Source organism: Acinetobacter sp. AOR43_HL (assembly GCF_027854635.1).
Classification (GTDB): Bacteria; Pseudomonadota; Gammaproteobacteria; order Pseudomonadales; family Moraxellaceae; genus Acinetobacter; species Acinetobacter pittii.
In genome coordinates, this window is record NZ_JAKTHX010000028.1 from 1 (window position 1) to 55597 (window position 55597).

Here is a 55597-nt window from a genome sequence, read left to right on the forward strand (position 1 = left end):
CATCACTTAAAGCAATCAAATTAATCACAAGTAACTGTTTTTCAACAAGTTTCTATCTGCATCACCGCCGATGGATGTGCATTATAGACCATTAACTTACCTTTGCAATACCTTTTTTAATATTAGTGCAACAACAGTTCGCTTTTTAATCAAAAATGATAAAAATAGTCATTTTTTATATAAACATGGTTGTAAAAGCATCAATTTATCTAAAATTTTCTCATCTTGATTCTTTTCTTGCCATCTAAGTGGACGACAATCAATATATTCACAGTATCCACCCTCTCCTTGCAGACACTGTTCATTCCAACTTAATTGATATTGAAAGCTTCCCACATATCCAGCCGCCAAACCAAACTTATAATCACCGCGGCTTTGTGCATAAAGTTCAAAAATTATTTTCCCATTTTTCTCACATTGCCAAGAAAACTCCCTAGGCAAGTACATCTCTTTACCATTCGGTGTTTTAACCTTTGGATAAACTCGGTGGATATGTAAATTTACGTCTTCTGTAAAACTTTCAATAGGCTTCCCAAATTCTTGAATATCTAATCTTGAACATAGGATGATATTCCACTGATTTCTTATTTGTAAGAATGTAAGTTGCGTCTTTTCATTTAAGTTAATAATTTGGCACGTATAGAAACATAAAGATAAGAACGGCAAGTGCAAAGCTCGCGCGTGTTTAAATCGCCCCAACCCTTCAATTTGATATTTCTGTCCTTTATAAAAAATTTCCCCTTCACATACACATAGTGTTGACCAATAGTCAGAAACACCCCACTGCAAAGCAGAGGCATTAGATATATTTTCTGGAATCTGAATTGTAAGATCACACCCCATTTCTGGGTCTAATCGTTGAAGGCGAATCACGGGAATTTGCCATTGAATCAGGTCGGTTTTATCAAATTGATATAGCGCCGAATCAAACTGGCATTGGCGTCGAATAGAATATGTTTTTAAATGTCCCACACTATGTTGGCTATTACTTACAAGCACTGTTGCAGTGTCGATAGCTGAAGTTGTAATGCTGTGGGTATTATAACACAGAGGAATACGTGGCTGTCCCACTAAACTAATATAATTAAAATAACGAAGTGGGGTTGGTAAATTTGGAAGGATCAAGCCTTGATAAACAATTTTAAAAAAGCCACGAGAAGGTTGATAAACAACCCCCTCTTTAGCATTAGGGCCCAGCTGCTGTAATTGATTAATTTCACTTATCAACTTAGGCATACTGAACCTCTTCTATTTTATGTTTTTAGTGTTTCATTACTCTTGCGTGCAAATAAAGTAGTAACAAAACCAGATAGAGCATAGATAATTGAAACTGTCAAAATGCCCATTGGAATATTATAAGTGATTGCCGCAAAAATCAGTACTACTGGCAACATAACTACAAAAGGAACGCGTTTACGATCCATCTGTTTGAAAGAATAATATTTAATATTGGAAATCATGAGTAATCCCACAATTACCATAAGAACAGCATTAATAGTTTGAATCGCAATATCACGTAAATCAAAAATGAAAGGATAATCGCGAGCAACCCAGACGAGTGAAATAATGATAATAGCAGCGAGTGGACTTGCAATGCCGATAAAATAACGCTTATCAACAACGCCAATTTGCACATTAAAACGCGCTAGTCGGAAGGCTGCGCAGGCTGTATAAACAAAACAACAAGCCAAACCAATACGGCCTAAATCATGCAAACTCCAGCTATACATCAGCATTGCTGGAGCCACACCAAAAGCTAACAAGTCTGAGAGAGAATCATATTGTTCGCCAAAAGCACTTTGTGCACCAATCGCTCGAGCAACTCGACCATCTAAGCCATCCAATAGCGCTGCAATAAAAATGGCATAGATCGCTTGGTTAAAATCCCCATTCATACTTGCAATGATGGAATAGAAACCGGACAACAGAGCAGCGGTTGTAATTAAGTTAGGCCAAAGATAAATACCTCGGCGCTTCACTTTTTGTCCTTCCGGATTATCTTCTTCTTCAACCACTTCAAATGTAATCCCATCAAATGAATGTTCATTATGAGTTAAATCTTGCTCTGGTTTAGGCGCATTTGTCATTATTTTCTATTCCAAACATGTGCATTGATTTAAGTTAACTGTTACTCACCTACCAACCAGCGAACAGCAGCATGACCACCAGTTTCTTGCATGCGAAGATGCGGGAATAACCATTGTAGTGCTTGGTCTGCTTGCTCAGAGAACTGCCAAGGTGGGTTAATCACTAATAGACCACAACCATTTAGACCTACAGGAGTGTCATCTGGCCACACACAAATTTCACAAACTAACTGACGGCGAATACCCGTTTTAAACATTTTCTTTTCAAAACGCTCAATCATCGCTCGGTCTTTAATTGGATACCAAACTGCAAAAACGCCTGTTGGCCATTTTTTATGAGCTTGTTGTAAAAGTTCAACTAATTGCGGAAAGTCTTTACGTTCTAATTCGTAAGGAGGGTCAATCATAACCAGACCGCGCTTTTCTTTTGGCGGAATTACGCCAAGCAAGCCTTCATATGCATCGCGCTCATGTAAACCTGCACGTTTATCACGAATGTTATGACGTAATTGCTGAAATACATCACGCTGCATTTCAAATATAGTCGCCTTGTCGATTTCACGCATGCCTTGCAGAGCAAACCAAGGAGAACCAGGATAACTACCCTTTCCTTCCTCAGAACGTAATTGTTCGACCAATTTCAAATATTGCTGGATTGCTTCAGGTGCCTGACGCTTTTCCATATCAGATAGTTGAACTAGACGATGAATGCCTGTGAGAAACTCTCCAGACTTTTGTGCAGGTGCCAGAGATAAATCATATTTGCCTGCCCCTCCATGCGTATCGATATAACGATAAGGTTTATCTTTAGCATTTAAACGGTTGAGCAGCTGTAGCAAAAGCACATGCTTCATAACATCTGCAAAGTTGCCCGCATGGAAATGGTGACGGTAATTCATGTTGACTTTAATTCCTCAATTCAACAAATAGTTTAACATGAAAAAAATATTCTTTCGTAAGGTTGTGATCATCTAAAATAGAGCTGTTTGATATTTTTACGATCTACTCGAGGTTATATGCACTCTCATTCACTTCCTGATTCATGGAATTTGGATCAAATTTTAGATGATTTAAATGCGCATGGCTTTGCCATTATAAATCAAGCATATCCAGATCAATATCGCGCACAGGTTTCTCAAGAATGTAGCCATCATATGGATAAATTTAGAGAAGCAGGCATTCAAAACGGCGTCGTAAGTAATATTCGTAGTGACCATATTCTCTGGATTAATGATCGGCTCCCTATTGCTCAGCAACATATTGAAACCTTAACTTTATTTTCACAAAGTCTAAATCAAGCATTCTATTTAGGTATTAAAGAGGTTGAAGCTCATTTTGCTCGTTATAATTTGGGTGAATTTTATGCTTTACACCGAGACAATCCTCAACAAAAAAATGATCGTATTATCTCAACTGTCTATTATCTACATCCAGAATGGCAAGAAGATTGGGGTGGACAATTGCGACTACAAGATAAAAATGAGAAATGGCATATTGTTAATCCTGAACCCAATCGACTGGTAATATTTCAAAGTGATTTATTACATGAAGTATTAATTTCAAAACAACAAAGACTCTCTATTACAGCTTGGCTTCGTAGTGGAAATTCCATTTGGGTCTAAAGGTTACTCTTTAAATTTGCTAAATGAACCCGATATAAGAGCTATTGATTAAAAAAGGTGATGGCGTATGTCTATTGAAAGTAAAACAATTGTGAACCGAATTGGTGAAACAGACCAACTTTATTTGACTGAAAATACGCCTGAGCTTGCTTTAGAGCGTGCTGAGTTACGCATGCAACTTGTAGCATTAAGTCGTGTTCGCCAAGAACAACTTCATTTCTTACAAGAAGCTATTGTTCTGCTTGAACAAGCTCGTATGGAATATGAAGAAATGCCATTGAGCTTATATCTTAATTTGTCTTTACATTTAGCCAAAGCCTATATGCTTTATTTTGAACTCAATAAAGAAAAACGTTTTGCGCTGATTACTCAACAAATTTTGAAGCCATTAGCACATCATGAACATGCTGATATCTATTTCTTCTTGGCATATGCGTCAGCAGCACGACAAGAGTCAGCATTAACAAGACATTGGTTAACTAAATATTTATCAACGTCTACATGTGATCTTGAATTGCTTCATGGCCAACCTGTATTTGACCTTGTACGTCATGAGCCATGGTATAAAGATAAATTAAAAGTAAAGACACATTAAACTCTTAATGCAATAAAGCCTGTTTTACGTATTACTTGTAAAACAGGCTTTATTTTTTGAACTTATTTTTTCACACTGTCTTCATGCAGTTGTTCATTAAGCTCATCAATAACCACAATCCACTCATCATCTTTTTCCCAATGACTCTTCAAAAAATCGCTTTGACCTTTTGACCAAAAAGATGCTTCATGTAATTTTTGCTCGGCTGGCAATTGATGTGTTTTGATAAAGTTTTCAATACTTGCTTCATCAGAATCTAAACCCAACTGATCAAATAAAAGCTCTAAAGTCGGTTGCTGTTCAAACATTGTTATTCTCCTATAACTTCTTTTAAATCATCTATTAACTAATCTAACAATAAAACGTTTTTACTTGCATGATAGTGTCTATATTTTCTTGTTGCTTTTTGTGTTTGCTTTTTCAGGATTCAATAAAAAAGCACTCTAAAGAGTGCTTTTTTTAACTCATCAAGCTGATGAATTATTTTACCATGTCAGCAATTGCTGCACGTTCTTCTTCAAGCTCGTTTAGAGTGAAGTTGATACGCTCACGGCTGAATTCATCGATTTCTAAACCTTGAACGATTTTGTATTCACCGTTTTCAGTTGTAACAGGGAAACCGAACATAACGCCTTCAGGAATACCATAAGAACCATCAGATGGAATACCCATAGTTACCCATTTGCCGTTTGTACCAAGCGCCCAGTCACGCATATGGTCAATTGCAGCGTTAGCAGCAGAAGCAGCAGAAGACAAACCACGCGCTTCGATGATCGCAGCACCACGTTTACCAACAGTTGGAAGGAATACGTCTTTGTTCCAAGCTGGATCGTTGATTTTGTCTTTTAAGCTTTCGCCATTTGCAGTTGCAAAACGGTAGTCAGCATACATTGTTGGAGAGTGGTTGCCCCAAACTGTTAAGTTTTCGATGTCAGCAACTGCAACACCAGCTTTTTGAGCAACTTGAGTCAACGCACGGTTGTGGTCAAGACGTAACATAGCTGTGAAGTTTTTCGCTGGAAGATCTGGAGCAGATTTCATTGCGATGTAAGCGTTAGTGTTTGCAGGGTTACCTACAACTAATACTTTAACGTTACGGCTAGCAACTTCGTTTAATGCTTGACCTTGACCGATGAAAATTTCACCGTTAACTTTTAACAAGTCAGCACGTTCCATACCAGGACCACGTGGACGAGAACCTACCAATAATGCGTAGTCAGCATCTTTAAATGCAACTTTCGGATCATCAGTCCCGATCATGCCAGCCAATAAAGGGAAAGCACAGTCATCAAGTTCCATCATTACGCCTTTAAGCGCTTGTTGTGCTTTTTCAACTGGAACTTCAAGCAATTGTAAAATAACAGGTTGATCTTTACCTAACATTTCACCGCTTGCGATACGGAATAATAAGCTGTAACCAATTTGACCTGCAGCGCCAGTCACGGCAACACGAACGGGTTGCTTCATGTAATTGTCTCCAATGAGTGTCCTTAATCGGGCTAAATAGGAATTCCATCTAACCAAATCATCATAAACGGCAAAGATTGTACTCTAAAGATTTGGCAGATGCATGTAAAAGCCACTCGTTTTCACCAAAAGTCTGATAGAAAATACAAATTAATCTTTACAAATAGATTCAATGTATGGTCAGCATTTCCTTACGAAATGTTCGTAAACTTTAATAACTACCTTTAATCATGATTTCACCAGGGCAATTCGATACCACATGATTTGCACACTGTTTATATTGGCCCTTTACCGTGTAACAAACTTTCACTTCCGTTAAGACCACATCCGAACGTGATAATTGACAACTAAAACGGATACCATTTTGAGGTAAGCTCGGATTAAGGCGTACAAACTGCTGTCTTAACGCGGATTGCTGCATTTCAACATTTGTTGAACTTGTGAGACTGGCCGGAATTTTTAAACGTTCAGCAAAATTAATAACCGTACGGAAATATTGGCTTGCATTCATAGGAACGCACCCCCCTACACTTTTCCATAGCTGTACACGAGCATTATTATCAGGCATAACCCGAGCTACGACTTTGGCTTGCAATGGAGACAAGGTTGCAGAACTGTCTGTTGAGCAATTACTTTGGTTTGTTTCTGGCATGAGGCCTGTAATTGTCAGTGAATATCCTTCAAGACATTTACGTTGTTTTTGTTTAGAGGGATCTAATGCACATGCGGCAGGTGTCATTTGCACATGCATAACATACCCTTGTAAATTAACAGGTTCGGCATGTAAAACGGAACTCATCAACCCTACTCCCGCACAGATGAGCCACCATGCAAGTTGCAAAATTGAACGAAGTTCCAAATATCTATATTTCATTTAATTAAAACTTGAATATGCCAATTAAAAGAAGATCCATCATCAACCACCTTAAAGTTAAGGCGACGTACGCATTGGAATGACTTTCATACGCTGCGATAACGACTGGGCCCCTTGACCCAATATTACGCCGTAATGTGTTGCATTCGTCATAACGTGCTTGACATAGTCTCTGGTTTCTAACAATGGAATTGTCTCAGTATATTGGTCAGCCGAAATTGATTGATAGTCCGGCTGCCAACGTCTAGCCCGATTAGGCCCCGCATTATAACCTGCTGTCGCCAAAACAGGGTTATTGCTTAATTGTCCCTGAATCATCGACAAATAAAATGTTCCATATCGAATATTGGTATTCATTTCATTTAATGCAGCCGGATTATAAGTTTCACCCATTTGACGTGCAATCAACTTCGCTGTATCAGGCATAATTTGCATAAGACCGCCCGCCCCAACGTGAGAACGCGCAGAAGTAACAAACCGACTTTCTTGACGCATTAAACCATAAGCCCATGCGGGGTCAATTCCTGCATTGTAACTATGACTTACGACATTAGTCTTATGTGGAGTCACATAACGATAAGTATCATTATGCTTATTTGTTGTACGATCTGCTGCATAAATTGCACGGTCATACCACCCCATGTCATGTGCACGCTTTGCCGCAGCTAAAAGTAGCCCATCGTCATGCTGAAGATAAGCTTGGCGAACAGCCCAATTCCACTCTCGATTCGTATAAGTTGGATTTGCATTAATACGTCTTAAAGTAAAAGCACGATTAAAGTGAATATTCTGATCTAAACGTCTTAAATCACTTGCCGTTGGCTGATCATCATAAGGTTGGTGGTTATAACGTTCACCTAAGCGATCTTTTGCTAAAAGGTTATGATAGTCATCACCAGCCTGAGCCAGTTTTCTATAAATTTGTTGTGCTGTTGCTTTAGAAGCACTATCGCCACGCTGCTCCGACGCACGAGCAAGCCAATATTGCCAGCGGTCTTCTTGTTTTTGGGTTACAGTCATACTATCAATAGCGCGAATTAAACTTTCCCACGCCCCAAAACGAATCGCCTGACGCGCATAAATTTCAGCTTCTTCTGGACTTAATGGATAACCATAACTTGCATCAAAGTATTGAAGAACTTCACGATTAAAATTATTTTTCATTACCGTGGTACCACCAATATAGGCTACCGTACGATATAAATATTTTTGTACATTTTGTGGCGTACCTTGGGCAACACGCTGCACATTTGAAAAAGCGTTACTTAAGTCATTATTAGCTAAACGCCCTAACGCGAAAATCAAATAAGCATAATCTGCATCATTTGTCTTAGGCGCACTCCATAAATAGTTAAGTGGGTTGGCCTGAATTTGGTTAAGCTGAGCCAAAGACAAATTCAAACCTAAAGTCTGTGCTGTAGCAAGCGCCTGCCCAGACAGACCTGCACGCAATTGTACCCATAGACGCTGTTGTTTATCTTGTGCGCTCATTAAAGGGCTAGATAACATCATGCGCCCTAAACCTAAGCAAGATTCTGGTTGTGACTCAGTTGCTAACCAAACATCTTTATATTCAGCAAAAACTAATGCATCACCGCTTTTCGCTCTCACCTGTGCCAAAGCACAATTTTCGGCTTGGTCAGGATTGGTGACATAAAATAAGACAGGTTGAGCAGATGCAAAGTCAGCTTGTTTAACTTTTTCTTCAACATAATCGGCTGCTAATTTTTCAGCCATTGCTGATTGTGGATAGCGTTGAGCAAAGCTTACGATAGAGGCAGTAGGTTGAAAGCCAAGGTTTGTATTGAGTTTCCAATACTCTGGATAATATCCCAATACATCATTTTGCATGGCAAGCTGATATTGGTCTAATAACGCGGTATTACCACTATTTGCAGCATTTAGTGCATCATTAAACTGCTCTTCAGCAGCATAGGTAAATGAACAACCAAGTAAACACATAGCTCCTAACCAGCTACGATGCATATATTTATTTTTCATTACACGACTATGGATTGATGAGCTCTTTCTACTTGGTCTCATATATGTGCTAAACCCTGACTATTCACCTTCAACGCATAGTTTAATTATTCTTCGTGCTTTCTTTTGTTGTGTTATGTAACTCTATGATTCAACATCATTAAAATTCACCTAATTTACTTCACAAAAACCGTGTCATGTTCTGAAAGTTTACTGTTATCGGTTCAGCTCAAATACTGCTATAATAGATGGTTTGACCCATTTTGGGCCAATTTATTCTTTTTAGATCGATCTGTTAGGAGCCTGCATGACGGTTCAAACCTTCATTCCCAATGGTGCCAAAGCTGCCTCAGAAAACACTGTTACCCAGCCAACGCACACCACTGATGTTTCAATAAAAAAACTTTATATTGAAACCCAAGGGTGTCAGATGAATGAGTATGACAGTCACCGTATGGCAGACCTTTTAGGGGATTCTCACGGCTACGTTTTAACGACCAACCCTAATGAAGCAGACATTCTGCTCATGAATACGTGTTCTATTCGTGAAAAAGCGCAGGAAAAAGTATTTAGTGAATTAGGTCGCTGGCGCAAACTAAAAGACAAAAATCCTGATCTTGTGATTGGTGTCGGTGGGTGTGTTGCGTCTCAAGAAGGTGACAACATTCAAAAACGTGCGCCTTATGTAGACATGATTTTTGGCCCACAAACATTACACCGTTTACCGCAAATGCTTGATCAACATAATGCTCAAGTAGAAAAACCTAAAAAAGATAAAATCAAACTGGTTGATATTTCTTTCCCAGATATTGAAAAATTCGACTTCTTGCCCGAACCACGTGTAGAAGGCTTTAAAGCATTCGTTTCTATTATGGAAGGCTGCTCTAAATACTGTTCTTTCTGTGTAGTTCCCTACACACGCGGTGAAGAAGTTTCTCGTCCATTAGATGATGTACTTGCAGAAATTGCAGGTCTTGCGGAAAAAGGTGTCCGTGAAATTTCACTTCTGGGTCAGAATGTAAATGGATATCGCGGAGAAACCTTTGAAGGTGGTATCTGTACCTTCCCTGAATTGTTACGACTCGTTGCAGAAATTCCAGGTATTGGACGTTTACGTTATACAACATCGCACCCACTTGAGTTCTCTGACGAGCTAATTCAGTGTTATGAAGATTTACCTCAAATGGTGTCGCATTTACACTTACCTGTTCAAAGTGGATCAAATGACGTTTTACAGGCAATGAAGCGAAATCATACGATTGATGTTTATATCGACAAGATTGCCAAATTAAGAAAAATACGTCCTGATATGCACTTATCGAGTGACTTCATTATTGGTTTCCCTGGTGAAACTGATGAAAACTTCGCCGAAACACTTCAATTTATCAAAGACTTAGATTTTGATCACTCATATAGCTTTGTTTATTCAAAACGTCCGGGTACACCTGCATCAGACTTACCTGATACTACGCCTGAGCACGTTAAGAAAGAGCGTTTAGCTCAAGTTCAGAAAGTGATTAAACAGTCTAGCATTGAAAAAACTGATGCAATGCTTGGCAAAATTGAACGTGTTCTTATTGAAAAAGTTTCGGACCAAGACCCTAATATTTTACTAGGTACAGCCGATAATACACGTCTAGTCACTTTTGTAGGTGATGCTTCTTGGGTAGGTCGTTTTGCAGAGATCGAGATTACTGAAATTAAAACTTTAAATTTAGTTTACGGTGAGCTCTTGAATCTTGAGCCTGACGTGGCGTAATGTAGAGGTATTCTAAAGTCTACTGAAAGGTTTTCTCTTGACTGCAGCGATTCGACGTACCGTAACATTTCCTGAAATTTCAATGGAACGTTTAAAGAGCATCTTGGGTGCCTATAATGGGCACCTTAAGCAAATTGAACAGCGTTTAGATGTCAAAATTACTCATCGTGGAGATGTTTTTCATATCGATGGTGAGATAGATGCTGTTGGGAGAGCCGAAGCATTATTGCAACGACTCTACGAAGAGTCTGAGGTATCCCAGCAAATCAGTGCCGATCTGTTGCATCTGTTAATTCAATCTTCTCAAACTGAACGTAATTTCGAGTTAGTTGGAGAAGAAATGGATGAACATGATGCACCAATGGATGTCTATTTCCAAACCCGAAAAGGTCGTATTAACCCACGTGGTGCCAATCAAAAACGCTACGTACAGCGTATTTTGCAAAGCGATATTTCTTTTGGTGTTGGTCCTGCAGGTACAGGTAAAACTTATTTAGCAGTTGCCGCCGCAGTAGATATGCTCGAACGTAATGAAATCCAACGGATTTTACTTGTACGTCCTGCTGTAGAAGCTGGAGAAAAACTAGGTTTCTTACCGGGTGATTTAACTCAGAAAATCGACCCATACCTACGCCCTCTTTACGATGCTCTTTACGAAATGCTTGGCTTTGAAAAAGTTGCCAAGTTAATCGAGCGTCAAGTGATTGAAGTTGCACCTCTTGCATATATGCGTGGTCGCACACTTAACCATTCATTTGTAATTTTGGATGAAGCTCAAAACACAACGCCTGAACAAATGAAAATGTTCTTGACCCGTTTAGGTTTTGGTTCTCGTGCAGTGATTACAGGTGATATTACCCAAGTAGATTTACCTCGAGGCCAACAATCTGGTTTGGCACATGCACTACGTGTACTCGAGAACATTAAAGAAATTCATATTACCCGTTTCCATTCCCGTGACGTTGTACGTCATCAACTTGTTCAAAAAATTGTTGAAGCGTATGAAGGTTGGGATGGTGAACAACAGCGTCTTAATGCTGAAGCACGTGCTGAACGTAAAGCACGTCAAGAAGCATTAGTTGCTGAAAACGATACAGCAGCAGACTTGCAACATCAGGATGCTTAAGGATTCATTTTGAAAATCAGTTTAAGTTTACAACAAGACTTTCAATCACCTGAGTTAGAGCTCAAACGAGCTCAACTCAAAAAAATTATTGAGACCACTTTACGCCACGTTGGTTATAAAGAAGATTGTGAAATTGGAGTTGCTTGCGTTGATCTGGATGAAAGCCAGCAACTCAATTTGCAATACCGAGAAAAAGATAAACCAACTAATGTTTTATCTTTCCCAAGTGATATTCCAGAAGAAGTTCTACCAATGCTAGATGCCTTACCATTAGGTGATTTAGTTATTTGCATTCCAGTGGTATTACAAGAGGCTTTGGAACAAAAGAAAACTGCACAAAATCATTTTGCACATCTGTTAGTACATGGTGTTTTACATTTACTTGGTTATGACCATGAAACCAGTGATGAAGATGCAGAAGAGATGGAAGGCTTAGAAATTGAAATTTTAGCAAAACTCAATATTGCTAACCCTTATCAGGAATAATCTGATCATTAGTAAAATGTGGATATCCTAAAAGTTATCCACATTTTTTTAATTAGTGAACCTCAAATTCAGCTTCAGCTGGGTCAAAACGCCAAGTACGTACAATACGCAACTCCGAAATATCTTTCATATTGGCATCAAAATGCCCAAATGGTGCGCCGCGGCGTACTGAAGACTTCGCTGCTTCATCTAGAACTGGATGACCTGAGCTTTCAAGCAAGCGAATTGCACGAATTCCCCCTTGAGCATTCAAAATTACCATTAAACGCACTTCACCTCTTAGCTGTTGCTGTTTGGCTTCTTCAGGGTAATAGCGGTTGCCATAAAGCTCTACTTTTTCACGGAACTTATCCAAATAAGCAGCCGAAGCATCTTTCTTTGCTTGAATACCATCTACTGTTTTTATCTTTTGCTGACGGCTGAAATCTTGTTGGCGTTGCAAATATTGTGCTTCAAGGCTTGCAACCATGGCAGCTTTTGCTTGAAATTGACTTTGTAGTTGTTCTAGTTCTTTTTTTCTTTGGCTTGCATCCGCTTGTTTCTGCCAACTCAAAACCGTCATTAAAACTTTTTCTTCAAATTTAAGCTCTCTTTGTTGATGAATCTTTTGCAAACTTTCTAACTCAGTATCTCCAGTTGAAGCATCATTGAGCATCGGATTTGGAGTATCACTAGAAGTCCGATGAGCTTCACGAAATGCGCCCGAGCCTTGCTGATCTGCTTGCGCTAAAAAATCTGCCTGAACAACTGGCTCATTGCTTGGCCGAATTGAAATTGCAATTTCTTTAGTAGATTGCTCTGAGGGGCTAGGCATGGCAAAGTGAATGAGCAATACAAAAATATGCAGTAAGATTGCCAATATTGTTGCGGCAATAAAGACTCGGTCTTGCCACCAATGATGAAAAGGCTCTATGGATAAACTTCTTTTGTTCAACATAATCTTAAAAGCATATAAATGCCTTTTCCCCACGGTTTAATACCGAATAAAATACAAACTAATATTCAAATATGGATAAAAGTGTGATTCACTTCAAATATAGGGTTTTATCCATTTTCATTTTGTCAAAATGTATCAAGTAAATTTGCTACACTGCAATATCAAAACCCGTTTTTTATCATAATAAAGATTGTGTGGGCTCTTTAGTAAATTATCTTCTGGAAGTTCTTTTATGCAAACGCTATTTTCCTCATTAGTCAGACGCCTTCAAAAAGTCTATAAAAAAGCAGAAGCATTCATTGAGGAAGAAAGAGATTTTACATTATCGCAAACCTTTCTGAATGCTACTTTGCAACGTTACGTGACAAATAATGTTGAGTTTTTAGATGACCTACATGCAGATCTTTATCATGACTGGTTAAGATTATATGCAACCATGCATGTAAAAGGTTTAGAAACCACACTATCGGTTGATTTAAAACTGATCCAGATGGAATTTAATAAAGAACAACAACTTTTAGTTTTTGAACAAATTAGCAATACACAAATTATTGAAGCGAAATATAAAAACTTTTGGCAAAAGATCGCCGTAAAAGCCGCAGTTTTTTATTACCATAAAATTTTGAAAAAAGACCCTTTGGGGATGATTCTTGAACGTTTTAATGTAGCAGAAGAACGCGATGAACTCATTTTTCTTGATCTCAACCGTTGGTTTGGCAAAAAAGCCAGCATCATCGAAACATTAGGCAAAGTACATATAAATTACGCACGAGTGCGTGAAGCTGAGTTAGTTGTATTTGGAAATGTGAATTTAGCAGCCTTACTTTCTCGTGATCAGGACGACGATTTTGAAGAAGAATTCACAGATTCTGAAATAACGCCAATTCAGCAAAAAGATGAGTAAACGGTTTATAAATGAAGATGAATTAACTGCCAAAAAACACAAATAGATTACACATTTAGCATAAATCCTGATTTTTTCTCCATGATCAACAGGCATAATATGCTTAAGTTACAGATGCATCAGCACTGACTTTTTAGTCTGTACAAGGATATTTACTTATGGCAACAAAATTTCTGAAATCGTTTGGCATCGCAACAGGTATTTCAACAACTTTGCTTTTTGCAGGCTTCTCAAGCCATGCACTTGCCATGAGCCCATTTCAGGCGAATTATCAGTTTACTTACAATAATAAAGGTATGGGATCAGCCACACGTGCCTTAAGCCAGCAAGGTAATAACTGGACTTATAAATTCACTGCAAAAGCAGGCGGAATTGCGTCCGCAAGTGAAACAAGTAAATTTAGTTTCACCAATGGTAAAATTGGGTCTCAAAGTTTTAGCCGTACCAGCAAAATTTTGATTCATAACAACACCATGAGTATTAACTTTAATCCAAATAGCAAAACTATCTCTACCAAGAAAGATGATAAAGCTCGTTCATTTGCTTGGCAGGCAGGCGTTCTTGATGAGTTAAACGCAGAGTTACAACTGCGTGAAGACTTAAAAAATGGTTCACTGAAGTCCTCTTATCCACTTGCAGATGCAAAAGAAGTTGAAAATCGTCGATTTGTAAAACAAGGTAATGAGAAAATTAAAACCTCTTATGGAACATTCGATACCATTAAAGTGGTCTTACAACACAACAAACCTGAACGTAGCACAATCTTTTGGTTAGCTCCGAAATTAGATTATTTACCAGTTAAAGTAACTCATATTGATGGTAAAACTTCTTATGGATTGTTATTAACAAGTTATACAGGTAAGACGAATTAAAGCTTGCATTTTTTTGGATGCTTTTTAAAATACGCATTTGCTTTAAAAAGCATCCGTCTAGAGGATTCTCCCGTGCACGCACTAGAACAGAAAATCTTAACAGAAGGTATCGTTCTATCTGATCAAGTCTTGAAAGTCGACGCTTTCTTAAACCACCAAATTGATCCTGTATTAATGCAGCAGATTGGTAAAGAATTTGCCGCTCGCTTTAAAGATGCAGGGATTACCAAGATTATTACCATTGAAGCATCAGGTATTGCACCTGCAATCATGGCAGGTTTAGAACTTGGTGTACCTGTAATTTTTGCTCGCAAATATCAGTCATTGACTTTAAAAGATGACTTATATCGCTCTAAAGTATTTAGTTTTACTAAACAAACTGAATCTACTATTGCGATTTCAAATAAACATCTTCATTCAACTGATAAAGCATTAGTTATTGATGACTTCTTGGCAAATGGTCAAGCAGCATTAGGCCTGATTGATTTAATTCACCAAGCAAATGCAGAAGTTGTAGGTGTGGGTATTGTGATTGAGAAATCATTCCAACCAGGTCGTGATTTATTGCTTGAAAAAGGCTACCGCGTTGAATCATTAGCACGTGTACACTCTCTTACAGATGGCAAAGTTACTTTTGTAAAAGAATAAGATGTACACCTAAAAAAGAGCGGATATCCGCTCTTTTTTATTTGCTCAAAACTAAACTAAAAGCTTTTTGGCAACCTCTCCTAAACGTTTGCCTTGAGCTTCACACAAAATCTTTTCATCCTGACTTAAGTTTTGGTCATGACGCGGTCCACTTACATGGCTTGCGCCATAAGGTGTTCCCCCTGTTTTAGTATTAGATAAGGCTGGAATTGCATTAGGTAATCCCAAAATCATCATGCCATGATGAAATAACGGCGGTAGCATAGTGAGTAAAGTACTTTCTTGCCCACCATGCATTGAACCAGAAGAAGTGAAAACACAAGCGGGTTTATTATGTAATGCCCCATTGAGCCAAAGACTGGTTGTTTGATCCCAAAAATATTTCATTTCACTTGCCATATTGCCAAAACGGGTTGGAGAACCTAACGCTAAACCTGAACAATTCGCTAGATCATCTAACGTACAATAGATATCACCTTCTTCCGGAATACTTGGCTCGGCTATTGTGACAGCTGGAGCAATATTTGGTACTGTCCGAATTTTCACTGACATACCCGCAGACTCAACACCGTTGGCAATTAAATGAGCCATTTCTTTAGTAGAACCATATTTGCTGTAATAGAGTACAAGAATGTAAGGTTGCATCGGTTTCATAAATTTTGTTAAAAAGACACTATACGGGATTTTTTATTTTTTTGGCGCAACCAATTTTATGAAATTCTAGAGGTGATTGATGAGGTAGCACAAAAGATAATGCGAGCAAATTTCTCGGACTCATCGAGTAAAAAGTTTATCTACTTTTGGTAAACCCTTGCTTAGACAACAGAAAGCCTACTTTGTTGAAAAAAGTTTATGGCTACAATTCTTTCTATAGCACATAGTAAACTTACAGAACGACTTTAATTCTATAAGTTATTATTTTGCTTTAATCTACGATTTGAGTACTTAAGCTCATATTTTCATAAGCTATCAATCGCCCAACATGATGATTAAAAAAATCGGGATAGACGACGCATGTTACAACGTTTTTTAAGTAAACTTCCTTTTTATAATAAAACCTGGTTTCAGTTCGTTTTATATGTATTTAAGCGTTTTGAAGCTGATCGGTGCCGTGAACAAGCTGGCTCTCTCACCTATACAACGCTATTCGCAGTTGTGCCGATGTTAACGGTTTTTTTAGTAATTATTTCTTCAATCAAAGCGTTAGAACCCGCAAGACAACAGCTGCAACATTTAATTTATAGTAATTTTTTACCGAAAAGTACGATTGCATTTGATAAAGCGCTAAATGCTTTTACAGAAAAATCTAGCAACTTAACCGTTATTGGTGTGCTGTTTTTATTCGTTACTACTGTCTTAATGCTGACCTCAATTGAAACCGTCTTTAACCGTATTTGGCGTGTAAAAGAAACTCGTAGTGGCATTATGGGCTTTATGCGCTATTGGACAATCATCTCTTTAGGTCCGATTATTTTAGGCAGTGCATTTGTTATTTCATCAACAGTTGCATCGATGAACTTATTAAGCAATAACTTCACAGGTTATCAACTTGATGGCGCATTTCTACTCTGGCTAATTTCTTTTGTACTCACTATTTTGGGTTTCTTCATTTTATATTGGACCATTCCCAATCGTACAGTCCCAGTTTATGCAGCAGGAATAGCGGCTTGTTTAAGTGCGGTACTGTTCGAAATACTCAAAAATTTCTTTAGCTTTGTGATGTCAAATTTCACTAGTTATGAAATTATTTATGGTGCATTTGCAGCAGTGCCAATTTTTCTTCTATGGATCTTCCTGTCATGGAACATTATTTTACTTGGTGTAGAAGTAAGTTTTGCTCTAACTGCTTTTCACTCGGGTAAAGAGCAAAAACGTCATCCTGTTTTAATGCTATTAGATATTCTTGAGCTGTTTTATAAAAAACAGAAACTCGGTGAAAGTGTAAGTGACAAAGAAGCTTTAGAAATTTTAGGTCGCGGAGAAATTGGCCGCTGGCCAGCTTATGTACTTTTACTTGAAGAGCAAAATTTGGTTAAACGTACCGATAAAGATGAATATGTGCTTGCGCGCAATTTATCCCAAGTTGACTTCTGGAGCTTTTTCACTGCTCTTCCATACCCTTTACCATTACGTGAAGATGTTTTGAATGTACATGATGACGATGAATGGATGGAAAAAATAGGACCCGCCTTGGTCGAATCTAATGATTATTTAGCAGCAAAACTTTCTATTCCGCTCTCAACAATTTTTGAAGAGAAATAAGAAAGTAGAACTCTTCAATAGTATAGACACTCTTTCCTACCCAATAAAAAACCCTATTATTAAAAAAATAATAGGGTTAAAAATTGGCAATTTTAGGAGTGGGTTATGCTTTTACAAAAGTTTCCCATGCAAAATCTTGCGTTGCACCTTTTAATGTCATTTTCAACTGATCACCTGCATGTAATGGTCCAACCCCAGCAGGTGAACCTGTCATAATCACATCACCTGGCTCTAGTGAAAAAACCTGATTAATATCAGTTAAAAGTTCACCAATAGTAAACATTAACAGTGCAGTATTACCATCTTGACGCAATTCATCATTAATATGGAAAGTGAATTTGGTCTCTTGCCAATTGGTAATTTCTTTTGTATCAACCCAATCTGCCAAAACACAAGCACCATCAAAAGCTTTAGCTCGCTCCCATGGGTGGCCTTTACTTTTCAGATCATTCTGTAAATCACGCATTGTTAAATCAAGACCTAAAGTTACTGCTCCAATCGCTTTTAAAGCTTTTTCAGGATCTGTTTCACCTTTCAAAGGTTGATCAATACGTAACACCAACTCACATTCAAAATGGCAACTGCCCCACGCTGGATTCCAAGAAATACCGTCATTTAAACCAATCAAACTACTCGGTGGTTTAATAAATAATATAGGGCTGTCAGGCATAGCATTATTTAATTCTTTGACATGATCGGCGTAACTTCTGCCCACGCAAACGATTTTTGAAGGACGTGTATTCATGAGGCTTCCTTTGTTGTTGCGGCTAATAATTCCAATAATTTATTTCTTAAATGTATTTTCAAATATGGTTTGATCTGAAACCTGTGCAAATGCGCGCTTTGGTACAATAATTACAGTTTTATTCTTTAGCTCAAGCATGTAGGTCAATCTACCTTTAGCAAAAGTTTGCACATCCGTATATTGCATCACCTGCTTACGACCATTGGCATAAAGCTCAAAGTAATCTTGATATAAGTCGATTCCCTGCTCACTCTTTCCAAACTGGTAACGAACAAATTGACGCTTAAATAACATAGGTAAAAGCCAGTAACGCATCAGGCCTTGCATCACCAGAAAAAATACGCCTAACCCGACATAATATCGTCCAACCCCAGAGAGACCTAAATAAAATCCCCAAATAATAATTGCGATACTAATTGCAGGTGTAAGAAAACGGGTAAATTGCTTTTTCCCAAATGTCACTAATGAAAATCCATCTTGTGACTCTTCTAAATTCAAATAGTAACGTAAAGATAAAGCTGTTTTTTGCTCAGTCATTGCACTGCATCAATACTCAATAAATCGAAACTATTAGAGCATATTCATTTCAGCTTTAAAATGAATCAAAGGCTATTTTTTATTTTGTTTAAAAGTAGAGCTTATTATGAGATTCGAAGATCAACTACGTTGCATATATAGAACGTAGATTCATATTTTTTGAGCTTATTTCAGTTTTTAAAATTTCTACAATAAGAGCATTACCTTCTTAGTGGAATGTCTCATGTCTTTCTTTGCAAAATTATTTGGCTTAAATCAAAAAACAACAGTCTCAAAAGATGTGGTTACTCAAGCCACTCAAGAGTCCCCTCTTTTCAATCAGCCAAGCTTTTTAGAATTAATTAAAAAACGTCGTTCTATTTATTCGATCGGGAAAAACTTACAACATACTCCTTCGGAGATTGAAGGGTTAATTCAAGAAGCGGTCAAACATAGCCCTTCAGCATTTAACTCTCAGTCATCTCGCATTGTAATTTTATTTAATGAGTCTCATCAAAATTTCTGGAATATTGTTTTAGATGTATTAAAAACGATTATTCCTGCCGAAGCACTGGCTGGAACTGAACAAAAAATTCAAAGTTTTGCAGCGGGTGCTGGTACAGTTTTATTTTTTGAAGACCAAGATGTGATTAAAGGTCTACAAGAGCAATTTGAATTATATGCTGATAATTTCCCAGTTTGGTCTGAACACTCAACAGCAATTGCACAATTTGCAATATGGAATGTATTGGCTGAGCAAGGTATTGGAGCTTCTTTACAACATTACAACCCAATTATCGATGAGAAAATTAATGCTGCTTTTGATATTCCTGCGCAATGGAAACTAAGAGCCCAATTAGTATTTGGTTCAATTGAAGGCGAAGCAGGTGAAAAAGCTTTTATTGAAGACGAAAGCCGTTTTAAAACATTTGGCTAATTTTTTTCAACTTCAAATCATTTAAGAGCTGGTTGCCATGAGCACCAGCTTTTAAATCGAACTAATAAAAAACAGGTACAAAAAAACCGCTATATATAGCGGTTAATTCTTCAAGTGGTGCGCTCAGAGAGATTCGAACTCCCGACCCCTTAGTTCGTAGCCAAGTGCTCTATCCAGCTGAGCTATGAGCGCGTACTTGATGTTGCGCATTATACGCATTTTTTAAGGCTTAGGAAGCCTTTTTTCATCTTTCTGTCATCAAACGTCTAGTTCTTAGCCATCACTCAAGTTTACATAGCTTTGTAGCTAAAGTTATTGAAACTTTGCTCACCAAAGATGTATCTGAAATATTTTTTTTCAAATAAGTTTTATAGAATTTTTGAAGCTTTTTGCCATCTATCTAGAAGATAAAGACTACTGTTTTAGTCAACATTATATAAATAATATATTTCTGGTTGAACCTAACCATTATAAGACTGTTTGAAATTTGACTAAGATAATGCCTCAAATAAGTGAGAATATGATTAAAAAAATAATTAGTTAAAATTATATAATATAAAAATTATTATTATTTTTATGTCTAAATTAAATAAATTATTATTTCTTTAAATATTATTTAATAACAAAAAATGTGACTAAAAATACACATTGACAGCTTTTGAGATCTAACCAATACTAAATCGCAATTATTGAGATACACATCTCATTAATTATAAAGCGCAATAAATAATACTTACTTAAAAATACAAAATTATATAGGAAATAGACCAACATGTTCTTACTAACAAACCTCGTATCTTCGATATCAAAAATTACTCAAGATTTGGGTAATATTGTATCGGTGAACACTACTGTAACTGGTAGTTCTTCTATTGAAGGCCAGATATCAACTTCTGGTTTACTTTCAGATACTCTATCTACAGTAACAAATACTCTTACAACAACCACAACAGGCCTTGTTTCTGATGCCGTTGGTACTGTTACTGGCAGTATCGGTTCTACAAGTCCTGTAGACACAGTAACTAATATTATTGGCGGAGTAACTGGCGGTATTGATCTTGGAACTTCTCCAATTGCTCCAGTTATTGACGTTGTTCAAGGTGGTATCGACATTCTTCAGGGTGTTGAAAGCCTAAAAACTGAAATCATCAACACAGGTATCGACACTGTTGCTGATACTATCATTGGTGTTCTTCCTCAAACTGAACACCCTGTTTCTGAAATTGCTGATCTTGGCACTCTAACTTTCGAAACTTCTCGTGACACAGTAAATGGCACGCTTGAAGTCATTTCCGATCTAGTGGGTGGAGACATTCAAGGCGCAACTGAGTCTGCTACTGGTGTCGTTGAAACATTAATCACTAATGGTACAACTGCGACAGGTATTGTTACTGACGTTGTCGGAAGCATTACAGATGTCGTTGGTGGTGTAACTGGTGGCGTTGATGGCAACCCGCTTGAAGTAATTACTGACATCATCGGTGGCGTAACTGGTGGCGTTGACGGTAACCCGCTTGAAGTAATTACTGACATTATCGGTGGTGTAACTGGTGGTGTTGACGGTAATCCGCTTGAAGTAATTACTGATATTATCGGCGGCGTAACTGGCGGTATCGGTGATGGCACATCTCCAATCGCTCCAGTGATTGATGTCGTTCAAGGCGGTATTGATATTCTACAAGGTGTAGAGAGTCTAAAAACTGAGATCATCAATACTGGTATCGACACTGTTGCTGATACTATTATTGGTATTCTTCCACAAACTGAATATCCTGTTTCAGACCTAGCAGATCTTGGCACTTTAACTTTCGAAACTTCTCGTGACACAGTAAACGGTGCACTTGAAGTTGTTTCTGATTTAGTTGGTGGTGATATCCAAGGTGCTACTGAATCTGCTACCGGTATTCTCGATACGCTGATTACAAATGGCACAACTGCTACTGGAATTATTAATAACATTATCGGCGGCGCAACAAGTGGTGATAGCCCACTTGGCGTGGTAACCGACATTATTGGTGGTGTAACTGGCGGTGTTAGTGGTAATCCTCTTGAAATCGTGACTGACATTATCGGCGGTGTAACTGGTGGTGTTGACGGTAACCCGCTTGAAGTAATTACTGACATCATCGGCGGTGTAACTGGTGGTGTTGACGGTAATCCACTTGAAGTAATTACTGACATTATCGGTGGCGTAACTGGTGGTGTTGATGGTAATCCACTTGAAGTAATTACTGACATTATTGGCGGTGTAACAGGTGGTATCGGTGGTGGAACTTCCCCAATCTCTCCAGTGATTGATGTTGTTCAAGGCGGTATTGATATTCTTCAGGGCGTAGAAAGCTTAAAAACTGAAATTATCAACACTGGCATTGATACAGTTGCAGATACAATTATCAGCATTCTTCCACAAGCAGAACATCCTGTTTCTGAACTTGCAGACCTCGGCACATTAACTTTCGAAACTTCTCGTGACACAGTAAATGGCACGCTTGAAGTCATTTCTGATCTAGTGGGTGGAGACATTCAAGGTGCTACTGAATCTGCTACCGGTATTCTCGATACGCTGATTACAAATGGCACAACTGCTACTGGCTTAGTAACAGAAATCATTGGTGGATTGACAGGAACTATTGGTGGGGTTACTGGTGGAGATAGCTCACTAGGCTTAGTCACTGATTTACTTGGCGGTTTAACTGGTAGCGTAGATGGTGATAGTCCTCTTGGCTTAGTGACCGACCTTCTAGGCGGCTTAACTGGTGGCGTTACTGGCGGTACAGACAACCCTATCGGCATCGTAACAGATATCGTGGGTAGCTTAACGGGCGGTGTGACTGGTGAAGGCGGATTAGATGTTATTTCTAATTTACTAGGTGGATTAACTGGTGGTAGCTTACTTGGTGGTGTAACTTCGACAGTATCAAGCGTAACTAATACAACGCATACTATCGTACCTACATCATTACTTACCGATAACTTCTTAGAAAACTCTTTCAATACTGTTTAATATAAGTCATTAAAATAAAGCCACTTATTACAAGTGGCTTTATTTATTAATATATCTTTAAATATTAATTCACTTCTTCCCATCTATAATATTTCTTATGCGCCAGCTCTAACATTGCATAATCATTAGGTGTATCACCATAAGCATAAATTGTAGAATACTGAGTTAAATCATATTTGTTTTTTATTCTATTTACTTTTTCTAAATAACCACAATCACCATTAATAAAATCACCTGTCAAAATACCATCACGTATTTCAAGTTGATTACATATAACGTCTAAATCTAAAGATTGACACCAGCTTTCTAAATAAACGCCTAATGATGCAGATACAACAACAATCTGATCACCTTGTTGTTTATGCCAGAGAATACGTTCCAAAGCATTTTGACGCACACAGGTAGGAAGGACACTTTTAGCAAACTCTTGTCCCATATATTTTAGGGAATCCGCATCATAGCCCACGTATCCCACTTGGCAGAGTTTAGTTCGAATAGTTTTATCGGTTACCCATCCAAGCTTATAACCCGCTATATAAGGTGCAAGTCGAATACCACCTAGTATTTGAGTTTTTTTATTTAAAGAAAATTTAAGGAATAGACTGAATGTATCGCTGTGAGTGATCGTGCCGTCAAAGTCAAATAAAGCTAAGTTCATTTATGATTATCTCTAATATAATTAAAAAGTTATAAATTTAGATTTTTTAAAGTACTAAAAAACAGGCACAAAAAAACCGCTATAAAAGCGGTTAATTCTTCAAGTTGGTGCGCTCAGAGAGATTCGAACTCCCGACCCCTTAGTTCGTAGCCAAGTGCTCTATCCAGCTGAGCTATGAGCGCGTAACTTGTGTGCCTTTCAGCGATTCGTTCTATTTTACTTGGTGCGCTCAGAGAGATTCGAACTCCCGACCCCTTAGTTCGTAGCCAAGTGCTCTATCCAGCTGAGCTATGAGCGCATTAAGTAAATGGCGGTGAGAGAGGGATTCGAACCCTCGATACCAGTAATAGGTATGCTTCCTTAGCAGGGAAGTGATTTCAGCCACTCATCCACCTCACCGGAACGAGCCGCCATAATACAAACTAAAACCCTATTGTTCAAGTCATCATAGTGAAATTTTCTTGTTTTTTAGTTCAATGAATTATTTTTTAAGCAACTTTCTCATTATTTTCGTCTTTTTCGATCAAACGCTTGTTAAGATAGATATTATTTCTTCATCAAAATACTGTAGTGCATAACACATTATTGCAAACCTAAACGTGCAGTTCGGGTCTGCATGACTTATGCTAAACTTATCTGCCAAGCGTGAAACCAAACGACATGACAAAAAACTGGGCTGACCCCGAAGCGAAAGCTGAAGCTGAACGTTATGACAATCCTATTCCAAGCCGTACTCTTATTTTAGATACATTGGAACAATTGCAGACACCGCAATCTCATGCAGAACTTGTCGATCATTTTAATATTCATGACCAAAAAAGTATTGAAGCACTCAGTCATCGCTTAAGTGCTATGGTTCGTGATGGTCAAATCATGAAAGACGGGTTTAAATTTCAGTTGGTGGCAGATCAACCGACCTATGAAGCAACTGTTTACATCAATAGTAAAGGTTTAGGCACAGCGCATATTGATGGTCAAAGTGACCTTTTACTTCCTGAACGTGAATTACGTTTAGTCTTTAACGGTGACCGAGTTAGAGTGCGACAGACTTCAGTTGATCGTAAAGGCAAACCTTGGGGATTTATCACAGAAGTTTTACAACATCGTGTTAAACAATTAATTGGTAAATTGTCGGTTCATGATGGCGAATATTTTATTCAGCCCAACAATCCAAATCAGCACCAGCCTATTCCTTTAGAAAAAGAACTGGTAACGCATGCTGAAGCAAATGTTGGCGATATGCTACGTGTCGCAATAGATAGTTATCCGACTCGTGAAGAATTTGCGACGGCGCATATTATTCAATCTATGGCCGACAAAGCTGATACAGAAATTATTATTCCGCAGACTATTCTTGAGTTTGGCTTACCTTACGAATTCCCAGATGAAGTTATAAAAGAAGCAGAAAGCTTTAAAGAACCATCTGCTCAAGACCGTGAAGGCCGCATTGATTTACGAGATTTAGCATTAGTTACGATCGATGGTGAAGATGCTCGAGATTTTGATGATGCGGTTTATGCAGAAAAACGTCCAGGTGGCGGTTATCGTGTAGTGGTCGCAATTGCTGATGTTAGCCATTATGTACGCTTAGACTCAGCCCTCAATGAAGAAGCTGAGGAACGTGGTACTTCGGTATACTTCCCGCATTTCGTATTACCGATGCTACCAGAGGCATTGTCAAATGGCTTATGCTCTCTAAACCCTCATGTAGACCGTTTATGTATGGTCTGTGACTTGAAACTCTCTCGTACAGGTCGTGTAACTGGTTACGATTTTTATCCATCAGTGATGCATTCAAAAGCGCGTTTGACCTATACACAGGTAGCACAATATTTTGACGGCGCAACAGATGCGATTCCAAAAGATCGTGATGTTCATAAATCTTTAAATACGCTTTTCCAGCTTTATCAGATTTTGAAAAATTTACGTGCTGATCGTCATGCAATGGAATTTGAAACCATTGAAACTTACATGACTTTTGATGAGCTAGGCGGGATTAAAGAAATTTTGCCACGTACACGTAATGAAGCACATAAGCTCATTGAAGAGTGCATGTTACTTGCTAACGTTGCTGCGGCTGAATATGCATTAGAACATGATGTTCCAATGTTGTATCGCGTACATGAAGCTCCAGAGTTCTCACGTATTCAGAAAGTAAAAGACTTTGTTAAATTACTGGGTCTACCCTTCCCTGACCAACCAACTCAAGCAGACTATCAAAGAGTAATTGAAGCAACTAAAGATCGTATTGATGCTCCTAGTATTCATGCCGTCTTATTACGCTCAATGATGCAAGCTTATTATGGCGCAAAAAATGCAGGGCACTATGGTTTGGCTTATGAAGCTTATACGCATTTCACTTCGCCAATTCGTCGTTACCCAGACCTATTATTACACCGTGCCATTAAAGCTCACTTGAAACAAAAGCCTTATCCACTCTCTGGTGCTGCACTAGATGATGCAGGTGAACATTTCTCTCAAACAGAGCGCCGTGCTGATGAAGCTTCTCGTAGCGTAACAACTTGGTTGAAATGTCACTACATGCAGCAGCATCTAGGTGATGAATTCATTGGTATTGTAAGTGCGGTGACCGAATTCGGTTTATTCGTGACACTGAAAGATTTATATGTCGATGGTATGATTCATATTAGCCAACTCGGCGATGACTTCTTTATTTATGACCAAGCGAGTCAAAATCTAGTAGGTCAAAATCGTGGTCAAGTCTTTGGTTTGGGCGATGAAGTTAAAATTCAGGTTGCTGGTGTCAATCTGGAAGAACGTAAAATTGACTTCCAGCTCATTAAGCAAATTACCCATGCGGGTCGAGTAGTTCGTAGCCGTGCGCCGCGTACGACTAAAACAGCTGCTCAGGCTAATGAAGAGGTCTTTAGCAAACCAACCGTCAGCAGTGATGGTGAAAGACCTGTTCACAAAAAGAAAGAAAAAAGTAAGCCAAGTTCTTACACCAAAAAATCTGGTAAAAAAACCTCAGCAAAAGCCGAGACTAAATCAGAAAAGGTGAAAAAAAAATCTAAGCCTAAAAAGAAAAAGTCGAATGCAAAATCAAAGGCTGAATAGTGAGTAAATAATTATCACGTTTCAAAAATAAGTCTCCAATAGGAGGCTTATTTCTTTTTAAAAGGGGTTATTTTACACATTAAGCTTGATTTCCGACTTGAGAGGACCTACATCTAATACCATGTTTAAAAAATAATGTGGCTATTAGCAATGACTTTACAGCAAGCGACTTTACCAACTCCGCGTTTTGACCGAATTGAATTAGAAAATTTAAAACAAGACATCCAGCAAGCGATCCAAGCAGGTCAGGAATTTTTAAATACTCTTACGGCTGCACCTACAGATGCAGCTCAGCAACTTGCCGTACTTGAGCAAGTCGATACGCTTGAAAATAATCTAAGTGAATCATGGGGCGTTTTATCGCATTTAAACGCTGTAATGAGCAATGCAGAAACGAGAGAAGTCTATCAATCTTTATTACCAGCATTAAGTGAATATTACACTCAGCTTGGTCAACACACGGCGCTTTATCAAACCTATCAACACATCCATGATGGTCAAGGTTATAGCTCTCTTAGCCCTGCACAGCAAAGTGCTATCCGTCTAGCTTTACGTGACTTTAAACTTTCAGGTGTAGCCTTAGAGGGTGAAGAGAAAAAACGTTATGCAGAGATTTCTGCGCGTCTTTCACAGCTTTCTTCTGATTTTTCAAACCACGTACTTGATGCAACACAAACTTACTTTAAACCACTTACCGAAGATCAGCTAAAAGGTCTTCCAGAAAGTAATATTGAGTTATTAAAACAGTACGGCAAACAACGTGAACTTGACCAAGCTGTAGCAACCCTAGATTTCCCAGCATATTTTGCAATCATGACTTATGCAGATGACCGTGCATTGCGAGAAGAGCTTTATAGAGCTTATGTGACTCGGGCATCTGATCAGTCTGAACAAACTGAGTTTGATAACAGCAAAATTATGGAAGAAATTTTAAGTCTTCGTCAGGAAATGGCGAAACTACTTGGTTTCAATAACTATGCTGAATACTCTCTTGCAAGCAAAATGGCACCAGACGTAAAAACAGTACATGAGTTTTTGGTTGACCTAGCAGAGCATGCGCGTGCTCCTGCGCTTCAAGAAGTTGCCGAACTTCAAGATATTGCTAAACAAGATGGTGTGGATGAGCTTAAACCTTGGGATACAACTTACTATTCTGAAAAGCTGAAACAGCAACAATTCAACCTATCTCAAGAAGCTTTAAAACCTTATTTCCCTGCACCTAAAGTTGTTCAGGGATTATTCCAGATTGTGCAGCGTCTATACGGCATTAACATTATTGAAAGACAAGCACCTGTCTGGCATCCAGATGCACGTTATTTTGAATTAGAAGACCAAGGTCAAGTGATTGGTGGCTTCTTTTTTGACATCTATGCACGTACAGGTAAACGTGGTGGCGCATGGATGAACGGCTTCCGCTCGCGCATGCAAACACTTCACGGTTTACAAAAACCAATTTGCTATATGGTGTGTAACTTTACTCCTCCAGTAGGTGACCAACCTGCTTTATTGACTCATGACGAAGTGATTACTTTGTTCCATGAGTTCGGACATGGCTTACATCATATGTTGACCGAAGTAGATAATATCTCGGTTGCAGGAACTCATGGTGTTGCTTGGGATGCAGTAGAATTACCAAGCCAGTTTATGGAATTCTGGTCATGGGATAAAGAAAGCCTAGATGTATTAAGTGAACACATCGATAGTAAACAGACTTTGCCACAAGAATTACTAGATGCTTTATTAAATGCTCGATTCTTCCAATCTGGTATGCAAACTTTACGTCAGCTTGAATTTGCATTATTTGACTTGACCATTCACACCAAAACGCCAGCCCTTAACAGTGAGCAAATTCAGCAAACCTTAGACGATATTCGTAAGCAATATGCGGTCGTTCCTACTGTCGACTACAACCGTTTCCAACATAGTTTTAGTCATATTTTTGCTGGCGGTTATGCCGCAGGTTATTACTCTTACAAATGGGCAGAAGTCTTAGCGAGCGATGCATTTGATCGTTTTGAAAATGAAGGCATTTTTAACACTCAAACGGGTAAAGAATTCCGTCAGGCAATTCTAGCTGTGGGTGGAAAAGACACTGCGCTTGAGGCATTTGTGAATTTCCGTGGACGCGAGCCTAAAATTGACGCATTGTTACGTCATCAAGGTTGGACGAATGACAACAAAACCGCTTAAACTATGGGCCTAAATTGATCGTGTGGTTAGGGTGATAAAGATGAAAAAACGTTTCATTGCTGGGGCAAAATGTCCAAAATGTGAAGCCATGGATCGGATTATCATGCTAACCACCGCAGAAGACGAATGGATTGAATGTATCGAATGCGGTTATAGCGAAAATCGTCCGACTCATGTTGATGAACCTGAAACACCTGCTGAACCGGATGAAATTGGGGTAATACAGTTCAAGCCACGTCGTCCCGACTAAAGGTCTTAAACATGCCACTACAAAGAAAACAAAACTCAAAATTATTATGGATTTTAATTGGGCGCTTAAGCATTCTCGTAGTGCTTTTTTTTGCAGCGCAATGGTTTTTTAAAAAAACCGAGTCGTCAGCACCACTGGTTGATCCACAACCTGTCTCGACTCCTGCTCCTACTAAACCGAAATCGGCTGAGCCATTACCAAGTTCTGAACCCTTAGCTGAAAATGCAAGCTCTCAGCAACTTGTCAGTGAAAATGTGCTTAAAGAGCCTGTCCCAGCACAAGAGTCTTTAGCAAAAGAAGAAGTATCTAAACTTGAAGATATTCATCGCCAGCTAAAAGATCAGGAAGCCACCTTAAAAGCTCAGCATGCTGATGCTGATCAATTAACTAAACTCAAAGAAGAACAAGTTAAATTGCTGGAAGCTCAGCTTAAACAGCAATAGTTTTTCAACGAACTCTTAAAAAAGCTAAAGCTATCCATCTTTAGCTTTTTTGTTCGGATTTAAAAATAGTACTAATTAGCTTTTTCTCAATTTACTCAATCTACTTATTAAAAAAGCCCTCCATTTAGGAAGGCTTTTTTGTATAACCAATACTTTGATTTAAGTTATTTATACCAATCGAATAACTTAAATACGTATGGCACATAAGTCACTAATACCAATGATGAGAACAAGACAATAATTGGTAACAACCAGCGCTCATAACGGAAGTAGAAGCTTGTATATTTCTCTTTCGCTTCAGCATCAGCAGCGTTCACCTCATCATCTCCCACGGACAACCGCGTAAGTAGATGGTTTAAGGCAACTGGTGGTGTTACGTAGCCAAATTCGAATGCAACCAACACAATCATCCAGAAATGAATTGGATGAATACCATTTTCGTATGCCACAGGTGCAATAGTTGCAGCAACTAAAATTACAGCACCAAATGGATCTGTACACATACCAATAATGGCAAGTAATAGCGCAATACATGCGAGTGAAATGTAAATACTGCCCAAATGAGTCGGTAATAATTCGACCACTTCAGAGCGTTCAATTAAACCACCTACACTTGCGGACAATGCCATCAAGATAATTAAAGCACCGATATGACCTACAGTTTCTGAGGTCGCAAAACGAAGTGCTCCACCAAAACCGAGACGGTATTGAGAGCTATGCGGATCATGTGCACGAAGAAATGGTGATTTTTGTTCGTGTTCACGAACAATCGCTTCATGAATATTGATTGCAGGTGCTTCTTTTGTCGCAACTAATTTGTCATACAAGATCATTGCGATCAGGACTAATGGCAAAATTACTGGTGCAGTAAATTCGTTCATTCCTGTATCTAATGCATATTTATAGATCGCAAGAACAACAGCAGTGATCAGAATGTATGGAATTACAGGTACAAAGGCACGCATCATGCCCGGAATCGCAACTTTTGGTGAATTCACACGGAATTTTTCTTCAGCTAAAAGTAGTGAAACACCCAAGAAAATAAATGCAGTTAACCAAAATACATAAATACCATGCCCAAATAGCTCATCCGACGTAACATGACGGCTATCAAGCATTGCAATTAAAACGACCAGTAGACATGGACGTACAACTACCCCTAAAGAACCTGACATTGCAGACACAGCCAAAGCATATTGACGGCGAGCACCCGCATTCCAGACTTCTTTATAAATAATTGCACCTGCTGCGATAACGAAAATACCTGATGCACCTGTATAAGCTGTTGGTACAGCAGCAGCAATTAGAATTAACCAAGTTAAGGTTTCTGGTGCCAAGTTCCATGGACGAAGCACATTAAGGAACAAGTCCATAACGCGTGTTTGAGTTAAAAGCATACCTGCCCAAATAAACAAGGCAAGGTTTAAGAAGATGCCTGAGAACTCAACCAATAAACCAAGGTAAATACCTTGCCCCATTGGGTAATCCATAAAGAACGTAAATACGATGCCTGTAATTAGGGCCATGTAAGCATATAAAGGCACTGATAATAAGGCTAAGCCTATATTCCCGCCTTCACGCTTTGGTGGAGGTGAAACAAATAATTGATACAAACTAATTAAAGTCAGAACAACAAATAGAATCATCCAGATCCAGTAAATCGTTACTGTTTCATAGGTAGGTGTTACCCCAGAATTTATGACTGAACGATACTGACTAATGACAGAGGTACTAAGCAGCGCATTACCAATCAACATAAACAGGGAATACACTTTGTAATCTATTTTTGTTGCTGGGTTACGCAAGCCAATATGGTGATATTTCAACGATGCAGTAATCGCAGAAATCAGAACCATAAAGACCAGTAAAATGGCACGGTTTTCTGTACCAAATTTAAAAATACCAAAGAAACCTGTCTCGATAGCACGGTAAGTACGTACCCCTGGGTTAGCTTCGATATATTTAATAGTTTTATCATACGCCTGATATTTTTCATCACATTGTTGCTGCGCTGCGAGTAGTGATGCACGGACATCACTTTCCGATGCTGCACCAAAGAAACTCGCGAAATCATCAGACGCATTCGCTTTCATTTGTTCTTTTACTTGAGCCTCGATATTTGGATGTCGATCACAAGTTGGCTTTTCAGGCTCAGCACGCAAAAAAGAATATTGCATACCTGTAGCAGGGTCGCCATAAAGACGTTCCCCGATACGTAATAATTGTCCGTGGATCATTTCCCCGGTACCAATAATTAGCGTCATTAATAGCAGAATGAGGATAACGAATGTTGAGATCCATTCGTTCCAGATATAACCCAGCAGACCTAATCCAGATCTTTTTTCTTGATGTTCTTGCATAAATATTCCAATTTTGTTCTCTCAAATCCCTAAAAATTAAAGAATTGAGTCATGCAATTTTTCTTGGTCAGGGGTTAAATCCATCCCCCTTCTACCAATCCCTTTATTCAACGATCAAATTTGCATCAAACTTTGTTAATAAAGAATGACTAAAATCTCTTTTTTAACAGTTTGTATTGTCAATGTTTCTTTTTTAATCTCTGGAAAAACCAATAGCATCCTCCAAAGATTGCGCCACCAATTGCTCCATATAGGTGAGCTTCAGTTAAAACTGGACTCCCTATTAACTGAGCGGTTCCTGTTTGCCCAAAAGTGTTTTCCCATATAAGTTTGGCAATAATTAACCCTAAAACCAGCAAAGCAAAATTTCGCTCTTTACGATATTGCAGATAGACTAAAGCAACCGCTGTATATAGCCCATGTAAGACACCAGACAGGCCTGCATAAGCTTCGATATAAGGTAAATAAAAGTAGAACACCAAACTAATAAAAGGTGGCAATAGCAAAAGTAGACTTAGAAGATGCCATGCTTTTGTATGTGGAAAGATAAAGGGTAAACAGGCGAATGCCATCATATTTAAAAGGAAATGAACCCATCCAACGTGTACCCAATGTGCAGTCCATAAACGCCAGAATTCGCCAAGTAAACTTTCGCGCCAATAAATAAAAGTATCAGGAAACACCTGTAGACAAGCAGATATGGAAATGCACACTGCGACCAGAAGCACTTTACTATTCAGTACATGATCCTTCATGGCACACTCCTTGAAATTAAACTTCTTACGATTATTGTAGAACTTAACAATAGACTCGCAAGAAGTTAGCCTTTCAAATATTCTTTACTGCGCTGCTGGTGGAGCAGATGAATCAGCAGGAACTTCAGAAGCGGCTCCCCCATCAAACAACTCATCCAGCTCTGCGGCACCTTCATTCTTATCATCCCAGAAATGAGACATACCATCATCTCCGGTACGTACACCAGTATGTTCAGTCCAGTAACGGTCAGAGATACCACGTACAATAAGGCCAGCCATACTATCAATTAACTTAAAGTTAGGATTGACAGGTTTGTCATCAGCTTGAGACGCCGCATAAGATCTTAATGCATCACGGATTTTTGCATCATCACCGCTTGCTTGGGCAGCTACGGCATATAAGGCATGAGATAAGCGAACACCTTTTTTCTCACCAATCTGAATTGACTGTTTTAAAGTTTGGTATGGATCAGGTTTCCCTTCATCAGCACCTGGCAATAAAGTCCAGATAACAGCACGCGTTGCATTAGGTGCGCCCCAGAATTTTTCATTATCAAGACAAACCATGCCACGCTCTACAATAGCAGCAATATCTTTAGGAACATTGACTGCGCCGCCTGAGTTAATATCGTTGGTCACAGCCTGAAGACCACTGATCATGCCAAGTAAATAAACGGTTTGATCAGTATCATTACGCATCGTTGGGCAAGAGTCACCTAAGTGATATTTATATTTAGATTCCCAACGATCAGCAAATAATTTATAGCCTGCATACTGACGTTCAGCTGCAATTGCTGCCCAACGCTTCTGTGCAATACGTGCATCTTGGGCTTCTGTCACTTGACCTGCTTTTGAAGCACGTAAATAACGCAGTTCTTGTTCTAAAGCTTGATTTTCCGCACATACACCTGATGCTGCATACATTAATACTGCAACACGTGTCGGATCAGCACCCATCCCTTTAGTAGACATGATTGCAGGTGTTAACGCACTACCGGTATTACATACCATTTCAGCATCTTGCATTGCCAAAATAGGTGGAACGACGTGCTTTTCCGTAAAACCTAGAGCAACATTTGCTCCGGTTTTCACGACGTATGAACAACCTGATAAAACTGAAGCTGCAAGAAAACTCACCGCCAAACCTTGGCTTATTTTTTGGACTTTAGACATCTTCCTGTCCTCTATGTAATTTGTTTTTTCCTTTTCAGATGTACATTAGCAGATGCATATCTTGAATAAAAGAGTAATTACTCTAATTGTAGCGCTTATACTTTGACACACTTCACAGCAGATAAAATTGACAGTTTTTCGAGGAAACACAAATTTTAGGCAAAAAAAAGTAGCATTGCGACGGTTCAGCACATGCTACTTATTAACTGGGATAAGCTTTTAACGGCTTATATTATTTTTGTTCTATATAATCCTTAAGTAAAGTTCCTGCTCTTCCTACTACTACAGTCATAACGACTGCAATTAACAGAAACATCCACATTGAAATCTCCATGAGAGACCTCCTTACTACAATCGCACCCAGTTATAAACTGGACACTTGATGAAATTAATCGATTAACCAATTTTAATAATTGACTGATCGACGACCTTGCATCCTCTGTCTCTTAACCTTGTTAAAACTAACTTTGTTAAGATGTTCCCTGAGTAAAGTTCCTGCTCTTCCTATCACCACTGCCAGAATTATGGCAATGACCAAGAACGACCATGTTGGCATCTCCATTTTGAGACCTCCGACACACTTTACGTTGGTGTTTGTACTTTAACCGATCAAATAGCTACCCATAGGCGAAATTGTCAGACAATCATATTTCCTTGGCTTTTTTCTATATTTTAATTAGACAATCTGAAGTTTAATAAAGAAAAAAATTATTAAATTATTGTTTTTTATAATTTTTAAATAAATATACAAATGTAGAATTGTCTAACAATTAATAGAGTTTTTCTAAAACTTTTAATCTTTTCCACTGCTGAATAGGAAGCTGATCGAACCAAACAATAGCTATATTCGTAGGAGTCTCTTCAAAATAAATAACTACAAATAACTGATAATCAATTATTTTAGTAATTTCTGCACGGTAAATTTCTTTTTCCGAGAAATATGCAACCGACCATAATTTTTGATCTAAATATTCAATTTGAGATATTTGTACTTGCTTTAAAAAGAAAATAAAACCAATAAATAGAAGAATGACAGCGCATAGCCACCACATGGGTGTTAATAATTGATAAAGCAGAATTGCTAAACCCAAACCAACAAAAAGCTGAAATATTACCGAGACACGACTATATTTCAGCTCAAAATTTAATTCTTTTATCAAAACAGTTTAGCCATGCACATACTGTTTTAGTTTATAAATAAATTCACGTAACTCAGTACGTGGAGGTTCAGAAACTTCCATGAACCAATCTAATAAATCTGGATCTTCTTGATCAACCAACTCTGCAAATAATGCTTTTTCTGCCGGATCAGCTTTTAAATAATAGTTTTTTACATACGGGTCAAAATAGACGTCAATTTCTTTTAAGCCGCGGCGTGCTCGATAAATTACTTTACGTTCTTCCAAGGTCATTTCGTCAGACATTTACGTCCCCATCTGTGTTGATAGTGCGCCTAGTTTACCTGATCACATCCTAAAGATCGCTAAAAATATCAAATTGACCAAATTTATCATCTTATCCGCATAATTGAGCATTCATCACATTGTAGGGCATGAAATGCTTACGTATGTTTAGGGCATAACATCACACCTGAACCAAGGAAGAAATACAAATGCAATCTGGTGCCATCCGTCCTATTCCAAATATGTTACCGAGAAAATTATTCAATGAAGAACACGAAGCCTTCCGTGAGACAGTGCGTAAATTCTATGAAAAGGAAGTCGTTCCCAATATAGAAAAATATGAAAAACAGCAACATGTTGACCGAGATCTTTGGAATAAAGCTGGAGAACTAGGTCTTCTTTGCACCACGATGCCAGAGGAATATGGTGGCTCTGGGGTAGATCGCCTATACAGTATGATTCTTATTGAAGAACAAGCGTATGCGATGGACTCAAGTACTGGTTTTTCTCTACATTCCGATATTGTTGCTAATTACGTTAATAATTTTGGTAATGAAGAGCAAAAACAAAAATGGTTACCCAAAATGGCAACTGGAGAAGTTGTTACTGCTATTGCCATGACGGAACCAGGCACTGGTTCAGATTTACAAGCGGTAAGAACCACCGCCGTACTTGATGGTGATGAATATGTCATTAATGGCTCTAAAATTTTTATTACGAATGGCTACTTATGCGACATGGCCGTAGTCGTTTGTAAGACTGGTAATAGTGATAAAGGTTCGGCGAACTTATCCTTAATTATTGTAGAAGCAAATCGTGCTGGTTTTAGTAAAGGTAAACCTCTAAACAAAATTGGTATGAAAGGCCAAGATACCTGCGAATTATTCTTTGATAACGTTCGCGTTCCTAAAGAAAACCTTTTAGGCATGGAAGGTATGGGCTTTATCATGCTCATGAAAGAATTAGCATGGGAACGAATGTTAGTTGCTATTATTTGTCAGGCAGGTGCTGAAGCAGCATTTGCACATACTGTTCAATATACAAAAGATCGTAAGGCGTTTGGTAAACCTATTGGCGCATTTCAAAATACGCGTTTTAAACTTGCTGAACTTAGAACAGAAATCGATTTCTGCCGAACATATTTAGATCGTTGTATGGAATTACAACTTGAAGAAAAATTGAGTGTAGAAGCTGCTGCTGCTGCTAAATATAAAATTTCTGATATGTTCTCGAAGATTGTAGATGAATGCCTTCAATTGCATGGTGGTTATGGCTATATGCTTGAATATCCAATTGCACGTGCCTACATTGATCATCGAGCAAATCGAATTTATGCAGGTACAAATGAAATCATGAAAGAATTAATTTCAAGAACACTTTAATACCCTCACAAGAAAAGGGGCATTACGCCCCTTTTTTTATTTAACAGGACTTAAGATACTAATTTTGGTTTACGCTCATTCGCTTCAGAACGCTTATGAAAATGAAGAATACCATCTTCAAATTTTGCATTTTTCAAAGACTTTCTATCTTCTAAATAGTTATTAGTCACCTGCCATGGAGCACGCTTACCTTGTTTAGGAAGTTCATGTGCTGCACGATTAATATAACCTGAAGATAGTTTACCCATTACAGTATCTTCTTCCATCACAGTCTTATCACCTGATGGAATCACTTCATCATAACTATTTTTGTCCATATAGTTTAATAAGCGACAAATATATTCGGCAGCGATATCTACTTTGAGTGTCCATGAGGCATTCACATAGCCAATAATCATAGCCATATTCGGCACATCACTTAGCATTATGCCGTTATAAAGCATATGTTCAGATGAGTTGATTGGTTTGCCATCAAGAGTAGCCTGAACTCCCCCCATAATCTGAACTTGTAGTCCTGTTGCAGAAACAACGATATCAGCATCAAGATGTTTGCCAGATTTAAGTAGAATACCTTTTTCAGTAAATTTCTCGATTTGATCAGTTTCTACACTCGCTTTGCCTTCACGTAAAATCTTAAATAAGTCACCATCTGGCACTACACATAAACGCTGATCCCAAGGATTGTATGAAGGTGTAAAATGCTTCATATCAACCTTACCTTTAAGCTGCACTTCAATTGCTTTTAAAAGTAAACGACGTACAGTTTTAGGATGTTTCTGAGACAACGCATAAATAGCGCGCTGCATACCAATGTTACGTGCGCGGGTAAATTTATAAGCTGCCTCTTCAGACATAAATTTACGCGTTTTTTCATAGATGAAATCGATAGAAGGAACGCTAGCAATATACGTTGGTGAACGTTGCAACATGGTCACATGACCCGCCCCACCTTTAGCCATTGCTGGTACTAAAGTAATCGCTGTTGCACCACTACCAATAATAACCACTTTTTTACCTGCATAATCTAAGTTTTCAGGCCAATGCTGTGGATGAATGAGTTGCCCTTTAAATGCTTCTTGATTTGGGAAAGAAGGCGCATAACCCTGATCATAATTATAGTAACCTGTACAACCTACAACAAAGTTGGCAATCCAAGTCTGCTGTTTTTTATTGCTATCTTCGACTACAACCTGCCATTTTTTTGAAGCCGAATCATAATTAGCAGAAAGTACGCGATGACCAAAATGAATTTTTTCTTTTAATTTAAATTCACTAATTACTTCACCTAAATATCCTTTAATAGAAGCACCATCAGCTAATACATTCGCTTTACACCATGGTTTAAAGTTGAAACCAAAAGTAGACATATCTGAATCTGAACGGATACCAGGATAACGGAAAAGATCCCATGTTCCACCAAAAGACTCACGACGTTCTAAAATCTCGAATTGTCGTTGTGGTGAATTTTTTGATAAATGGGCAGCAATTCCGATTCCTGAAATACCTGCGCCAATGATTAAAATATCAACTTGCTTTTCCATTTTATTTTTATACCCATTGTTGAGAATATAAGTTTATTAAAACACAATTTTGACAATACACAATGTCAAGTTTGACCGTTTATCTACTTTTTTATGTCACTTGAGGACATTTTTATAATTTATTTTGTGAGTAGAAATAAAAAAGACCGGCATAAAACCGGTCTTTTTTGAATAAAATCAATTATTCAGCTGAAGTGTTTACTTCACGATCTACAAGCTCAACGTAAGCCATCGGTGCTGCATCACCAGCACGGAAGCCCGCTTTAAGAACACGTAGATAACCGCCGTTACGTTCTTTGTAACGAGGGCCGAGTACGGTAAATAATTTACCAACAGTTGCAGCATTACGAGTACGAGCAAATGCTAAACGACGATTTGCTACAGTATCGTTTTTTGCTAGAGTGATTAAAGGCTCAGCAACACGACGTAATTCTTTAGCTTTAGGCACAGTTGTTTTGATCAACTCGTGTTCAAATAAAGAATTAGCCAAGTTTTGGAACATCGCTTTACGATGGCTGCTTGTACGGCCTAATTTCACACCACTATTACGATGACGCATGGTGATAGTCCTACTTAATTAACGGCTACGATAGGCAAAACGGTCGTCCATACGAAGACTAGCTGGTGGCCAGTTTTCAAGACGCATACCGAGTTGTAAGCCTTTCGATGCCAAAACATCTTTGATCTCTGTTAACGATTTTTTACCAAGGTTAGGAGTTTTTAACAACTCAACTTCAGTACGTTGAACAAGATCACCAATGTAGTAAATATTTTCTGCTTTCAAACAGTTAGCAGAACGAACAGTAAGCTCTAGATCATCTACTGGGCGAAGCAAGATTGGGTCAACTTCTTCACGAGGCTCTTGAGCAACTGGAGTTTGGTCTTTCTGAAGATCAACAAAAATTGCAATTTGTTGTTGCAAGATTGTTGCCGCTTTACGGATTGCTTCTTCAGGATCAACCGTTCCATTTGTTTCGAGGTCGATTACCAGTTTATCTAAATCGGTACGTTGTTCTACACGCGCATTTTCAACGGTGTAAGAAACACGTTTAATCGGGCTATAAGAAGCATCTAATTGCAAACGACCAACAGGACGTGTTTCGCCTTCAGGGAAACGAGAATCAGATGTTTCATAACCACGACCTTGAGCAACTTTCAAGCGCATTTTTAATGAGCCTGAAGCACTTAAAGTACCGATTAAATGTTCTGGGTTAACCACTTCAACATTATGAGGTAAACGAAGGTCAGCAGCAGTAATATCGCCAGGACCTTGTTTTTCTAATGTTAAATATGCTTCATTTTGATCGAACAGCTTAATAGACAATCCTTTTAGGTTCAGCAAGAGCTCGACGATGTCCTGCTGCAAGCCTTCTAAAGTACTGTACTCGTGCTCGACACCTTCTATTTCTACTTCAACCACAGCAGCGCCAGGTAAAGAAGACAATAGAATGCGACGTAAAGCATTACCTAGAGTGTGGCCAAAACCACGCTCTAAAGGTTCTAGAATCACTTTTGCCGAGGTCCCGCTTACCGCTTCGACCTTGATCGCTTGCGGAGTTAGAAACTCGTTTGCAGTACGCGTCATTATTGCTACCTCAAGGATTATTTAGAATACAATTCTACAATCAAGCTTTCGTTGATTTCAGCAGGTAAATCAGAACGATCTGGTGCAGCTTTAAACGTACCTTCAAGCTTAGAATGATCAACTTCGATCCAAGCTGGAATACCACGTTGTGCAGCTAACTCAATCGCGTTTTTAATACGCAATTGTTGTTTAGCACCTTCGTGAACCGCAATTACATCACCAGCTTTAACTTGAATAGATGCGATGTTTACACGACGACCATTCAAAGTAATGCTACGGTGACTTACTAACTGACGAGCTTCTGCACGTGTAGAACCAAAACCCATGCGATAAACAACGTTATCAAGACGGCTTTCAAGCAATTTCAACAAGTTCTCACCTGTTGCGCCTTTAACACGAGCTGCTTCTTTATAGTAGTTACTAAATTGACGTTCTAACACACCGTAAATACGACGGACTTTTTGTTTTTCACGTAATTGTAGTGAATACTCAGATTGCTTACCACCGCGTGCCTGACCATGTTGACCAGGTGCTTTGTTAGCTTTTTTAGTTTTGACGTCAAATGGTTTAACGCCAGATTTAAGTTGCAGGTCTGTCCCTTCGCGGCGAGAGAGTTTGCATTTTGGACCAATATAACGAGCCATGAATGTTTCTCCTTACACGCGACGTTTTTTAGGTGGACGGCAACCGTTGTGAGGAATTGGAGTCACATCGGTAATGCTGTTAATCTTATAACCCACTGCGCCTAATGCACGAACCGCAGACTCACGACCTGGACCAGGACCTTTTACAAGGACGTCCAGATTTTTCAAACCGTAATCTAAAGCTGCTTTACCAGCAACTTCAGCAGCTACCTGAGCAGCAAACGGAGTTGATTTACGTGAACCACGGAAGCCTTGTCCACCTGAGGTGGCCCAAGCCAATGCATTACCTTGACGATCAGTAATCGTAACAATGGTGTTATTAAAAGACGCGTGAATGTGTGCAACACCTTCAGAGACGGTACGAGTGACCTTCTTGCGTGTGCGAGTATCTTTAGCCATCTTTTAGCTTCCAGAAATCTTACTTTTTAATCGGTTTGCGCGGACCTTTACGGGTACGTGCGTTAGTTTTGGTGCGTTGACCACGGACAGGCAAGCTGCGACGATGGCGAAGGCCGCGGTAGCAACCCAAATCCATTAAACGTTTAATGTTCATGGAAATTTCGCGACGTAAGTCACCTTCGGTAGGAACCTTAGCAACTTCTGCACGAATCGCATCAAGCTGAGCATCGTCCAACTCACGGATCTTAGTAGTTTCAGTAATACCAACTGTAGCTAAGATATTCTTAGCAGTGTGGCGACCGATACCAAAGATGTAAGTGAGGGAGATAACAGCATGCTTGTTATCCGGAATGTTTACACCGGCAATACGAGCCATTCACTTTCTCCAAAAAGGCAGTAGAGATAATCAACCGCCCCACAAAAATCTTGAGGGGCGGATATTAACCCAATTCGCCTACTGAAATCAACAGGTCTTGATTAGATTAACCTTGACGCTGCTTATGACGAGGTTCTGCGCTACAAATTACGCGAATAACCCCATTACGACGGATAACTTTACAGCTACCACAAATTTTCTTTACAGAAGCTTGTACTTTCATGATGAAACCTCTAAGTGCGCTTATCCCTTAGGATGAGCAGTCGTTTTTCTCATTAATGTTTGATTGTCATATTGATGAGATGTTAAATGCGCTTGTAGCTGAGCCATAAAGTCCATAACCACGACAACTACGATCAATAATGAGGTACCACCCAAATAGAATGGAATCCCAAAAGAGCTTTGTAGAATCATTGGCATTAAACAAATGACCGTAATATAAATCGCACCAATAAACGTCAAACGATTAAGAATATGATCTAAGTAACGAGCAGTTTGCTCACCTGGGCGAATACCAGGCACATAAGCTCCGCTGCGTTTTAGATTTTCTGATACTTCCTTAGGGCTAAATACTAAAGCCGTATAAAAGTAACAGAAAAAGATAATTAACGCACCAAAGAGCACCAAATACAAAGGCTGTCCAGGCGACAATACTAAAGCTAAATCTTGTAAGCTGCTTTTAATAAAACCAGCATTTGGATCTGCACTTCCCACCCATTGACCAAGACTTGCCGGGAACAAAAGTAAAGAACTTGCAAAAATCGCAGGAATAACACCCGCCATATTAATTTTTAATGGCAAATGCGTCTGCTGTGCTGTAAATATACGACGCCCTTGTTGCTTTTGCGCATAGTTTACTGGAATGCGACGTTGTGCTTTTTCAATAAACACAATAGCTGCCAATACACCTAAAGACAAAAGACCAAAGATTACAAGACCAATTAAACTTGTCTGACCATTATCTACAGAAGAAACTGATTGCATAATTAGTTTAGGCAAACCAGCGACAATACCTGCAAAAATAATCATTGAGATACCGTTACCAATACCTCTTTCAGTGATTTGCTCACCTAGCCACATTAAGAACATAGTTCCAGCGACAAGTGAAGTTACTGCTGGGATGTAAAACGCAAGACCAACTGACAGAGTAATACCCTGACCAATCAAACCTGCGCACATACCAACTGCTTGAACCACTGCAAGCAACAATGTGCCCTGACGTGTATACTGATTAATTTTACGCTTACCTTGCTCACCTTCCTTTTTCAAGGCTTCAAGTGATGGAATTACAGTAGACATTAACTGCACAATAATTGACGCAGAAATGTACGGCATAATCCCTAAAGCAAGAATAGACATTCGCTCTAAAGCACCGCCAGAAAACATATTGAATAGCCCAAGAATAGTTCCTTGGTTCGCATGAAATAAATTTTCTAACGCAGCATTATTAATGCCTGGTACTGGAATATGCGCTCCTAGTCGAAAGACCAGCAATGCACCGATTAGAAAACTCATCCGGCGAATAATTTCACGGTATTTCACATGAAATGGCTGACCTTTCATCATGTTGACATGACCTGAAGAACTAGGAGACATAGACACTCGAGATTACTCCTCGACTTTACCGCCAGCTGCTTCAATCGCAGCTTTAGCGCCTTTAGTCAATGCAACACCTTGAACAGTGAATGCACGAGTGATTTCACCAGAAAGTACGATACGAGCACGAATTTGGTCACGACGAACAACATTCGCAGCTTTCAAAGTTTCTAGGCTAACGATGTCGCCTTCAACTTTGCTTAACTCAGATAAACGTACTTCAGCAGTTTTTAAAGCGATTTGGCTAGTGAAACCGAATTTAGGTAAACGACGATAAATCGCAGTTTGACCGCCTTCAAAGCCTGGACGAACGCCACCACTTTTACGTGATTTTTGACCTTTGACACCACGGCCACCAGTCTTACCAACGCCAGAACCGATACCACGGCCTAAACGACGGTGTTCACGTTTTGCACCTTCTGCAGGCGCAAGTTCATTTAAACGCAGAGTCATGGCTTATTCCTCTACACTAACCATATAGTAGACTTTGTTGATCATACCGCGGTTAGAAGGCGTATCTTGCACTTCTACAGTATGACCAATACGACGCAGACCTAAACCTTGTAAGCAAAGCTTGTGATTTTTCAAGCGATGTGAAGAAGATTTAGTCTGGGTAACTTTAATCGTTTTCATGATTGATTACCCTTGAATTTCTTCTACTGATTTACCACGTTTCGCAGCGACTTTCTCAGGAGAAGTCATATCACGCAAACCTTTGAAAGTTGCGTTTACTACGTTTGCAGCATTAGTAGAACCATAACATTTAGCAAGTACGTTATGTACACCTGCAGCTTCTAGAACGGCACGCATAGCGCCACCAGCGATTACGCCAGTACCTTCAGAAGCAGGTTGCATATATACACGGCTTGCACCATGACGAGCATTCACAGGGTGTTGTAAAGTAGTACCTGCAAGGTCTACAGTAATCATGTTGCGACGTGCAGCTTCAAGTGCTTTAGAAATAGCAGCTGGAACTTCACGAGCTTTACCACGACCAAAACCAACACGACCATTACCATCACCCACCACAGTTAATGCTGTGAAAGAGAAGATACGACCACCCTTAACAACTTTGGCTACACGATCAACGGCAACCAGCTTTTCAACAAGACCTTCGTTTTGTTCAACTTTAGCCATGATTAGAACTCCAAGCCGTTTTCACGAGCAGCATCAGCCAAGGCTTTGATACGACCATGATATTTAAAACCAGAACGGTCAAATGCAACTTTAGTTACACCAGCTGCTTTCGCACGCTCTGCGATTAAAGCGCCTACTTTAGTAGCCGCGTCTACATTACCTGTAGTACCGCTACGTAAAGATGCATCCAAAGTTGAAGCTTGCGCTAAAACTTTGCCACCATCTGCTGAAATAACTTGAGCATAGATGTGACGCGGAGTGCGGTTTACACACAAACGAGTCGCACCCAATGCACGAATGTGCAAGCGTGTGCTTTTCGCACGACGCAAACGGGATTGTTTCTTTTCGTTCATAAGAACCTCGCGCCTTATTTCTTCTTAGCTTCTTTACGAAGAATGACTTCATCCGAATAACGAACACCTTTACCTTTATATGGTTCAGGAGAACGATATGCACGGATTTCTGCCGCTACTTGACCTAACAACTGCTTGTTTGCTGATTTCAAAATGATTTCAGTAGCAGTTGGAGTTTCCGCTGTTACACCTTCAGGTAAAGCGTAGTCAATTGGGTGTGAAAAACCAAGGTTAAGGTTTACAACAGTACCTTTAACCGCAGCTTTATAACCAACACCAACTAGCTGCAACTTACGTTCGAAGCCTTCACTAACCCCTTTAACAAGGTTATTCAATACAGCGCGAGCAGTACCAGCTTGCATCCAAGCATCTTTCGATTCTTTAACTGGAGCAAGTTGAAGTTTACCTTCTTCCTGTTTTAGCTCGACCAGCGCATGCAGGTTGAAAGACAATGTACCTTTGCTGCCTTTCACTTCGACCTGCCGGCCGTTCTGAGTAACTGCTACACCATTAGGTACAGTTACTGGGGCTTTAGCCACACGAGACATGAGGAATCACCTATTAAGAAACAAAAGCAATAACTTCACCACCAACGCCCGCAGCACGTGCAGCGCGATCAGTCATGATGCCTTTGCTTGTAGAAACAATTGCAATACCTAAACCTTGCTTAACGCTTGGAAGTTTATCTTTACCACGGTATTGGCGAAGACCTGGACGGCTTACGCGTTTAACCATTTCGATAACTGGTTTGCCTTCGAAATATTTTAAAGTAATTGTCAAAGTAGATTTTGTCTCTTCTTGAGCAACTTCTACATTTGAAATATAACCTTCTTGTTGAAGTACGTTTGCAATTGCAACTTTCAACTTAGAAGAAGGCATAGAAACAGTTTGTTTCTTAGCCATTTGTGCGTTACGAACACGTGTTAGCATGTCGGCAACGGTATCTTGCATACTCATTTAGTCGCTCCTTACCAGCTTGCCTTAACAACGCCTGGTACATCACCCTGCATTACTGTGTCACGTAATTTGTTACGGCTTAAACCGAACTTACGGAAGTAACCATGAGGACGACCAGTTAAACCACAACGGTTACGAAGACGTACCGGAGATGCATTACGTGGCAATGCTTGTAACTTTAACATCGCTTCGAAACGCTCTTCTTCACTTGCATTTACGTTTGCAATCGTAGCTTTTAATTCAGCACGTTTTGCAGCGTATTTAGCAACTGTTTTTTCGCGTTTCAATTCGCGATTAATCATACCTTTCTTAGCCATATCGACCTCTTATTTGAACGGGAAGCCGAATGCACGCATAAGCGCACGGCCTTCGTCATCGGTGCGAGCAGTCGTAGTAATAGTAATATCCATACCACGAATACGATCAATCTTATCGAAATCGATTTCAGGGAAAACGATTTGCTCTTTCAAACCCATTGAGTAGTTACCACGACCATCAAATGATTTCGAAGAGAAACCACGGAAGTCACGGATACGAGGGATTGCGATTGAGATCAAACGGTCCAAGAATTCGTACATTTGGTCGCCACGTAAAGTAACTTTACAACCAATCGGCCAACCATCACGGATTTTGAAACCAGCGATAGATTTACGAGCAAGTGTAATTACTGGTTTTTGACCAGCAATTAATTGCATGTCGACTACAGCGCCATCTAATAATTTCTTATCAGTTGCAGCTGCGCCTACACCCATGTTTAGGGTAATTTTTGTGATGCGTGGAATTTCCATCACGTTCTTAATGCTAAGTTCTTCTTGTAACTTCGCTTTAAGTTCTTCGTTGTAACGTGCTTTAAGTCTGGCCATTGCCTTTTCAACCTATTACTTCGCTACCGCCACTGATTCACCATTTGATTTATAAACGCGAGTTTTCACGCCATCAATCACTTGGTAACCAACACGGTCAGCCTTCTGGGTTGTAGCATTTAAAATTGCCACGTTTGAAATATGAAGCGAAGCTTCTTGAGTAACGATACCGCCTTCAGCGCCAGTTACACGATTCGGCTTTTGATGCTTCTTCACTAAGTTAAGGCCTTCAACCTTAACGCGGTCTTCAGAAACAGACAATACAGTACCCTGTTTGCCTTTTTCTTTACCTGCGATCACGATAACTTGATCGCCTTTTTTAATCTTAGCCATGATTGCCTCTTATAGAACTTCAGGAGCCAATGAAATGATTTTCATGAACTGTTCAGTACGAAGTTCACGAGTCACTGGTCCGAAGATACGAGTAGCAATCGGAGCTTTGTTGTTGTTCAGGATAACTGCAGCATTATCATCAAAACGGATCACAGAACCATCTGGACGACGAATGCCGAATTTAGTACGAACTACAACCGCATTCATCACGTCACCTTTTTTAACACGTGCGCGTGGGATTGCTTCTTTTACAGTAACTTTAATAATGTCGCCAACAGAAGCATAACGACGATGTGAACCACCAAGTACTTTAATACATTGTACGCGGCGAGCACCACTGTTGTCTGCTACGTCGAGCATAGTTTCGGTTTGAATCATTGCCCTACTCCAAAACCGAGCATCACCGGTCACAATTTCGAAAGGCTCAAAGAGTACTCGAAATTGACCGATGATGCAACAAGAACGTCGAATTACTCAGCAGCTGCTTCAACTACTTCCACTAAAGTCCAAGCTTTAGTTTTAGAAATTGGGCGGCTTTCTTTAATGGTCACAACATCGCCAAGCTTAGCAACATTGTTTTCATCATGAGCGTGTAACTTAGTTGAACGGCGAATTGACTTGCCATACAACGGGTGTTGAACGCGGCGTTCGATAAGAACAACAATAGACTTGTCCATTTTGTCGCTTACTACTTTGCCGGTTAACGTGCGGACTGTTTTTTCACTCATTGTCCGTTCCCCTGTTTTTCGGTAAGGAGTGTCTTAATACGAGCAATTGTCTTACGAGCAACTTGCACTTCATGCGATTTACCCAACTGACCAGTTGCTTTCGCCATACGAAGACGGAATTGATTAAGCTGTTGCTCATCAAGCAAAGCTTTCAACTCTTCTACCGATTTTTCACGTAGATCTTTAGTTTTCATTACATTACCGTCCGAGTCACGATAGTGGTTTTAAACGGAAGTTTAGCAGCAGCTAAAGCAAATGCTTCACGCGCTAATTCTTCGTTCACACCTTCAATTTCGTACAGGATCTTACCTGGTTGGATCTGGCAAACCCAGTACTCCACGCTACCCTTACCTTTACCCATACGCACTTCAAGAGGCTTTTGAGTAATTGGTTTATCCGGGAATACGCGAATAAAGATTTTACCACCACGCTTAATACGGCGGCTAATAGTACGACGTGCAGCTTCAATCTGACGAGCAGTCATACGACCACGTTCAGTTGCTTTGATTGCAATCGAACCAAATGATACTGTACTACCACGATGCGCTAGACCAGTATTACGGCCTTTGTGCACCTTACGGAATTTGGTACGTTTAGGTTGCAACATGGATTATTCTCCCTTGTCAGCAGCACGGTCACCGCGACGACCACGACGCTCTTGACCTTCACCACGACCACGACCACGTTTAGCTGGACGATCTTCAGCAGGAGCAGGGTTCATGACTTGTTTCATGCCACCTAAAATCTCGCCACGGAAAATCCAAACTTTAACACCAATCGTACCGTAAGTTGTTTCTGCACGCATAGTTGCATAGTCAATGTCTGCACGTAGCGTATGTAAAGGTACACGACCTTCACGATACCATTCTGTACGAGCAATCTCTGCACCACCTAAACGGCCAGACACTTCAACTTTGATACCTTTAGCACCAGCACGCATAGTGTTTTGAACCGCACGCTTCATAGCACGACGGAACATTACACGCTTTTCTAATTGAGAAGCGATTGCTTCAGCAACTAAACGCGCATCTAAGTCTGGGCGATCAATTTCGTTGATACTTACTTGCGCTGGAACACCCATAATGCTGGTAAGTTCGCGCTGTAATTTCTCAATATCTTCGCCTTTTTTACCGATTACGATACCAGGACGAGCTGTGCTAATAGTTACTTTAGCAGCGCCTGATGGACGTTCGATAAGAATGTTGCTTACCATCGCATTCTTAAGTTTTTTAGTTAAAAACTCACGAACTTGAAGATCTTTAAGCAAGTATTCAGCGTATTGTTTCGGATTCGCATACCAGTTAGCGTTATGACGTTTCACAACACCTAGGCGGATACCGATTGGATGAACCTTCTGACCCATATCAAACCCCTACCTTAACGGTGATGTGACAAGTACGCTTAGTAATACGATCTGCACGGCCTTTAGCACGTGGCATAATACGTTTAAGGCTCATGCCTTCGTCAACGTAAATCGTAGATACTTTAAGATCGTCAACATCTAAACTGTTATTGTGTTCAGCGTTTGCAATCGCAGATTCCAATGCTTTTTTTACTAAAACAGCAGCTTTTTTATTGCTGAAGTTTAAGATATTTAAAGCATGCGCAACAGATTTGCCGCGAATAAGATCTGCAACCAAACGTGCTTTCTGTGCCGAGATAGCGGCACCGCGTAATTTAGCAGTTACTTCCATCATGACACCTATTAACGTTTAGATTTCTTGTCAACACCGTGACCACGATAGGTACGAGTTGGCGCGAATTCACCGAGTTTATGACCAACCATATGCTCAGTAACAATTACTGGAACGTGGTTACGACCATTATGAACAGAAATTGTTAAACCAACAAAATCTGGAAGGATCATCGAACGACGAGACCAAGTTTTAATCGGCTTGCGAGAGTTACTAGCAACAGCCGCTTCAACCTTAGCGAACAAGTGCGCATCGACGAATGGGCCTTTTTTCAGAGAACGAGGCATTAGTCAGATTCCTTTACTTGACGCGACGGTCGCGAATAATCATCTTAGTCGTACGCTTATTGGTACGTGTCTTGTACCCTTTAGCTTTTTGACCCCATGGGCTTACAGGTTGAATACCTTTGTTACGCCCTTCACCACCACCGTGCGGGTGATCAATCGGGTTCATCGCCATACCACGTACGGTAGGACGAACACCACGCCAGCGCGAAGCACCAGCTTTACCCAATGAACGAAGGTTGTTTTCTTGGTTAGAAACTTCACCAATTACAGCGCGGCATTCAACATGTACTTTACGCATTTCGCCTGAACGAAGACGAATAATTGCGTAAGAACCATCACGACCCAACAACTGAACAGAAGCACCAGCAGAACGCGCTAATTGCGCACCCTTACCAATTTTAAGTTCAACGTTATGAAGTGTAGAACCGATCGGCATATTACGAAGTGGCAAGCAGTTACCTGGACGAATTGGAGCATCGTTACCAGATTGTACTTTATCGCCAGCACGTAAGCCTTTAGGTGCGATGATATAACGACGCTCACCATCAGCATATTTCAACAAAGCAATATGTGCTGTACGGTTTGGATCGTATTCAATACGCTCTACAACAGCTGGGATGCTGTCTTTGTTACGTTTGAAGTCAACGATACGGTAGTGTTGTTTATGACCACCACCAACGTGACGAGTAGTAATGTGACCGTTGTTATTACGACCACCAGTACGTTTTTTAGCTTCAACCAACGGTGCGTAAGGAGCGCCTTTGTGAAGATGGTCATGAACCACTTTCTCTACAAAGCGACGTCCTGGAGACGTTGGCTTACATTTTTGAATCGGCATAATTTTCGTCCTTATTCCGCTGCGCTTTCAGCGGTATCGCCCAAGTCAGCCATTTCAACATCTTGGCCAGCTTTCAGGGTGACGTATGCTTTTTTAACATCAGAACGGCGTCCCAATGTACGACCAAAGCGCTTAGTCTTACCTTTAGTAATAGTTGTGTTAACTTTAACAACTTCTACACCAAAAAGTTTTTCAACTGCTTTTTTGATTTCAAGCTTAGTAGCATTGATGTCTACTTTAAATACTTGAACACCAACAGTATCACCTAATACTTGTGCCTTTTCTGAGAAGACTGGTCCTTTTAGGACTTGATAGATACGTTCGTTGTTCATCCGAGTTCTACCTCAATTTTCTTAGCAGCAGCTACAGACATCACAACTTTATCAAACGCGATCAAGCTTACAGGATCGATTGCAGTTGCATCTACCACATCTACATGCGGAAGGTTGCGTGCTGCAAGATATAAGTTCTCATCTACAGCGTCAGTAACGATTAATGCACGAGCAGCATTTAAGTCGTTAAGCTTTGCAAGCAATTCTTTAGTTTTTGGAGCTGCAACAGCAAACTCTTCAACTAATACAAGACGATCTTGGCGAACAAGTTCAGCTAAGATACATTGCATTGCACCGCGGTACATCTTACGGTTTACTTTTTGAGACCAATCTTGTGGACGAGCAGCAAAAGTTTTACCACCGCCAACCCAGATAGGGCTACGAATAGAACCCGCACGAGCACGACCAGTACCTTTTTGACGGAATGGCTTTTTACCACCGCCAGAAACGTCTGCACGTGATTTCTGAGCACGAGTACCTTGACGACCACCTGCTAAGTAAGCAGTAACAACTTGGTGTACAAGAGCTTCGTTAAATTCACGTCCGAAAGCAACTTCAGACAATTCAACAGCAGAGCCGGAAACAGTTTTCAAATTCACGGTATTTCCCCTCAGGCCTTGATGGTAGGACGTACAATCACGTCGCCGCCAGTTGCACCAGGAATTGCACCTTTAACAACTAAAACAGAACGTTCAGCGTCAATAGATACGATTTCAAGACCTTGTACTGTTACGCGTTCATCACCTAAGTGACCAGCCATTTTCTTGCCTTTGAACACGCGTCCAGGAGTCTGGTTTTGACCTGTAGAACCTAATACACGGTGAGAAACTGAGTTACCGTGAGTAGCGTCTTGGGTACGGAAGTTCCAACGTTTAACACCACCTTGGAAACCTTTACCTTTTGATTGACCAGTTACGTCAACTACTTGACCAACTGTGAACAAATCAACGCCAATAGTACCGCCAACTTCACGGCCTTCAAGCTCAGCTTCAGTAACACGGAACTCTTTAACTAAACGACCAGCAGCAACACCAGCTTTCGCGAAGTGACCTTTCTGAGCGTTAGTTACGCGAGATTCGCGACGTTCACCAGTAGTTACTTGAACAGCTTGATAACCATCAGTTTCAAGTGTTTTGATTTGCGTAATGCGGTTTGGATCGACTTCGATGACTGTAACAGGTACAGAAACACCTGCATCTGTAAAGATGCGAGTCATACCACATTTGCGACCGACTAAACCAATAGCCATGTGCATAAACCTCTAAAAAAGCGGCCTAATTAACTTAGAAGTTAATCAACCGAAAGCCTTAACCCAAAGCGATCTGAACATCAACACCAGCCGCAAGATCTAATTTCATCAATGCATCAACAGTTTTATCTGTAGGTTGAACGATATCGATCAAACGTTTATAGGTGCGGATTTCGTACTGGTCACGCGCATCTTTGTTAACGTGCGGTGAAGTAAGAACGTTGAAGCGTTCGATGCGAGTAGGCATCGGAATTGGACCACAAACTTGTGCGCCAGTACGCTTAGCGGTTTCTACGATCTCTTGAGCAGATTGATCAATCAGACGATGATCAAAAGACTTCAAACGGATACGAATTCTCTGGTTAGACATACCAGTAAACTCCAAGCCAAACATATAAAGAATCACCCTTGACGCATCTCACCCATTGGTAAGTGTCAAAGGCAGTGAAAATCACTAAGGTCATGATCGATGCCACGACTGTAATGCACATTTACTACTTTCTTCGCAGTAAATGCCCCTCCTTTTGAGGGTCGCCCATTATAACGATTGTTTAAGTCTTATGCAATTCTCTTTTTCTATTTTTTGTTCAAAACACACTTTAACCTAGTATTCTCAACTCACTCTAGGCGTTTATAACAAATTCAATCGCTTTATTTAAGAGTTGATTACCTTGTTCAAATTTTTGTGCTTCTGAATATTGTAGTTCACTCACAGGCTGCACATATTCTCCATTAAAAATAGATAGCTCTTCTTCATTTTCAAGTAAGAGTTCTAAAGCTGCCGGTGTCATTTCTGGATGAAATTGAAAACCCAGTACATTTTTTCCAATTTGATACATCTGATTACGACAAGCTATATTCTCGGCTAAGTGTATGGCACCCTTGGGTATTTCAAATGTTTCGCTATGCCACTGCATCACCTTTATCTTTTCAGGCAATGGAAAACTGTCTTGAGGTAAATTTGCCACCCTCTGAACTGTTGACCAGCCAAGTTCCTGATAGCGGTTTCGACTGACTGCGGCGCCTAGTGCATTAGCAATTAGCTGCCCACCCAAACAGAGACCTATAGCAGGCTTTCCTGCTGCTAAATAACGACGCAACCATCTTTTCTCTATCTTAAGCCATGGATAATTCGCTTCATCATTTACACTCATGGTGCCACCCATGACTAATAATAAGTCAACCTCATCAATTTGTGGTAAAGCTTCTATTTCAAGTGACCGATCAACCGGAAGTGCAAAAAACTCCGTAGAACTAATAGTCGCGTGGTGAGCTTTTAAAAATGAATAACAACTCCCAAAACCCTCACCCGCGATATGTTGAAAATAATGAACTCTTAAATGCGACTTCATGCGCTTAAACCTATTGTTGTTAGAATGTTGTAGTGGTCTTTGCAAAAATAAAGCCAAGTTTTTGTTTTATAGGTCTACTGTAACGAAACCTCTTACAAAACTTTATAAATCTAGCGAAGAGTTTAAATTTCTCTTAATCTAACTTTATCATTTAAAACATAACGCACTATGAAAAAGCATAACGATTTCCAGACTCGCCTCATTCATGCCCCAAGAAAGGCTCCGCAATTCATTGAAACAGTGCAACCTCCCTTATTTCGCGCATCAACTATTATTTTCAAATCAACTTCGCACCTTTTTGATCGTCATTGGACTGATAAGTATGACTATAGCTATGGAACACATGGCACCCCTACCACATTCACCTTAGGCGACAATATTGCGCAAATTGAAGGTGGCTTGCATTGTTTACTTGCACCGAGTGGCCTATCCGCAATTAATATTGTGAACTCAGCATTTTTAAGCACTAATGACGAAGTATGGGTTCCAGACAATATTTACGGTCCAAATCTAGAGCATTTAACTTATCTACAAAGTCAATATGGCATTATTGTTAAAGTATATAACCCCATTGACGCTGCAAGTTTTCAACCCACCGAAAGAAGTAAACTATTATGGTTAGAAGCTGCAGGTTCAGTTACTTTAGAATTTCCTGATCTTAAAAATCTAGTCAAAAAAGCTAAAAAAAATGGTGTATTGACTGCTCTAGATAACACCTGGGGAGCGGGGCTTGCGTTTAATGCTTTCAATTTTTCTGATGAACATCTATCTGTTGATTTAACCGTTCACGCACTAACCAAATATCCAAGTGGTGGTGGTGACATTTTAATGGGTAGCATTGTAACTCGTGATGAGAAACTTCATCACCGCTTATTCCGTACGCATGCTATTTTGGGCATCGCAATCTCTGGAGATGATGCAGCTCAAGTTCAACGCAGCCTTGCTCATATGTCTTTACGCTATGAACAACAGTCAGCCAATGCTCACACTCTACTTAAATGGCTAAAGAACCAGCCTCAATTTGCACAAGTTCTACACCCAAGTGATGAATCCTCACCAGGCCATCAATATTGGCAAGAAATCTGCATAGACGGTCAAAGTGCTGGCTTAGTGAGTGTTATTTTTAAACCTGAATATGACATTACAGCAGTACGTCGTTTCTGCGATGCATTAGAGTTATTTAAGCTCGGCTTTAGCTGGGGTGGACCTGTTAGCCTGATTATGCTTTATGATTTAAAAATGATGAGAAAACTTGAGAATACACATTTACAACAAGGATTATTGGTCCGATTCTGTATAGGACTAGAAGATCCGCAAGATTTGATACAAGATATCGAAAATGCACTGAAACAACTGTAAAACGACAAGATTATAGTGACTCAAACCATAGGATAAAAATATATGGGTACACCGATTGTTATTGCTAAAAATATTAAGGACACATCAAAAGAAATTGTTTTACTTCCCCAGTTTGCTAACCGTCATGGACTTATTGCAGGCGCGACAGGTACAGGTAAAACAGTTACGTTAAAAGTTCTAGCAGAGAGTTTCTCTCGAATCGGTGTGCCGGTATTTCTTGCCGATGCTAAAGGCGATGTTTCGAGTCTTGCAAAAGCTGGTGAAGCTTCGGATAAATTTAATCAACGCTTAAAACTTTTACAAATTGATAGTGTTCCATTCTCAGCGAATCCAGTTGTTTTTTGGGATTTATTTGGTCAGCAAGGTCATCCTATCCGAACCACCATTTCTGAAATTGGGCCAATTTTATTAGCACGCATACTCAACTTAAATGATACCCAAGAAGGTGTTTTATCTGCTGTATTCCGTATTGCAGATGACCAAGGTTTACTTTTAGTCGATTTTAAAGACTTAAAAGCCATGATCACTTTTGTGAGTGAACATGCAGCTGATTTTAAAGCTGAATATGGCAATTTATCTCCAGCAAGCCTAGGCGCTATTCAGCGCAATTTATTAGCACTTGCCGACCAAGGTGGAGAACAGTTCTTTGGGGAACCAGCTTTAAATATTCTGGATTTTATCCAAACCGATGCAAATGGGCATGGCTATATCAATATTCTTGCTGCTGACAAGCTTATGAATACGCCTAAGTTATACGCCACTTTCCTCTTATGGATGCTTTCAGAGTTATTTGAACAGCTACCAGAAGTGGGTGACATGGATAAGCCTAAACTCGTGTTTTTCTTTGATGAAGCTCACTTGTTATTTGATAATGCCAGCCAAGCTCTACAAGACAAAATTGAACAAGTGGTACGTTTAATCCGCTCCAAAGGGGTGGGTATCTACTTTATTACTCAAAACCCACTCGATTTACCCGAAAGCGTTCTTGGTCAACTTGGTAATCGCGTTCAACATGCATTACGTGCATTCACCCCTAAAGATCAAAAAGCTGTAAAAACCGCAGCAGACACTTTCCGTGCTAATCCCGAGTTTAAAGTTGATGAAGCTATTACCCAACTTGGTGTTGGTGAGGCACTCATTAGCTGTCTAGATGAGCAAGGTACACCACAGATTGTAGAACGTGGTTGGGTTATGCCTCCGTACTCTGCATTTACACCGATCACTCCAGAAGAGCGTCAGACTTTAATCTCGCAAAGTATTATTGCTGGGGTTTATGAACAAGCTGTAGATCGTGATAGTGCCTATGAAATGCTACAGAATAAAGTTGCTGAACGCGAACAACAGCAGCAAGACGCCGAACTTGCAAAACAACAAGCTAAAGAACAAGAAACTTTAGCAAAACAGCAAGCTAAAGAGCAGGAACGTTTGGCACGTGAGCAATTAAAAGAGGAAGAAAGGGCA

The 55597-nt window shown here is 39.6% G+C and carries 64 protein-coding genes, 4 tRNA genes and 2 pseudogenes (1 of these 70 cut by a window edge); 18 read left to right on the forward strand and 52 right to left on the reverse strand.

The annotated features are described in order from the left end of the window. Positions 1 to 149: 149 nt before the first annotated feature. From MKL33_RS11230 to MKL33_RS11240, 3 genes and pseudogenes are all read right to left on the reverse strand, one after another. A pseudogene (locus MKL33_RS11230) lies at positions 150 to 1236 on the reverse strand (DUF6670 family protein). Between the two features lie 17 nt (positions 1237 to 1253). Beyond that, on the reverse strand, positions 1254 to 2087 hold the full coding sequence (gene pssA / locus MKL33_RS11235; RefSeq protein WP_002119541.1) for a CDP-diacylglycerol--serine O-phosphatidyltransferase: 834 nt from the start codon (positions 2085 to 2087) through the stop codon (positions 1254 to 1256). 41 nt (positions 2088 to 2128) lie between these two features. Then, positions 2129 to 2986 carry a 23S rRNA (adenine(2030)-N(6))-methyltransferase RlmJ gene (locus MKL33_RS11240; RefSeq protein ID WP_032064011.1) on the reverse strand — a complete coding sequence of 286 codons (858 nt, stop codon included), beginning with the start codon at positions 2984 to 2986 and terminating at the stop codon, positions 2129 to 2131. Positions 2987 to 3103: 117 nt separating this feature from the next. Here MKL33_RS11240 and MKL33_RS11245 point away from each other — a divergent pair, with 117 nt between their 5' ends. Then, positions 3104 to 3709 carry a 2OG-Fe(II) oxygenase gene (locus MKL33_RS11245; protein ID WP_161282754.1) on the forward strand — a complete coding sequence of 202 codons (606 nt, stop codon included), beginning with the start codon at positions 3104 to 3106 and terminating at the stop codon, positions 3707 to 3709. A gap of 67 nt (positions 3710 to 3776) precedes the next feature. Then, entirely contained in the window at positions 3777 to 4304 is a 528-nt protein-coding gene (locus MKL33_RS11250; RefSeq protein WP_161282753.1) for a hypothetical protein, read from the forward strand. Between the two features lie 62 nt (positions 4305 to 4366). On the opposite strand, the gene MKL33_RS11255 is transcribed toward MKL33_RS11250, so the two are convergent. The 4 genes from MKL33_RS11255 to MKL33_RS11270 all read right to left on the reverse strand — a co-directional run bounded on the left by MKL33_RS11255 (position 4367) and on the right by MKL33_RS11270 (position 8646). Beyond that, the gene (locus tag MKL33_RS11255; RefSeq protein ID WP_002119522.1) at positions 4367 to 4612 is read right to left on the reverse strand and encodes a DUF2789 family protein; all 246 of its coding nucleotides are present in this window, start codon (positions 4610 to 4612) and stop codon (positions 4367 to 4369) included. Between the two features lie 172 nt (positions 4613 to 4784). Further along, positions 4785 to 5771, reverse strand: coding sequence for a malate dehydrogenase (locus MKL33_RS11260; protein ID WP_002119517.1), 987 nt, complete (start codon positions 5769 to 5771; stop codon positions 4785 to 4787). 211 nt (positions 5772 to 5982) lie between these two features. Beyond that, the gene (locus MKL33_RS11265; protein ID WP_005804634.1) at positions 5983 to 6645 is read right to left on the reverse strand and encodes a ribonuclease T2 family protein; all 663 of its coding nucleotides are present in this window, start codon (positions 6643 to 6645) and stop codon (positions 5983 to 5985) included. A 57-nt stretch (positions 6646 to 6702) separates the two neighbouring features. Then, positions 6703 to 8646, reverse strand: a complete 1944-nt coding sequence (locus MKL33_RS11270) for a lytic transglycosylase domain-containing protein (RefSeq protein ID WP_270906967.1) — start codon at positions 8644 to 8646, stop codon at positions 6703 to 6705. Between the two features lie 286 nt (positions 8647 to 8932). Between MKL33_RS11270 and miaB the strand changes: the two genes are divergently transcribed. Genes miaB through ybeY form a run of 3 tightly spaced genes read left to right on the forward strand, consistent with a single transcriptional unit; the run spans position 8933 to position 11996 of the window. Next, positions 8933 to 10384, forward strand: a complete 1452-nt coding sequence (gene miaB, locus MKL33_RS11275; RefSeq protein ID WP_002119558.1) for a tRNA (N6-isopentenyl adenosine(37)-C2)-methylthiotransferase MiaB — start codon at positions 8933 to 8935, stop codon at positions 10382 to 10384. 37 nt (positions 10385 to 10421) lie between these two features. Then, positions 10422 to 11510, forward strand: coding sequence for a PhoH family protein (locus MKL33_RS11280; RefSeq protein WP_002119513.1), 1089 nt, complete (start codon positions 10422 to 10424; stop codon positions 11508 to 11510). A gap of 9 nt (positions 11511 to 11519) precedes the next feature. After that, a complete protein-coding gene (gene ybeY / locus MKL33_RS11285) occupies positions 11520 to 11996 on the forward strand; it encodes an rRNA maturation RNase YbeY (protein ID WP_002119528.1) in 477 nt (158 codons plus the stop codon). Between the two features lie 52 nt (positions 11997 to 12048). On the opposite strand, the gene MKL33_RS11290 is transcribed toward ybeY, so the two are convergent. Next, positions 12049 to 12933: an energy transducer TonB gene (locus MKL33_RS11290; protein ID WP_069036676.1), complete on the reverse strand. Its 885-nt coding sequence runs from the start codon at positions 12931 to 12933 to the stop codon at positions 12049 to 12051. 232 nt (positions 12934 to 13165) lie between these two features. Here MKL33_RS11290 and MKL33_RS11295 point away from each other — a divergent pair, with 232 nt between their 5' ends. The 3 genes from MKL33_RS11295 (at position 13166) to MKL33_RS11305 (ending at position 15357) form a co-directional block, all read left to right on the forward strand. Next, entirely contained in the window at positions 13166 to 13837 is a 672-nt protein-coding gene (locus MKL33_RS11295) for a hypothetical protein (protein WP_014207723.1), read from the forward strand. A gap of 158 nt (positions 13838 to 13995) precedes the next feature. After that, the gene (locus MKL33_RS11300) at positions 13996 to 14709 is read left to right on the forward strand and encodes a DUF3108 domain-containing protein (protein WP_270906968.1); all 714 of its coding nucleotides are present in this window, start codon (positions 13996 to 13998) and stop codon (positions 14707 to 14709) included. 72 nt (positions 14710 to 14781) lie between these two features. Beyond that, positions 14782 to 15357 carry a xanthine phosphoribosyltransferase gene (locus MKL33_RS11305; RefSeq protein WP_002119547.1) on the forward strand — a complete coding sequence of 192 codons (576 nt, stop codon included), beginning with the start codon at positions 14782 to 14784 and terminating at the stop codon, positions 15355 to 15357. 51 nt (positions 15358 to 15408) lie between these two features. Here MKL33_RS11305 and wrbA read toward each other — a convergent pair whose 3' ends face one another. Next, a complete protein-coding gene (gene wrbA / locus MKL33_RS11310) occupies positions 15409 to 16011 on the reverse strand; it encodes an NAD(P)H:quinone oxidoreductase (RefSeq protein WP_005078299.1) in 603 nt (200 codons plus the stop codon). 360 nt (positions 16012 to 16371) lie between these two features. Between wrbA and MKL33_RS11315 the strand changes: the two genes are divergently transcribed. Next, positions 16372 to 17619 carry a YihY family inner membrane protein gene (locus tag MKL33_RS11315; RefSeq protein WP_002119535.1) on the forward strand — a complete coding sequence of 416 codons (1248 nt, stop codon included), beginning with the start codon at positions 16372 to 16374 and terminating at the stop codon, positions 17617 to 17619. 103 nt (positions 17620 to 17722) lie between these two features. Here MKL33_RS11315 and MKL33_RS11320 read toward each other — a convergent pair whose 3' ends face one another. Both MKL33_RS11320 and MKL33_RS11325 read right to left on the reverse strand, forming a co-directional pair. Next, positions 17723 to 18364, reverse strand: a complete 642-nt coding sequence (locus tag MKL33_RS11320) for a fumarylacetoacetate hydrolase family protein (protein WP_005078301.1) — start codon at positions 18362 to 18364, stop codon at positions 17723 to 17725. Between the two features lie 39 nt (positions 18365 to 18403). Next, positions 18404 to 18901: a hypothetical protein gene (locus MKL33_RS11325; protein ID WP_270906969.1), complete on the reverse strand. Its 498-nt coding sequence runs from the start codon at positions 18899 to 18901 to the stop codon at positions 18404 to 18406. 223 nt (positions 18902 to 19124) lie between these two features. Between MKL33_RS11325 and MKL33_RS11330 the strand changes: the two genes are divergently transcribed. Continuing rightward, positions 19125 to 19817 (forward strand): nitroreductase family protein, encoded by a 693-nt coding sequence (locus tag MKL33_RS11330; RefSeq protein ID WP_270906970.1) that lies wholly within the window; start codon positions 19125 to 19127, stop codon positions 19815 to 19817. Positions 19818 to 19932: 115 nt separating this feature from the next. Here the strand turns inward: MKL33_RS11330 and MKL33_RS11335 are convergent. Then, positions 19933 to 20009 (reverse strand) — tRNA-Arg (locus tag MKL33_RS11335). An 88-nt stretch (positions 20010 to 20097) separates the two neighbouring features. Continuing rightward, the gene (locus tag MKL33_RS11340; RefSeq protein ID WP_227504977.1) at positions 20098 to 20217 is read right to left on the reverse strand and encodes a hypothetical protein; all 120 of its coding nucleotides are present in this window, start codon (positions 20215 to 20217) and stop codon (positions 20098 to 20100) included. Between the two features lie 372 nt (positions 20218 to 20589). Here MKL33_RS11340 and MKL33_RS11345 point away from each other — a divergent pair, with 372 nt between their 5' ends. Beyond that, positions 20590 to 22821 (forward strand): beta strand repeat-containing protein, encoded by a 2232-nt coding sequence (locus MKL33_RS11345; RefSeq protein WP_068613726.1) that lies wholly within the window; start codon positions 20590 to 20592, stop codon positions 22819 to 22821. Between the two features lie 64 nt (positions 22822 to 22885). Here MKL33_RS11345 and MKL33_RS11350 read toward each other — a convergent pair whose 3' ends face one another. The 4 genes from MKL33_RS11350 to MKL33_RS11365 all read right to left on the reverse strand — a co-directional run bounded on the left by MKL33_RS11350 (position 22886) and on the right by MKL33_RS11365 (position 23878). Next, positions 22886 to 23479, reverse strand: coding sequence for an HAD-IB family hydrolase (locus MKL33_RS11350; protein WP_033851371.1), 594 nt, complete (start codon positions 23477 to 23479; stop codon positions 22886 to 22888). 105 nt (positions 23480 to 23584) lie between these two features. Then, a tRNA-Arg gene (locus MKL33_RS11355) sits at positions 23585 to 23661 on the reverse strand. Between the two features lie 39 nt (positions 23662 to 23700). Then, a tRNA-Arg gene (locus MKL33_RS11360) sits at positions 23701 to 23777 on the reverse strand. Between the two features lie 10 nt (positions 23778 to 23787). Further along, positions 23788 to 23878, reverse strand: a tRNA-Ser gene (locus tag MKL33_RS11365). A 261-nt stretch (positions 23879 to 24139) separates the two neighbouring features. On the opposite strand from MKL33_RS11365, the gene rnr reads away from it, so the two are divergent. The 4 genes from rnr (at position 24140) to MKL33_RS11385 (ending at position 29440) form a co-directional block, all read left to right on the forward strand. Next, positions 24140 to 26557 (forward strand): ribonuclease R, encoded by a 2418-nt coding sequence (rnr, locus tag MKL33_RS11370; RefSeq protein ID WP_204085518.1) that lies wholly within the window; start codon positions 24140 to 24142, stop codon positions 26555 to 26557. Between the two features lie 135 nt (positions 26558 to 26692). Next, positions 26693 to 28747 (forward strand): M3 family metallopeptidase, encoded by a 2055-nt coding sequence (locus MKL33_RS11375; protein ID WP_270906971.1) that lies wholly within the window; start codon positions 26693 to 26695, stop codon positions 28745 to 28747. 40 nt (positions 28748 to 28787) lie between these two features. Then, complete coding sequence (locus MKL33_RS11380) at positions 28788 to 28997, forward strand: YheV family putative zinc ribbon protein (protein WP_002117042.1); 210 nt, start codon at positions 28788 to 28790, stop codon at positions 28995 to 28997. An 11-nt stretch (positions 28998 to 29008) separates the two neighbouring features. Further along, positions 29009 to 29440: a hypothetical protein gene (locus MKL33_RS11385; protein ID WP_270906972.1), complete on the forward strand. Its 432-nt coding sequence runs from the start codon at positions 29009 to 29011 to the stop codon at positions 29438 to 29440. A 164-nt stretch (positions 29441 to 29604) separates the two neighbouring features. Here the strand turns inward: MKL33_RS11385 and MKL33_RS11390 are convergent, their stop codons facing one another. The 5 genes from MKL33_RS11390 to MKL33_RS11410 all read right to left on the reverse strand — a co-directional run bounded on the left by MKL33_RS11390 (position 29605) and on the right by MKL33_RS11410 (position 35152). Beyond that, the gene (locus tag MKL33_RS11390; protein WP_017400431.1) at positions 29605 to 31800 is read right to left on the reverse strand and encodes a TRAP transporter large permease subunit; all 2196 of its coding nucleotides are present in this window, start codon (positions 31798 to 31800) and stop codon (positions 29605 to 29607) included. Positions 31801 to 31979: 179 nt separating this feature from the next. After that, positions 31980 to 32555 (reverse strand): rhombosortase, encoded by a 576-nt coding sequence (gene rrtA, locus MKL33_RS11395; protein WP_270906973.1) that lies wholly within the window; start codon positions 32553 to 32555, stop codon positions 31980 to 31982. 84 nt (positions 32556 to 32639) lie between these two features. Continuing rightward, positions 32640 to 33728 carry a hypothetical protein gene (locus MKL33_RS11400; RefSeq protein WP_270906974.1) on the reverse strand — a complete coding sequence of 363 codons (1089 nt, stop codon included), beginning with the start codon at positions 33726 to 33728 and terminating at the stop codon, positions 32640 to 32642. A gap of 770 nt (positions 33729 to 34498) precedes the next feature. Then, positions 34499 to 34888 carry a hypothetical protein gene (locus MKL33_RS11405; RefSeq protein WP_270906975.1) on the reverse strand — a complete coding sequence of 130 codons (390 nt, stop codon included), beginning with the start codon at positions 34886 to 34888 and terminating at the stop codon, positions 34499 to 34501. Between the two features lie 6 nt (positions 34889 to 34894). Then, on the reverse strand, positions 34895 to 35152 hold the full coding sequence (locus MKL33_RS11410) for an FAD assembly factor SdhE (RefSeq protein ID WP_002117064.1): 258 nt from the start codon (positions 35150 to 35152) through the stop codon (positions 34895 to 34897). 188 nt (positions 35153 to 35340) lie between these two features. Here MKL33_RS11410 and MKL33_RS11415 point away from each other — a divergent pair, with 188 nt between their 5' ends. Then, positions 35341 to 36513 (forward strand): acyl-CoA dehydrogenase family protein, encoded by a 1173-nt coding sequence (locus MKL33_RS11415; RefSeq protein WP_119685827.1) that lies wholly within the window; start codon positions 35341 to 35343, stop codon positions 36511 to 36513. Between the two features lie 50 nt (positions 36514 to 36563). Here MKL33_RS11415 and MKL33_RS11420 read toward each other — a convergent pair whose 3' ends face one another. The 30 genes and pseudogenes from MKL33_RS11420 to MKL33_RS11565 form a co-directional block, all read right to left on the reverse strand. Then, on the reverse strand, positions 36564 to 38054 hold the full coding sequence (locus tag MKL33_RS11420; protein WP_068929633.1) for a flavin-containing monooxygenase: 1491 nt from the start codon (positions 38052 to 38054) through the stop codon (positions 36564 to 36566). A 181-nt stretch (positions 38055 to 38235) separates the two neighbouring features. Continuing rightward, positions 38236 to 38613 (reverse strand): 50S ribosomal protein L17, encoded by a 378-nt coding sequence (rplQ, locus tag MKL33_RS11425; protein WP_002049717.1) that lies wholly within the window; start codon positions 38611 to 38613, stop codon positions 38236 to 38238. Between the two features lie 18 nt (positions 38614 to 38631). Beyond that, on the reverse strand, positions 38632 to 39639 hold the full coding sequence (locus MKL33_RS11430) for a DNA-directed RNA polymerase subunit alpha (protein ID WP_002116730.1): 1008 nt from the start codon (positions 39637 to 39639) through the stop codon (positions 38632 to 38634). A 17-nt stretch (positions 39640 to 39656) separates the two neighbouring features. Continuing rightward, on the reverse strand, positions 39657 to 40283 hold the full coding sequence (rpsD, locus tag MKL33_RS11435; RefSeq protein WP_000135204.1) for a 30S ribosomal protein S4: 627 nt from the start codon (positions 40281 to 40283) through the stop codon (positions 39657 to 39659). Between the two features lie 12 nt (positions 40284 to 40295). Next, on the reverse strand, positions 40296 to 40682 hold the full coding sequence (gene rpsK / locus MKL33_RS11440) for a 30S ribosomal protein S11 (protein ID WP_001040166.1): 387 nt from the start codon (positions 40680 to 40682) through the stop codon (positions 40296 to 40298). Positions 40683 to 40701: 19 nt separating this feature from the next. Further along, complete coding sequence (gene rpsM, locus MKL33_RS11445) at positions 40702 to 41058, reverse strand: 30S ribosomal protein S13 (protein ID WP_000090816.1); 357 nt, start codon at positions 41056 to 41058, stop codon at positions 40702 to 40704. A 106-nt stretch (positions 41059 to 41164) separates the two neighbouring features. After that, positions 41165 to 41281: a 50S ribosomal protein L36 gene (rpmJ, locus tag MKL33_RS11450; protein ID WP_000867907.1), complete on the reverse strand. Its 117-nt coding sequence runs from the start codon at positions 41279 to 41281 to the stop codon at positions 41165 to 41167. Positions 41282 to 41301: 20 nt separating this feature from the next. Beyond that, positions 41302 to 42621 (reverse strand): preprotein translocase subunit SecY, encoded by a 1320-nt coding sequence (secY, locus tag MKL33_RS11455; RefSeq protein ID WP_014207743.1) that lies wholly within the window; start codon positions 42619 to 42621, stop codon positions 41302 to 41304. A 45-nt stretch (positions 42622 to 42666) separates the two neighbouring features. After that, complete coding sequence (gene rplO / locus MKL33_RS11460) at positions 42667 to 43107, reverse strand: 50S ribosomal protein L15 (RefSeq protein ID WP_002116985.1); 441 nt, start codon at positions 43105 to 43107, stop codon at positions 42667 to 42669. 3 nt (positions 43108 to 43110) lie between these two features. After that, a complete protein-coding gene (gene rpmD / locus MKL33_RS11465) occupies positions 43111 to 43287 on the reverse strand; it encodes a 50S ribosomal protein L30 (protein WP_000849088.1) in 177 nt (58 codons plus the stop codon). A 6-nt stretch (positions 43288 to 43293) separates the two neighbouring features. Beyond that, positions 43294 to 43791, reverse strand: coding sequence for a 30S ribosomal protein S5 (rpsE, locus tag MKL33_RS11470; protein ID WP_001141025.1), 498 nt, complete (start codon positions 43789 to 43791; stop codon positions 43294 to 43296). 2 nt (positions 43792 to 43793) lie between these two features. Continuing rightward, positions 43794 to 44144, reverse strand: coding sequence for a 50S ribosomal protein L18 (rplR, locus tag MKL33_RS11475; protein WP_002049741.1), 351 nt, complete (start codon positions 44142 to 44144; stop codon positions 43794 to 43796). A gap of 14 nt (positions 44145 to 44158) precedes the next feature. Then, positions 44159 to 44692 (reverse strand): 50S ribosomal protein L6, encoded by a 534-nt coding sequence (rplF, locus tag MKL33_RS11480; RefSeq protein WP_002116801.1) that lies wholly within the window; start codon positions 44690 to 44692, stop codon positions 44159 to 44161. A 13-nt stretch (positions 44693 to 44705) separates the two neighbouring features. After that, a complete protein-coding gene (gene rpsH, locus MKL33_RS11485) occupies positions 44706 to 45101 on the reverse strand; it encodes a 30S ribosomal protein S8 (RefSeq protein WP_002049732.1) in 396 nt (131 codons plus the stop codon). An 11-nt stretch (positions 45102 to 45112) separates the two neighbouring features. Further along, positions 45113 to 45418, reverse strand: coding sequence for a 30S ribosomal protein S14 (gene rpsN, locus MKL33_RS11490; protein ID WP_002049689.1), 306 nt, complete (start codon positions 45416 to 45418; stop codon positions 45113 to 45115). A gap of 9 nt (positions 45419 to 45427) precedes the next feature. Beyond that, positions 45428 to 45964 (reverse strand): 50S ribosomal protein L5, encoded by a 537-nt coding sequence (rplE, locus tag MKL33_RS11495; RefSeq protein ID WP_002116961.1) that lies wholly within the window; start codon positions 45962 to 45964, stop codon positions 45428 to 45430. Between the two features lie 15 nt (positions 45965 to 45979). Then, positions 45980 to 46297 carry a 50S ribosomal protein L24 gene (gene rplX / locus MKL33_RS11500; protein WP_002116820.1) on the reverse strand — a complete coding sequence of 106 codons (318 nt, stop codon included), beginning with the start codon at positions 46295 to 46297 and terminating at the stop codon, positions 45980 to 45982. A gap of 9 nt (positions 46298 to 46306) precedes the next feature. Further along, positions 46307 to 46675, reverse strand: a complete 369-nt coding sequence (gene rplN, locus MKL33_RS11505; protein ID WP_001982634.1) for a 50S ribosomal protein L14 — start codon at positions 46673 to 46675, stop codon at positions 46307 to 46309. 92 nt (positions 46676 to 46767) lie between these two features. After that, complete coding sequence (gene rpsQ / locus MKL33_RS11510; RefSeq protein WP_002116661.1) at positions 46768 to 47025, reverse strand: 30S ribosomal protein S17; 258 nt, start codon at positions 47023 to 47025, stop codon at positions 46768 to 46770. After that, positions 47022 to 47219, reverse strand: coding sequence for a 50S ribosomal protein L29 (rpmC, locus tag MKL33_RS11515; RefSeq protein ID WP_000849928.1), 198 nt, complete (start codon positions 47217 to 47219; stop codon positions 47022 to 47024). Before rpmC ends, rpsQ begins: the two co-directional genes overlap by 4 nt. Next, the gene (rplP, locus tag MKL33_RS11520; RefSeq protein WP_002049688.1) at positions 47219 to 47632 is read right to left on the reverse strand and encodes a 50S ribosomal protein L16; all 414 of its coding nucleotides are present in this window, start codon (positions 47630 to 47632) and stop codon (positions 47219 to 47221) included. The genes rpmC and rplP overlap by 1 nt, the downstream gene beginning before the upstream one ends. Then, positions 47572 to 48388: pseudogene (rpsC, locus tag MKL33_RS11525) on the reverse strand (30S ribosomal protein S3). Before rpsC ends, rplP begins: the two are co-directional and overlap by 61 nt. A 1-nt stretch (position 48389) precedes the next feature. Next, positions 48390 to 48719, reverse strand: a complete 330-nt coding sequence (gene rplV / locus MKL33_RS11530) for a 50S ribosomal protein L22 (protein WP_001982638.1) — start codon at positions 48717 to 48719, stop codon at positions 48390 to 48392. Positions 48720 to 48730: 11 nt separating this feature from the next. Continuing rightward, a complete protein-coding gene (gene rpsS / locus MKL33_RS11535) occupies positions 48731 to 49006 on the reverse strand; it encodes a 30S ribosomal protein S19 (protein WP_001138119.1) in 276 nt (91 codons plus the stop codon). A 13-nt stretch (positions 49007 to 49019) separates the two neighbouring features. Further along, positions 49020 to 49844 carry a 50S ribosomal protein L2 gene (gene rplB, locus MKL33_RS11540; protein WP_002049686.1) on the reverse strand — a complete coding sequence of 275 codons (825 nt, stop codon included), beginning with the start codon at positions 49842 to 49844 and terminating at the stop codon, positions 49020 to 49022. Between the two features lie 11 nt (positions 49845 to 49855). Continuing rightward, a complete protein-coding gene (gene rplW / locus MKL33_RS11545; RefSeq protein ID WP_002049693.1) occupies positions 49856 to 50176 on the reverse strand; it encodes a 50S ribosomal protein L23 in 321 nt (106 codons plus the stop codon). Continuing rightward, positions 50173 to 50775, reverse strand: a complete 603-nt coding sequence (rplD, locus tag MKL33_RS11550; RefSeq protein WP_002049755.1) for a 50S ribosomal protein L4 — start codon at positions 50773 to 50775, stop codon at positions 50173 to 50175. Before rplD ends, rplW begins: the two co-directional genes overlap by 4 nt. A gap of 11 nt (positions 50776 to 50786) precedes the next feature. Continuing rightward, a complete protein-coding gene (rplC, locus tag MKL33_RS11555; RefSeq protein ID WP_002117051.1) occupies positions 50787 to 51425 on the reverse strand; it encodes a 50S ribosomal protein L3 in 639 nt (212 codons plus the stop codon). Positions 51426 to 51483: 58 nt separating this feature from the next. Beyond that, positions 51484 to 51795, reverse strand: coding sequence for a 30S ribosomal protein S10 (rpsJ, locus tag MKL33_RS11560; RefSeq protein ID WP_000070912.1), 312 nt, complete (start codon positions 51793 to 51795; stop codon positions 51484 to 51486). A 253-nt stretch (positions 51796 to 52048) separates the two neighbouring features. Further along, a complete protein-coding gene (locus tag MKL33_RS11565; protein WP_044099980.1) occupies positions 52049 to 52777 on the reverse strand; it encodes a type 1 glutamine amidotransferase in 729 nt (242 codons plus the stop codon). 168 nt (positions 52778 to 52945) lie between these two features. Between MKL33_RS11565 and MKL33_RS11570 the strand changes: the two genes are divergently transcribed. Both MKL33_RS11570 and MKL33_RS11575 read left to right on the forward strand, forming a co-directional pair. After that, positions 52946 to 54136 (forward strand): PLP-dependent transferase, encoded by a 1191-nt coding sequence (locus tag MKL33_RS11570; RefSeq protein WP_032036725.1) that lies wholly within the window; start codon positions 52946 to 52948, stop codon positions 54134 to 54136. A gap of 42 nt (positions 54137 to 54178) precedes the next feature. Then, positions 54179 to 55597, forward strand: partial view of a helicase HerA-like domain-containing protein gene (locus tag MKL33_RS11575; protein WP_270906976.1) — the 5' portion only. The gene runs 129 nt beyond the window's last position; only the first 1419 of its 1548 coding nucleotides appear in the window; it begins with the start codon at positions 54179 to 54181; its stop codon lies beyond the right edge, outside the window.

What these genes read in the sequence shown, in the direction of transcription:
- pssA (WP_002119541.1), bottom strand. Translation starts at nt 2,087, where the DNA reads ATGACAAATGCGCCTAAACCAGAGCAAGATTTAACTCATAATGAACAT.
- MKL33_RS11240 (WP_032064011.1), bottom strand. Translation starts at nt 2,986, where the DNA reads ATGAATTACCGTCACCATTTCCATGCGGGCAACTTTGCAGATGTTATG.
- MKL33_RS11245 (WP_161282754.1), top strand. Translation starts at nt 3,104, where the DNA reads ATGCACTCTCATTCACTTCCTGATTCATGGAATTTGGATCAAATTTTA.
- MKL33_RS11250 (WP_161282753.1), top strand. Translation starts at nt 3,777, where the DNA reads ATGTCTATTGAAAGTAAAACAATTGTGAACCGAATTGGTGAAACAGAC.
- MKL33_RS11255 (WP_002119522.1), bottom strand. Translation starts at nt 4,612, where the DNA reads ATGTTTGAACAGCAACCGACTTTAGAGCTTTTATTTGATCAGTTGGGT.
- MKL33_RS11260 (WP_002119517.1), bottom strand. Translation starts at nt 5,771, where the DNA reads ATGAAGCAACCCGTTCGTGTTGCCGTGACTGGCGCTGCAGGTCAAATT.
- MKL33_RS11265 (WP_005804634.1), bottom strand. Translation starts at nt 6,645, where the DNA reads ATGAAATATAGATATTTGGAACTTCGTTCAATTTTGCAACTTGCATGG.
- MKL33_RS11270 (WP_270906967.1), bottom strand. Translation starts at nt 8,646, where the DNA reads ATGAAAAATAAATATATGCATCGTAGCTGGTTAGGAGCTATGTGTTTA.
- miaB (WP_002119558.1), top strand. Translation starts at nt 8,933, where the DNA reads ATGACGGTTCAAACCTTCATTCCCAATGGTGCCAAAGCTGCCTCAGAA.
- MKL33_RS11290 (WP_069036676.1), bottom strand. Translation starts at nt 12,933, where the DNA reads ATGTTGAACAAAAGAAGTTTATCCATAGAGCCTTTTCATCATTGGTGG.
- MKL33_RS11295 (WP_014207723.1), top strand. Translation starts at nt 13,166, where the DNA reads ATGCAAACGCTATTTTCCTCATTAGTCAGACGCCTTCAAAAAGTCTAT.
- MKL33_RS11300 (WP_270906968.1), top strand. Translation starts at nt 13,996, where the DNA reads ATGGCAACAAAATTTCTGAAATCGTTTGGCATCGCAACAGGTATTTCA.
- wrbA (WP_005078299.1), bottom strand. Translation starts at nt 16,011, where the DNA reads ATGAAACCGATGCAACCTTACATTCTTGTACTCTATTACAGCAAATAT.
- MKL33_RS11315 (WP_002119535.1), top strand. Translation starts at nt 16,372, where the DNA reads ATGTTACAACGTTTTTTAAGTAAACTTCCTTTTTATAATAAAACCTGG.
- MKL33_RS11320 (WP_005078301.1), bottom strand. Translation starts at nt 18,364, where the DNA reads ATGAATACACGTCCTTCAAAAATCGTTTGCGTGGGCAGAAGTTACGCC.
- MKL33_RS11325 (WP_270906969.1), bottom strand. Translation starts at nt 18,901, where the DNA reads ATGACTGAGCAAAAAACAGCTTTATCTTTACGTTACTATTTGAATTTA.
- MKL33_RS11330 (WP_270906970.1), top strand. Translation starts at nt 19,125, where the DNA reads ATGTCTTTCTTTGCAAAATTATTTGGCTTAAATCAAAAAACAACAGTC.
- MKL33_RS11345 (WP_068613726.1), top strand. Translation starts at nt 20,590, where the DNA reads ATGTTCTTACTAACAAACCTCGTATCTTCGATATCAAAAATTACTCAA.
- MKL33_RS11350 (WP_033851371.1), bottom strand. Translation starts at nt 23,479, where the DNA reads ATGAACTTAGCTTTATTTGACTTTGACGGCACGATCACTCACAGCGAT.
- rnr (WP_204085518.1), top strand. Translation starts at nt 24,140, where the DNA reads ATGACAAAAAACTGGGCTGACCCCGAAGCGAAAGCTGAAGCTGAACGT.
- MKL33_RS11375 (WP_270906971.1), top strand. Translation starts at nt 26,693, where the DNA reads ATGTGGCTATTAGCAATGACTTTACAGCAAGCGACTTTACCAACTCCG.
- MKL33_RS11380 (WP_002117042.1), top strand. Translation starts at nt 28,788, where the DNA reads ATGAAAAAACGTTTCATTGCTGGGGCAAAATGTCCAAAATGTGAAGCC.
- MKL33_RS11385 (WP_270906972.1), top strand. Translation starts at nt 29,009, where the DNA reads ATGCCACTACAAAGAAAACAAAACTCAAAATTATTATGGATTTTAATT.
- MKL33_RS11390 (WP_017400431.1), bottom strand. Translation starts at nt 31,800, where the DNA reads ATGCAAGAACATCAAGAAAAAAGATCTGGATTAGGTCTGCTGGGTTAT.
- rrtA (WP_270906973.1), bottom strand. Translation starts at nt 32,555, where the DNA reads ATGAAGGATCATGTACTGAATAGTAAAGTGCTTCTGGTCGCAGTGTGC.
- MKL33_RS11400 (WP_270906974.1), bottom strand. Translation starts at nt 33,728, where the DNA reads ATGTCTAAAGTCCAAAAAATAAGCCAAGGTTTGGCGGTGAGTTTTCTT.
- MKL33_RS11410 (WP_002117064.1), bottom strand. Translation starts at nt 35,152, where the DNA reads ATGTCTGACGAAATGACCTTGGAAGAACGTAAAGTAATTTATCGAGCA.
- MKL33_RS11415 (WP_119685827.1), top strand. Translation starts at nt 35,341, where the DNA reads ATGCAATCTGGTGCCATCCGTCCTATTCCAAATATGTTACCGAGAAAA.
- MKL33_RS11420 (WP_068929633.1), bottom strand. Translation starts at nt 38,054, where the DNA reads ATGGAAAAGCAAGTTGATATTTTAATCATTGGCGCAGGTATTTCAGGA.
- rplQ (WP_002049717.1), bottom strand. Translation starts at nt 38,613, where the DNA reads ATGCGTCATCGTAATAGTGGTGTGAAATTAGGCCGTACAAGCAGCCAT.
- MKL33_RS11430 (WP_002116730.1), bottom strand. Translation starts at nt 39,639, where the DNA reads ATGACGCGTACTGCAAACGAGTTTCTAACTCCGCAAGCGATCAAGGTC.
- rpsD (WP_000135204.1), bottom strand. Translation starts at nt 40,283, where the DNA reads ATGGCTCGTTATATTGGTCCAAAATGCAAACTCTCTCGCCGCGAAGGG.
- rpsK (WP_001040166.1), bottom strand. Translation starts at nt 40,682, where the DNA reads ATGGCTAAAGATACTCGCACACGCAAGAAGGTCACTCGTACCGTCTCT.
- rpsM (WP_000090816.1), bottom strand. Translation starts at nt 41,058, where the DNA reads ATGGCTCGTATTGCCGGTGTAAACATTCCGGATAACAAGCATGCTGTT.
- rpmJ (WP_000867907.1), bottom strand. Translation starts at nt 41,281, where the DNA reads ATGAAAGTACAAGCTTCTGTAAAGAAAATTTGTGGTAGCTGTAAAGTT.
- secY (WP_014207743.1), bottom strand. Translation starts at nt 42,621, where the DNA reads ATGAAAGGTCAGCCATTTCATGTGAAATACCGTGAAATTATTCGCCGG.
- rplO (WP_002116985.1), bottom strand. Translation starts at nt 43,107, where the DNA reads ATGACTCTGCGTTTAAATGAACTTGCGCCTGCAGAAGGTGCAAAACGT.
- rpmD (WP_000849088.1), bottom strand. Translation starts at nt 43,287, where the DNA reads ATGAAAACGATTAAAGTTACCCAGACTAAATCTTCTTCACATCGCTTG.
- rpsE (WP_001141025.1), bottom strand. Translation starts at nt 43,791, where the DNA reads ATGGCTAAAGTTGAACAAAACGAAGGTCTTGTTGAAAAGCTGGTTGCC.
- rplR (WP_002049741.1), bottom strand. Translation starts at nt 44,144, where the DNA reads ATGAACGAAAAGAAACAATCCCGTTTGCGTCGTGCGAAAAGCACACGC.
- rplF (WP_002116801.1), bottom strand. Translation starts at nt 44,692, where the DNA reads ATGTCTCGTGTGGCTAAAGCCCCAGTAACTGTACCTAATGGTGTAGCA.
- rpsH (WP_002049732.1), bottom strand. Translation starts at nt 45,101, where the DNA reads ATGAGTATGCAAGATACCGTTGCCGACATGCTAACACGTGTTCGTAAC.
- rpsN (WP_002049689.1), bottom strand. Translation starts at nt 45,418, where the DNA reads ATGGCTAAGAAAGGTATGATTAATCGCGAATTGAAACGCGAAAAAACA.
- rplE (WP_002116961.1), bottom strand. Translation starts at nt 45,964, where the DNA reads ATGGCCAGACTTAAAGCACGTTACAACGAAGAACTTAAAGCGAAGTTA.
- rplX (WP_002116820.1), bottom strand. Translation starts at nt 46,297, where the DNA reads ATGGCTAAGATTAAAAAAGGCGATCAAGTTATCGTGATCGCAGGTAAA.
- rplN (WP_001982634.1), bottom strand. Translation starts at nt 46,675, where the DNA reads ATGATTCAAACCGAAACTATGCTCGACGTAGCAGACAACAGTGGTGCT.
- rpsQ (WP_002116661.1), bottom strand. Translation starts at nt 47,025, where the DNA reads ATGAGTGAAAAAACAGTCCGCACGTTAACCGGCAAAGTAGTAAGCGAC.
- rpmC (WP_000849928.1), bottom strand. Translation starts at nt 47,219, where the DNA reads ATGAAAACTAAAGATCTACGTGAAAAATCGGTAGAAGAGTTGAAAGCT.
- rplP (WP_002049688.1), bottom strand. Translation starts at nt 47,632, where the DNA reads ATGTTGCAACCTAAACGTACCAAATTCCGTAAGGTGCACAAAGGCCGT.
- rplV (WP_001982638.1), bottom strand. Translation starts at nt 48,719, where the DNA reads ATGGAAGTAACTGCTAAATTACGCGGTGCCGCTATCTCGGCACAGAAA.
- rpsS (WP_001138119.1), bottom strand. Translation starts at nt 49,006, where the DNA reads ATGCCTCGTTCTCTGAAAAAAGGCCCATTCGTCGATGCGCACTTGTTC.
- rplB (WP_002049686.1), bottom strand. Translation starts at nt 49,844, where the DNA reads ATGCCGATTCAAAAATGTAAGCCAACGTCTCCAGGACGTCGCTTTGTA.
- rplW (WP_002049693.1), bottom strand. Translation starts at nt 50,176, where the DNA reads ATGAACAACGAACGTATCTATCAAGTCCTAAAAGGACCAGTCTTCTCA.
- rplC (WP_002117051.1), bottom strand. Translation starts at nt 51,425, where the DNA reads ATGGCTATTGGTTTAGTCGGTCGCAAATGTGGTATGACTCGCATCTTT.
- rpsJ (WP_000070912.1), bottom strand. Translation starts at nt 51,795, where the DNA reads ATGTCTAACCAGAGAATTCGTATCCGTTTGAAGTCTTTTGATCATCGT.
- MKL33_RS11565 (WP_044099980.1), bottom strand. Translation starts at nt 52,777, where the DNA reads ATGAAGTCGCATTTAAGAGTTCATTATTTTCAACATATCGCGGGTGAG.
- MKL33_RS11570 (WP_032036725.1), top strand. Translation starts at nt 52,946, where the DNA reads ATGAAAAAGCATAACGATTTCCAGACTCGCCTCATTCATGCCCCAAGA.